Below are 57,671 nucleotides of genomic sequence, written 5' to 3' on the forward strand. Positions count from 1 at the left end.
CATGAGGTTGTGCTCCTCCTGCAGCTGCTGTTTTTCGCTGACCCGCTGAAGAATGTTCATGAAAGCGAGCTTCGTTCCCCACTCGTAGCCCGGCTGCTTGCTGTGCCACAAGCTGTGCAAACGCTGCATCTCGCCAAGCATCGTCTCCTTGTCCGGCATCGGAACGACGTAGTCGAAAGGAAGCACCCGGTCATCCGGTTCAACGCTGCGAATTTGCATGCCTTCCCATTCGATGAACTTGTAATCCATTCTGACGGTAAAGTAGCAAAGCGGCTGCTCCGGCGAGCTGTCGATCAGCAGGCTCTGATTCATCGGGAAATGAAAAACGCATCCGGCGCTTAGAGGATAGCTCACTCCGCCCAACTCCATCATGCCTTTGCCTTCATACGCGTACAGAAAGCTTCGAATGTGCGTAGAAGGACTGCGGATCACATGACCGACCGACCCGGAGTAAGTGCGGTCCCTTTGCAATACATCGATAATACGCAAATGAATCCGGTCGAAAAAGGCATGCTGCAACGGACGTCCCCCCCTATGCGGAACTGGAAAATATAAAATTTTAATCGATCCTTAATTCAATTATAGAAGCTGCTTTGACATAGTAAATGGAGGATGAGTTAAATCATATGGAATAAAAGTTGAATGTTCAAAGCGATGCGGCAAGCTTGCGCAAGCCGTCCGATACGGAAATAGGTTCGATCAATTTTCCATAAGGTTCGATCTTTTTTCTATTTACGCCGCTGCAGGTCATCCGCAATACTTGGGGAAGAGGCACATGTGAGCCGATTGGATTCTATGATTCGATTAAAGAGGGGGATTGTATGATCAATAAAATAAAGCAAAGACATGGCACAGCTAAAGGCCGTATTATACGAATGATCGCTGCGGCCGCAGTGGCAGCGATGCTTCCTGCATGCGCTAACACTTCCGGAAAAGCGTATTCTTCGAAAGAAACCGATTTGGCAGCTCCAGCGGAGCTTGTGTTTTATGCGGCGAGCACTTCGATGACGCCGGAGCTGTTCGAGGAGAAGATCGCGGGGCCGGTGCGGACGAAATATCCGCAATATACGCTGAAGTATATTCCGCCGGGAACGGATCTAACCGGGCTCATTACGGCCGGCACAGTTCCAGACATCCTGTGGCTGTCGCTTTCCGAGATGCGCAAACATGTGCTGCAGCTCAAATTGCAATACGACTTGACCGAACTCATCACGAAAAACAAGTACGATTTGAGCCGGTTCGATCCGTCCGCCGTTCAAACGATCCGCAACGTTTCCGGGGACGGCAAAATATTCGGTCTGCCGGATTCGTTCAACCCGATGGTACTGTTTTACAACAAAGACGTCTTCGACCGGTTCGGCGTTCCTTACCCGACGAACGGAATGACTTGGGACGGCGCGTATGAGCTGGCACGGAAGCTGACTAGAACGGATAGCGGCGTATCGTACCGCGGGATGGGCATGTTTTACCGGCTTGTATTTAACGGGAACCAGCTGTCCTTGCCGCTGATCGACGCTTCGACCGCCAAGCCGCTCGCTGCCGCTACTCCGAATTGGAAGCGTTTACTCGACAGTACGAAGCGATTTTATGAGATCGAGGGCAATATGGCGGGCTTTAAGCAGGGCAGCGACGGCAATTCGGAGCTGAACTCGTTCCTGACGGAACGAAATATCGCCATGATCGTTTCCCCGTTGTCCTCCTACAACCGCGAAGGATTTCAAAAGCTGAACTGGGATATGACTGCTGCGCCGACATTTGCCGATCTGCCGAAGGTCGGCTTTCAATCCGAACCGCGCGTCTACTTCATCACGGGAGGGAAGCATAAGGAACAAGCGTTCCAATCGGTTACCCACCTGCTCTCCGACGAAGTACAGATCAAGAACAACAAAGAAGGACAGCTGACCAGCTTGAAAAACGAGGAAGTCCGTAAAACGTTCGGCCAGCAAACCCCGGCGCTTGCCGGAAAAAATACGGGAGCGGTATACTTCAACCAGTTTGCGCCTACGCCGGCATTCAACCCGAATTTCTCCACCGATCCGGCCACGATATTGGCGAAGGAATTTGGCGACGTCATTATCGGCAAGCAGGATGTCAATTCGGCTTTGCGCAACACGGACGAGAAAATCGCCAAGGCGATAGAGGAGGAGAAAGCAGCGGCCAAATAGCGTCGCAATCCGTCATGCAGCATACGAACGGCCGGCCTCCCCCGTTATCAGGGAAGGCCGGCCGTTCGCGTTTTGACTTTATCGTCCTTGTTCGTTCGGCTATACCGTAAACTTGCTCACGCCCGCTTTGACTTTGTCGGCCGTACTCTTCAACCCTCGGGCCGATGCGGCCATCGCGTCCATCGTTCCCAACTGCTGTTCTACGGATGCGGCGACTTCCTGGCTGCTGCCCGACGACTGCTCCGATATGCGCGCGAGCTCTTCCATTGTGGCGGAAATTTCCTCCGAGCTCGCGGACAATTGTTCGGTCGCAGCGGAAATTTCCTGGACCTGCGCCGTGATGCTTTGCATCGATTCGGCGATCCGGTCAAACCCTTCGTGCGCCTTTCTTACGATCTCGGCGCCGCTGGTCGCTTCCTCCGCGCCGGAGCTCATGCTTTGAGCGATCTCGCGCGTGTCCTCATTAATGGCATGAATCAGCTGGGCAATGTTCTCCGAAGAGATTCTGGACTGTTCCGCCAGTTTCCGGATTTCACCGGCGACGACGGCAAATCCGCGCCCCTGCTCCCCGGCGCGTGCCGCTTCGATCGAAGCGTTCAACGCGAGCAAATTCGTTTGGTTGGCAATATCGGTAATGACGCCGACAATGCCGGTAATATCGGCCGAACGCTCCAGCAACCGCTCCAGCTGTTGAACGGCTGCCTGTACGCTCTCGTTAATGCGCTCCATCTGCTCCACCGTGCCTGCCATCAGCTTCTGGTTGGCCCCCGTTTCAGCGGAAACGGAGAAGACGTATTCGGTTACGTCGCCCGCGGATTCGGCGATCCGCTGCACGCCTGCGGTCATTTCCCCGACCGCCCGTTTCGTTTCCTCGGTGCTCTGCATTTGTGCTTCCGACCCTGCCGCAACCTCCTGCACCGATCTTGCAATCTCCTTGGCGGACGTCAAGCTTTGGCCGGCCCCCTCATACATCGATTGCGACGCGGAGACAACCTCTTTCGTCGAGTCCGCAACGTCCCGGAGCAGCGCGGATACGTTCGCCAGCATCGTATTAAAGTTTTGCTTCAAGCGTCCGAATTCATCCTTCCGCGTAACCTTCATCTGGAAGGAGAAATCGCCGTTGGCCGCGCGATTCGTTGCGATCGTCAGCTCTTTGAACGGAACGAGTTCTCTCGTAATAATAAGCCAGATCAGACAGGAGAAAACGACTCCTAAAATAACGGCCGTAATAATTGAATGAACGACTTCCTTATTCAATTGCTTCTGCACATCGCCAAAATTGAAATCAAGTCCGAAGATGGCGATCACATTCCCTTTGTCATCGGTGATCTTGGACAAAGAGCTGATGTACGTGCCGTTGGCGTCCGTATAGCTGTCCGTCAAAACCAATTCGGTTTGATTGAGCTCTTCGACCCCCTTTTTAAACACATCGGTAAGTTCGTATTTGCTCATCGGCGGAAGCACCTTTTCTAATGAAGCCCCGGTACCGACGACCTGCAAAAATTCCTTACCTCCCTCTGTCACGACATCGGGGTATAAAACATAGGCGTTATCCACGAGATCTTTCTCGGACATCGAACTGAGAACGCTTGATAGCGTCTTGAGACCTTCATCGTTTTTCATGTCACCGCCTGCCTTTTGTTTCGCTATGGCTCCGGTGATGAACGCCTTTACCAAATTGGTCGTGACCGCATCCGTTTCATGAATCGTCTTAATGTTTTGAAGGTACAATCCGCGCACGGACTGGTAAGACAAATAAGCGGATACGGCTGAAAAAACAAGCAGAATGGCAAAAAGCGTGAGTGTCAGCTTGCGTGAGACACTTCCGGTGATGGCAGTGAACATAATACAATCCCCCCGATGTTGTGTAAACCGACGACTCCTGCAAAATCGCAATGATTTTTGTCGATTTATGTCGTTTTAAAAGAAATTTTATCGCCTTTTGTAGAATTATGTAATATATATCGGTTGCATTATCTATTAAATTTAGTGGTAATCATCCGATTGGCTAACTTTTTTAGTCGGAATATCGGCTTCCGCCGCCGGTATGATCTCCGTGCATTTGCCGGGGGCTACCAACTTTTGTAGAATGGAATCAACGACGAATAGGAGGGGAAACAGGCTATGAAATATCGCAGACTCGGTAAAACCAATTTGAAAGTTTCCGTCATCGGCGTAGGAACGTGGCAATTCGGCGGTGAATGGGGCAAGACGTTTACCCAGGCCGAAGCGGACGCCATATTGGATCAGGCGAAGGAAAGCGGCATCAATCTGATCGATACCGCGGAATGCTACGGCGATCATACATCCGAATCGCTAATCGGCGATTATATTTCCCGCGGACGACGCGAAGATTGGGTCATCGCCACCAAATTCGGCCATCACTTTCACGGGCATCAAAACCGGACGCCGCATTATTCGGCCCGAGAGGTGCTCGCGCAGTTAGAGGCATCGCTTCAGTCACTGCGGACCGACTACATCGACGTGTACCAGTTTCACTCGGGACCGGACGAGGCATTCGATCAAGACGAGCTGTGGACGATGCTGGACAAGCAGGTGCAGGCCGGTAAAATCCGCCATCTCGGCACCTCGATCGGCAGCAACGATAATTTGCATCAGACGGATACCTCCGAAAAAGTCGGCTCGCAGGTCATCCAGGTGGTGTACAACCGGCTCGACCGCAAGCCGGAAGAGCGGGTGTTCCCTTCCTGCGAGCGGCAGGATTTGGGCGTTCTTGCGCGCGTGCCGCTGGCCAGCGGCTACTTGAGCGGTAAATACAAACCTGGCGCGACGTTTAGCGACAACGATGTAAGGCAGCGCCACGACCCGCAGCAGACGCTTGCCAAGCTGCAGGAGGTCGAGCGCATCCGTGAACGGGAAGTGCCGGAAGGCATGGATATGGCGACGTGGGCGCTCGCCTGGTGCCTGAAGCATCCGGCCGTTACCGCCGTCATTCCCGGCTGCAAAAGTCCGGAGCAAGTGATCTCGAACGCAGCGGCCGCGAACTATGTGGGCGACGGCCATCCGCAAAATTGGAATAAGGCAAACGCCGAGGAAGCATAAAAATCCATGTTTTTCGATTAGACCGTCCATGGGAATCGGTTTGTCCCCGCGGTAGACTAATGACAATACATTAGAAATCTACCCGCGAAAGGTTTTGAGACGTAATGAAGCTGTCGACCCGAATCTATCTGGATGCCGCACTGCAAAATATTAAGAGCGTCAGCTTTTTTACGTTTCTGCAAGTGTTGATTGCAAGACTGGGCGCAAGCAACTTTGAAATTGCGCTGTCGAATTCGCTGCCGCCTCTGTTCTGCGCGCTGTCTCTCGCGTTTCTGACGCGACAGCTGCCCGTGACCAGAGGCGTTTTTTTGACCAGCGGCTACGTTCGTCAATTTGCCTTTTTATCGATGGCGCTGTCGGTGCTTTTGCCGAACCCGATTCCATATCTGCTGTTCTTCTGGTCCATTAATGCGGTGGCCGTCATGGTCAACGGCGCCCAGCAGCCCGCGATTATGCGCCGGTGGGTCGAGCCGCGCGAGTTTCCGAAAATATTCAGCAACAACAAAATGATCGGCATCATTATCGTGACGATCGGCAGCTTCGGGATCGGCCAATATTTAGACGCCTATAACCATATATTCCCGATGAATTACGTCATCTCCATGCTCGTCGGCTGCATCGCAACGTTCGCCGGCATGTCGCTGATCGCCGAACTCGCGCCGCGCGAAAAGTACAAATTCCGTCTGGCGCTCGTACGGCCCTTTCAGGAATGCGACCGCAAGACGTGGTGGATGGGACTGAACAACGTAGGCATCGCCATGGCTGCGCCTCTGTTCATTATTTACCATGTCAAAGTGCTGAATTTGAGCAATTCGCAGATCGCCTATTTTGTCGTCACGGCGGGCATTGTGTCCACCTTGCTGCTCCCGCTCGCCAGACGCTGGATGGAGCGGTTCGGCCTCATGAAAGTGTACGGCGCGGCCGTCATCGGAATGGCGCTCTCGGTGCTGCCCTACGGCTTCATCGACAGCTTCTGGGCGATTCTTGCCCTGCAAGGCTGGATCGGCGTCTGTCTTGCCGTGCATGAAGTCGTATCGCAATCGATCATGATGAATGAAGCCGGCAGGCATAACAAAGAAATGGCGTATTTCTCCGACTTTCAGCTCGTCATGAATGCAGGCAACGCCGTCGGCGCCTTGATCGCAGGCTTCTTGACCGCCGTCCTGCCGCTATGGGGATGCTTTATCGTCATCGCCATCACGCGGCTGCTCTTTTACATGTGCTACCGCGGGGCCAAAGAGGTGAAAAGCCAAGACGCCGTATCCTCGTCGCAGCAAACGACTCGAACTCAGATGTAGCAGCGGCGCCGGGAATCCGGCACAAACATAAAACAGGAGCGTTTCTTATCCCTCACGGGGAAGGAAACGCTCCTGTTCGTATGTTGACCTGCTTTGGATAGCCGGTGTGCCTACAAAGCCGACGCCAATCGGTCGCCGCGCTGCCGGCTCCTTACGCGGAAATCCGCTCCAGCAAGCCGGGTATTTCTTCCGCCGGAAGCGGTTTGCTGTAAATATATCCTTGAATTTCTTTGCAGTCGGCGTGGATCAAGAAGTCGAGCTGCTCCTCCGTCTCCACGCCTTCGGCAATGACATGCAGTTTCAGACTTCGGGCCATCGCCATAATCGCCTGTACGATCGCCGCATCGTCGGGGCTTACCGTGATGTCCCGCACGAATTGCTGGGCGATCTTCAGCTTGTCGATCGGAAATTTCTTTAAGTAGTGTAGGGAAGAATAGCCTGTCCCAAAATCGTCCATCGCAATATGCACGCCGAGATTGCGGAGCGATTGCAGCTTGTGGATCACCTGATCCACATGATTCATCGCGACGCCTTCCGTAATCTCAAGCTCGAGGTATTTCGGCTCCAGCCCGCTCTCGTTCAGTGCGTCCAGCACCTCTTGCACAAAGTCGTGCTGGTAAAATTGAACGGGCGAAATGTTCACCGCCATTTTAAGCGGGGGGTAGCCTTGAAGCTGCCATGCTTTGTTTTGCATGCAGGCTTTGCGCAAAATCCACTTCCCCAGCGGAATGATCAGCCCCGTCTCTTCCGCCAGCGGGATGAATTCCGCCGGCGAGATGAACCCGATGCGCGGATGCGCCCAACGAATCAGTGCCTCCATACCGATGACGCGCCCGGCGGTCATATCGACCTGCGGCTGGTAATAGAGCATCAATTCGTTTTGCTCCATCGCTTTGTTGAGCCACTCTTCCATGACCAGCTTTTGAATGACGCTGTCGTTCATTTCCGCCGCAAAAAACGCGAAGCCGTTCTTGCCTTCATCCTTCGCCCGGTACATGGCCGTGTCCGCGTTCTTCATAAGCGTAACGGCATCGCCGCCGTCAAAGGGATAGATCGAGATGCCGACGCTGCAGCCGACCCGCACCTCGTGACCGTCGATCACAAACGGTCTGGACATCTGGTCGATGATGCTCTTGACCATCCGCTCCGTCTCCTGCCGGTCCGCGACGTCCTTCAACATCACCGTAAATTCCCCGCCGCTCGGCCGGGATACCCGGTCGCCGGGACGCAGCCCCGCCTTCAGCCGGTCCGCAGCTTCGATCAGCAGCAGGTCGCCAAACGCGTGGCCGAACGTATCGTTCACGTTCTTAAACCGATCGAGCGCGATGAACAGCACGGCAAACATGCACTTGGAGGCTTTCGACCCGCGAATGGACAAGCTTAACGATTTCTGAAACATTTGACGGTTCGGCAGACCGGTCAGCACGTCGTGATATGCCATGTACGTAAGCTGGCGCTCCGTAAATTCGCGGTGGCGAATATCCACGATGACAAAATAAAGCAGCGGCACCAGCAGCGCCGCCGTTCCGGCCCAACTCAGAAGCTCGCCGGACCAGTTCGTCGGCAGACGAAGTACCAGGCGGACGCCGTACTCCAGCAGCTCCAGCCCGGAAATCAACGCCAAAACTTGTCCGATGACTTTGGCCGGTTTTCCGTTTCGCCTCATAAAAACAATGTACAGCAGGGGGACCGATAGCAAGACGATCATCGACGTGCTGATATATTCCGCAGCATCGTTGCGGTAGCCGAACGCTTCCCTTGCAGTAAGCATGAACATTTCCACACCGGCCAAAACCGACCATAACCGCAGCTCGGAAACATGCTGTAAAATCTTGGCCTGTACATAACGTCCGCGAGTCGAAGCCGTTCCTGCGGAAACCTTCTTGTTCACCATGATGCTCCTCTGCTTCCTGTATAAGGTGTTAGCTTTATTGTAAAACGGAGGAACCAAATGTACAAGAAAAATGTGGTTATTTAGGCCTATATTTCATGACCGATAATGACGGTCCCCCGGGACTATACATCAGATGCCGCTTAGTACACGCGTATGGTCTTTTCGTAGACGGTCTCGTCGTCGGCGGAGTTCATGACCCGAATCTCCAAATTCCAATAGCCGGGATACGGGATATAGGGGCCGCGTGCTTTGTAGCTATATTTTTTCATCCCGTACGATTCGTCGAAGCTTTGATCCTCAAACGGTTCCAGCGGCACCTCGATCGGCGCGATGTCCGCGCTCTTCTGTTCCTGCAATTTATAAATGATTTGCTTCGGTTTCCCGAGTGAATCCGGGAGCCATACTTTGACCGTAAAATCGTTTACGCCGGGGGCCGCGGGACTGATCTGCGCCGTCATATGAATTTTTTCTCCCATGACATGCCAATTCAAAGGCTCGTTGGCCGGGAGCGGCGTCAAGTAGGTGAATATGCCTACGATCGCAACGATTAGCGTCATCAGTACTGCATCCGTCCGGACAAGCAAGCCGACCGATGCTTCCTTCCTGCGCCGGTAACCAAGCCGAATGAGCGTCGCGGTAATGACGACAAGCAGCACAAGCCCCGACTTGACCAGCAAATATTTGCCCCATGCGGTTTCCGTAATATAAGCGATATCCGGAAGGAATATAAATACGGACATGACGCCGGACACGATCAGCAGCAACATAGCGAGCAGCGCAGCCAGCGAAAACGAGCCGTACAACCGTTTTGCTTCTTCCCTTGCGCTTGACCACAATACGAGCATGAACAGCAAACCGCCGACCCATACGGAAGCTGCAGCCAAGTGAAGCCAGTCAAGCAAAATCGTCTCGCTCTTCGGCTCAAAGGCGGCGGCGTGGCCGAGGAAACTTTTCGCTCCCCATACAAGCGCAACCCATGCATAATCCAGCAAGGCGCTGCGATACAGCATCACGAAAGACAGCAGGGCGAGCAACAAGCCTCCGATCCAGGCATAGCCGATTCCGGTCGCCGTGAACAGCCGCAGCAGTTCCTGGGCCCCGCCGTCGCCGACAAGCTGCCACAGATGAGCCCACATGAACAAAATATAAACGATCAAATAAGATTGCTGAATGCGTTCGCCCCAAAGCCTCAGCCTTGCGCGTACCGGCTCCGCTGTTCCGCTGCCGAACCATCGCATCCATAGCAGCCATCCCGTAAAAGCGAGCATTGTCATATAAAAAGCGATGCGCGAAGCGAACCGCAGCCCGTCTCCCAGCGTAAACCGGTCAATCAGACCGCCATGTCCTTGCAGGTGGCCCGTCTGCGGTGCGGTTCCCCCGGAGATGTTGTCGAGGCTTTGTCCTACCGCAAACAGGTAGGTGCCGTCCACCGGATGCCCGTCCGCCGAAATTACATGGTACGTTACAAGGTACGTGCCTTTCTCCAGCTTCGGCAGATCCAGCGAAAGAACGGTCTTCGATGCGTTCATGACCGCGCTGCGGTCCGTCACTTTGCGTTTCTCGGCATCGAATACACGCAAATAATACAGCCCTTCTTCCAGACGTTCATTGAAGGTCAGCGTGACTTTTTCCGGCGACTGCGTCAAAGACGAGTTAGCGGCGGGAGCCGATTCAATGAGGCTTGCGTGAGCGCTTGCTTCGCGGGCGCCAAGGACGGCAAACAGCATGCTTATCAAAAAAACAAAAATAAAAGTACCTGTGGAAAGACGGTACAAAGAAGCCCCTCCAGGCAGGAGCCCCAGCCTTCTGATGCGGTGCAGCAATTTCATAAACCTCCTAGTCATCACGTCCGACGAAAAACAGCCGGCTAACAGGAAGAAAAATATAACCATCTGAGCTAATCTCCTGCTAATCGACAAGATTCGATCAACTTACTCCTGCGAGAGCCGCTTCCGGCCGATAAACCCGTCGTCCAGCCCGTGATAATACTCGATTCGTTCTTCCCCGAGCTTCCAGCATAATAGCACTTCGATCCCGTCGATCATCGCAGGAAAGTCAACCAAACCGGTATCGAGGTCTTTGAGCTGAGCCCCCTTCATCTGCAAGCTGCGGAAACCGGCATCGGCCTCAAGCTGCATCATTTCCAGCTCGCACTCGATGGAAAAGAAAGGGTCCTCGCCTTCCGGCTTGCCGTACTTGCGAACATGCGCCTTTAGCGCCTGCAGTTGAGCAAACTTCACTTCAAGGCGCCTGCTTATGCTTTGCAGCCTGTCGAGATCGAGGATAACGGCGGGCAGCAATGCGTTCGCCTCTTCCGGTGTAAAATATTTTTTCACGGTTCTCCCTCCATGGCCTAAGAACAATTGTTAATCCAAACGACATAGCTTGTTGCATTCTGCAGTCCATCAATCCAATGACATGGCTCTTGTGCAGCATGATCGCAAACGACTTGCGTTCCTCTGTTCGGGCTGTTTTAAAGCGCTCATGCCGCAGCTTTCTATAATGTAGCATATTTTGGACGTACGAACCAAACCCGCGGGTCCCCCTTCTCCGGGCGACTCTATTTTCCTCCCATTGTCGAAAAAAATTAATAGATTGACAGATGAAGAGCCGATAGGTAAAATTCATTTTAGCACTCACAAAAACTACATATTGTAGATTGAGGTATCTTTCACCACGATATGTTGTGGAAGATTGAAAAGGGAAGCCGGTTTGATTCCGGAGCGGTCCCGCCACTGTAACGAAGAGGCTTTCGGCAAATTTCGCCACTGATCCGCACGGATCGGGAAGGCCGCCGCGAGCGCTGTACTTCGAAGCCAGGATACCTGCCTTTGTCTACGGCACGCAAGCCCCTACGGCAGATAGGGATGTGTCGCAAGAACAACGCTTTATTTCAGCATGCATCTGCCTTGGGACGGCGGAGCATGTTTTTCATTTTTTTAGTGCATATATGCTAAGGAGTGAACGCGCATGATTATTGTAAAAAGAGACGGCACGAAGGAAGAACTCGTGTTTTCCAAAATGAAAAAAGTGATCGATTTCGCCTGCGAATCGTACCCGGAGTGCGATCCGCTGGAGCTGGAGACGGCGCTGCTGCCCTTGTTCCGCAACGGAATTTCGACCCAAGAAATTCAGCGTCTGTTAATCCAGGTCGCCGTAGAGAAAACGAGCGTCGAGCAGCCGAACTGGCAATACGTCGCAGCCAAACTTCTCACTTACGATCTATATAAAGAAGCCCGTCTGAACCGCAAATACGGTCATTTCGGTTACGGCGACCTGTACTCTTTAATTACATACTTGACCGATGCGGGACGGTACGGCGCTTACATACTGGAGCATTACAGCCGCGATGAAATTATGGAGCTCGGCAATTACATCAAACCGGAACGCGACTACCTGCTGAACTACATCGGATTGAAGACGCTCGCCGACCGCTATTTGATCAAAGGGCTGGACAAGGAAGTACTGGAACTGCCGCAGGAGCTGTTCATGGGCGTAGCGATGCATTTGGCCATGAAAGAAGCGGACAAGCTGCGTTGGGCCAAACAATTCTACGATGTGCTGAGCCAGCTGGAGATGACGGTCGCTACACCGACGCTCGCCAATGCGCGCAAGCCGCTGCATCAGTTGTCCAGCTGCTTCATCGATACGGTGCCGGACAACCTGTGGGGCATTTACAATGTCGATCAAAGCTTCGCCCAAGTATCCAAGCATGGCGGCGGCATGGGCATTTATGTCGGCAAAGTGCGCAGCCGGGGCTCCAACATCCGCGGATACAAAGGCGTCGCAGGCGGTGTCGTCCCGTGGATCAAAAACTACAATAATACGGCGGTCGCCGTCGACCAGCTGGGCGTACGTTCCGGCGCCGTCGCGGTATACCTGGACGTATGGCACAAAGATATTCTCGACTTCCTGAACCTGCGGACGAACAACGGCGACGATCGGATGAAGGCGCATGATATATTCCCGGGCGTGTGCATTCCCGACCTGTTCATGAAAACCGTCGAAGAACGCGGCAGCTGGTACTTGCTGGACCCGCACGAGGTACGCAAAGCAAAAGGGTATTCCATCGAGGATTCGTGGGGCGATGAATGGGAAAGCCGCTACTTGGATTGCGTGAACGACGACAGCATTTCCAAGGAAGAAGTGCCGGCCATCGATATTATGAAGCGCATCCTGACGAGCTCTTTCGAGACCGGAACGCCGTTCGTCTTCTTCCGCGATACGGTAAACCGCGCCAACCCGAACAAACATAAAGGCATGATCTACTGCTCCAACCTGTGCACCGAAATTTGCCAAAACATGAGCCCGACCGAACTGATCCAAACCCAGCATGAAGACGGGATCATCACATCGCAAGTGAAAAGCGGCGACTTCGTCGTCTGCAACCTGTCGTCGACCAACCTGGGACGCGTCTATACGAAAGAAGACGTCGAGCGCGTCGTCACGACGCAAATGCGGATGATGGACAACGTCATCGACCTGAACTACTATCCGATTCCGCAGGCGGAAATTACAAATAAAAAATACCGTGCCGTCGGCCTCGGCTCCAGCGGTTACCACCAAATGCTGGCGCAGCTCCAAATTCAGTGGGAATCCGACGAGCATCTTGCCAAAGCGGACGAAATTTACGAGTGGATGAACTTCTACGCGATCAAGGCATCGATGGAAATCGCCAAAGAAAAAGGCGCCTATCCTGCCTTCGAGGGCAGCGAATGGCAAAGCGGCGCGTATTTCGAAGATCGCGGCTACGACAGCCCCGAGTGGCAGGAGCTTCAAGAGCAAGTAGCCAAGCACGGAGTGCGCAACGGCTGGATGTTCGCCGTCGCGCCCACCGCGTCCACTTCGCTCATCGCCGGTTCCACCGCGGGCATCGATCCGATCTTCAACAAGTTTTTCGTCGAGGAGAAGAAAAATGCGGTCATCCCGCAAACCGCGCCGAACTTGAACGCCGAGACGATGTGGTTCTACAAGGAAGCGCACCGGATCGACCAGCTCTGGAGCATCCGCGCCGCCGGTGTCCGGCAGCGCCACATCGACCAGTCGCAATCGTTCAATCTATATATCACGCCGGAGATGTCCGCGCGCGAATTCCTCGAGCTCTACATGGCGGCCTGGAAAAACGGCCTGAAAACCGTCTACTACTGCCGCAACAAGAGCCTCGAAATCGAAGATTGCGTCAGCTGCAGCGCTTAATGCGCATGGGCGGGGTGGAAAACAGCGAAGCGCATTTTCCTTCCCCCGCCCGCTCACGCTTTTGCACTAATTGCGCGGGGGCTCCCGCAGTTGCACGATGCCGCCGGGCAGGAGGGAAACAGCGAAGCGCATTTCCCCCCTCTGCCCGCTTACGTTTTTGCACCACGTGCGGACGGCGGAAACAGCGAAGCGCATTTCCGCCTACCGCGCGCGAGGGGCTTGCGCAGTAAAGCGTGCAGCAGAGGTTCCTTGGCAAAAGCCTAGGAACCTCTGCTGCGAAAGCGCGCCCCCGCACCAACGCTACGCCAAAACTGCACCAACCTGCCGGCTTTCCGCCGCACCAACGTATAGCGTGCCTGAAGCGCCGTTTGCCCTACAGGGCAAACGCGCTTCAGGCCGACGCGAGCCACAAGCACACAAGTACCACTCTCCGCCGAGCGGGGGTCCGGGGGGCAGCCGCCCTCTGGGGTCCCCCTCGGGAGGGGGATTTAGGGGGAGCGAAAAAACCATGGAACTGCAAAAGAAAAAACTGTTCAACGAAAACGGCGACCGGGATTGGGGCAAGCGCCGCATGATCGGCGGCAATACGACGAATCTGATCGAGCTGAATAACGTGAAGTACGACTGGGCGACCAAAATGTACCGCACGATGATGAACAACTTCTGGATTCCGGAAGAAATTCCGCTGGCCCAGGACGCGAAGGATTACAAATTCCTTTCGCCGATCGAGCGGCAAAGCTACGATAAAATCATCTCGTTTCTGATCTTCCTCGACTCGCTGCAAACGGCCAACCTGCCGAACATCAACGAGTACATTACGGCACCGGAGGTTAACCTGTGCTTGACCGTGCAGACGTTCCAGGAAGCGGTGCACAGCCAAAGCTACTCTTACATCCTCGACAGCGTATGCTCCGCGGAGGTGCGCGACGAAATTTACAACCAATGGCGCGAGGACAAGCATCTGCTTCGCCGCAACCGGTTCATTACCGATCTGTATGAACGGTTCATCGAAGACCCGTCGACCGCGAATTTGATGCGCACGATTATGGCGAATTACATTTTGGAAGGCATCTACTTCTATAGCGGTTTCAGCTTCTTCTACGCGCTCGGCCGTCAAGGAAAAATGCTCGGCACCGTCTCGGAAATCAAATACATTCAGCGTGACGAATTGACGCATCTCGCATTGTTCCAAAACATTTTCCGCGAAATCCGCAAGGAAAATCCGGAAATATTCACCGACGAGCTGATCGAGGAGCTTCGCGGCATGATGCGTACCGCCGTTCAGCACGAAATCGAATGGGGACAATACATTACCGACAACAACATTCACGGTCTCAGCAACGACATCATTGACCAATATATCAAGTACCTCTCCAACGAGCGGTTGAAAAAGCTGGGCCTGGAAATATTATATCCCGAAATCATCGACCATCCGATGAAATGGGTGGAGAGCTTCAGCAATATGAACAGCATGAAAACCGACTTCTTCGAGCAAAAAGTGACCAACTACAGCAAATCGTCCAATTTGAACTGGGACGACCTGTAAGCCCGTACCTCAGGGCCGATCCTCGAGCGATGCTCAGCGGGTCGGTCCTTTGTTTTTCGCTGTCGCGGAGGCTCGCATCACATTCCGAGCAGGCTCGTCGCCCGGAGGTTGAACCACACGAAAATTATTTACCTTTGTTCGAATAAAATGAAAATAATCTCTTTATAATCAAGTCATATCTATCAAATTATATATAAATTTATGGTACATTTTGGTTCTACCTGCTTATCGACAGCTTTTTATAAACTATGATATGATGAAATTCTTGATAAAGTGGTAACGCACTAAAGCAACATGACACACATTCAGGTAAAGGTGGTTTTTTTACGTTATGAAACGCATCGCAACGGTCGGTTTAATTCTCGCTTCGGCACTTATGTTTTTTACAGGCTGCGCCTCCAAGCCGACTTCCGCAGGAGAAGGTAAAAAGCTGGTCATTGGCATCGATGACAAATTTGCGCCGATGGGGTTCCGCGATGAGAAGAACGAGATTGTCGGATTTGATATCGATTATGCGAAAGCGGCCGCAGAAAAGATGGGCACGGCGGCACAATTCCAGCCGATTGACTGGAAAACGAAAGAATCCGAACTGAGCAGCGGCCGGATCGACCTCATATGGAACGGATATACGATTACCGATGAACGGAAAGGCAAAGTGCTGTTCACCAAGCCTTATCTGAAAAATGCGCAAGTGATCGTCACACTAGCCAAATCGAACTTGACCAAGCTCGACGATCTGGCCGGGAAAACGGTAGGTCTGCAATCCTTGTCTTCCGCGGCGGATGCCTTGAACGACAGTCCGATTAAATCCAAAATCAAAACCGTCACCGAATATGCGGATAATGTGCTCGCCTTGAGCGATCTGAAGATCGGCCGCGTGGATGCCGTCGTCATCGACGAGGTGGTCGTTAAATACTACATGTCCAAAGAAAACAGCACGTTTAAGCTGCTCGGCGAATCGCTGGCCCCGGAAGAATATGGCATCGGCGTAAAGAAAGGCAACGAAGCGCTTCTGCAAAAGCTGCAAAAAGCGCTTGACGAACTGAATCAGGACGGTACCGCCGCGAAAATTTCGCAGAAATGGTTCGGCGAAGATAAAGTGTTGAAATAAGCTCATTTCATGAACGCAGCAAACGGGATCTCTTCGGAAATCCTGTTTTATTGTTGGAGGAATTTGTTATGTCCGTTGATCGTATCGCTACAATGATAAAGCCGATGCTCGAAGGCGCTCAAATGACAGTGCTGCTGTTTTTGATCGCCATCGTGGTGTCGATTCCGCTCGGATTCGCGCTTACGCTCGCTGTAAAAAGCAGCATAAAGCCGCTCGCTTGGTTTGCTCACGCCTATATTTATGTGATGCGCGGGACGCCGCTGCTGCTGCAGCTGCTCTTTATTTGCTTCGGGCTGCCCATGCTCCCGGTGATCGGCGAATACTTGGTGTTCGACCGTTTTACCGCGGCCTGCCTTGGCTTCATTTTAAATTATGCGGCCTATTTCGCCGAAATTTTCCGAGGCGGCCTGCTCGCCGTCGATAAGGGACAGTATGAGGCGGCTCAGGTGCTGGGTCTTAGCAAATGGCAGACGATGCTGCGCATTATTTTGCCGCAAATGTTTCGCGTCGCACTGCCCGCTGTATCCAATGAATCCGTCACGTTGGTGAAGGATACGGCGCTGCTCTACGCCGTCTCGGTCCCGGAGCTGCTTCACTATGCCCAGACGGTAGTGAACCGCGATTTCACGATTATGCCCTTCTTCATCGCCGGCATCATTTATCTGATCATGACGCTCCTGCTGACCGCACTTTTCAAATGGCTGGAACGGCGATTCAAATTTGACTAAAAGGAATGGCGAATGTGGCTATCATAGAAGTTTCCGACCTCAGCAAACGTTATGGGGAGCTCGAAGTGCTGAAACGAATCACGTTCGACGTCCATCAGCACGATGTCGTTGCCGTGATCGGCCCTTCCGGCTCCGGGAAAAGCACCATGCTCCGCAGTCTCGTTCATCTGGAACAAATCGACGGCGGAACGATCCGAGTTGACGGGGATGATCTGGCGAAGGACGGGAGATACTCCGCACCGCGTAAAATCAAGCAGATCACTTCCAAGATGGGAATGGTATTCCAGCATTTCAATCTGTTCCCGCATTTGACGGTACAGCAAAATTTGGAGCTTGCCCCGAAAATGGTTAAAGGGGAGCCCACTACGGACGTTCGCCGAAGAAGCGGCGAGCTCTTGGAGAAAGTGGGACTCTCCGGACGGGCGTCGGTGTACCCAGCGAAGCTGTCCGGCGGTCAGAAGCAAAGGGTGGCCATCGCCCGTGCGCTGATGATGAACCCGCAAATATTGCTGTTCGACGAGCCGACTTCCGCCCTCGACCCGGAGTTGACCGGGGAAGTGCTTCAAGTCATGAAGCGGCTGGCCGAAGAACATACGACGATGATTGTCGTTACCCATGAGATGGGCTTTGCCAAAGAGGTTGCAAGCCGCGTCCTCTTTATGGATAACGGTCAAATTATCGAATCCGGGCCGCCTGAAGAACTCTTTACGAATCCTCGCTTTGACCGAACGAAAGCATTTTTGAGCCATAGCTTGAAATAATCCGTTACAGCAGCAGCGCTGCCTCAGGTGTATATTCCCTTTTTCGCAAACGATGGCGGGGGATGATACCAAGGCAGGCTGCTTTTTTTCATATCCTGATGCGTCCGGTTAGCGGAACGGATTACCCCGCGGAACGCAAATCATATATACTGTAATAAAGCAATTGAATGCAGACAAAGAAAAGCACGGGGGGTCCGTATGATTGCCTTAATTTTGTTTTTAGCAAGTTACGTGTACATGGGCTTTGAAATGCTGGCTTCACGCATCCTCGGTCCGTACTTCGGCAGCGGCATTACGGTCTGGGCCTGTATTATTTCCGTATTTCTGATCGGCTCCAGCATAGGCTATCTGCTCGGCGGCAAGACGGCCGACATGAAGGAGAGCAAACGTTATATTCGGATTTACCTGTTCTGGGCTGCCGTTTCCGTTTCTGTCGCATGGCCGCTCAGCCGTGTGACCTTGCCGCTGTTGTCCGAAGAAGTGAATATGGCCAGCATATTGCTGCAAACGTCGCTTTTATTTTTAATTCCTTCCATCCTTAGCAGCGCCGTCATTCCCGGGTTAATGAAGATGGGGATCGGGGAGAAAACGGATGGCGCGAAAATCGGCATTTATCATATGGTCGTCAGCGTCGGAAGCGTTGCAGGCACGTTGATCACGACCTTTTACCTGCTTCCCGAGATGCGGTTACAGCATATCATGATCGTTTTTGCGCTGATTTACTTCCTCAGTTGGTTTGTCATGGAGGTCAAATGGTACAAGCTGTGTCTGTTCGTCATAGCCTTCATTCCCCTGCTCGATATCGGAGGAGCGCGACTGGGCACAAACCCGATCCTGGAGCAAGTGTCGACGCCGTATCACGATATTTTCATAACCGAGAGCAGCGAATACAACGGACAAGCCGGCGACTATGTGTTCATGCAATTCGATACGCACGCCCTGCAAGGCGCTATCGATAAAAACAACCGGAGCAACATTTTGTTCAGCTATATTAGAGAAACGCTTCACATCGTCGACTCATATCATCCGCAGGCAGAGAACATCTTCATGATCGGACATGGCGCAGGCATTCTTACGAATGCGCTTCAGCAATCGGGCAAAAACATCGAAGTCGCGGAGCTGGATCCGAAAGTGCTGGAGTTGAGCTGCAAATATTTTGGCTACGCGGGAGACCGGGTTGCGATCGGGGACGGACGGGTCATTCTCAATGAAAAGCGGGAGAGCCAGTACGATATAGTCATTCTGGACGCGTTCAAGGCGGAAGGCGTACCGTTCCACCTGCTAACCCAAGATTTCTTCCAGCTGGTACAGCGTAAGCTGAAGCCTTCGGGCATCGTCGTCATCAATATGATCGGCGCCATCGAGGGGGATTCGTTGATCGAAGACGTGACGGCTACAGCCGGTTCGGTGTTCAACAACGTCAAAACGATAGCCCGCTACGACGACAAGCAGATGGAACAAAACATACTGTACATGCTGAGTCAACAGCCGCTCGACACCATCAAAGCGAGTGAATATAAAGAAGTAACGACCCGTGCGGGGAAAGTCATCACGGATCAATCGATCAATAATCGGAAGCTGCAGTAAGGTTCGGCCAATGCCGGCGAAGCGGTCTTTTTCGTTTTTACGTCAAAATCGGATGCGTTTATTCCAAAGCAAAGAGGGCTTATCTGCCCTCTTTTTTACCGTTGCGCCTGCCGCATTCCCGGGCGCATCAACGAAACCGCTCATATAAAAAATCGCGAAATTATTTGAACAAATCCAGCCTGTTGGTAATGATCCCGTCTATGCCTTTATCCATCAGCGTACTGGCCGTATTTTTATCGTCAACAGTCCAAGCGACGACATCGATCTCGCTCAAATGCGCCAGATCGATCAACCGGGGATATTTGACGAGCAGCGCGCTGTTTACGAACAAAGCGGCATTTTTATAAGCGACCGCTTTATCGAGCGCCGTCATAAATTGAGTCATATCGTTATTTACGAGCAATGCGATTTTCATCTTCTGCGAAATGCTTCTTACCGTGTCAAAATCGGCATAATTAAACGATTGGATGACGCTTCTTTGCTCATAACCGGCGCTCATCAATTCATTCATGATGATCGCGATATCTTCTTTGGTGCGGTATCCTTTAATCTCGGGGTACAGCGTGACGGTGCTGCTCTTCGCGAAGTCCAGCACTTCTTTTAATGTCGGAATCTTCTCCCCGGCAAAACGGAGATTGAACTTCGACCCGGCATCGAGCGCTTGCAGCTGCGCAAGCGGCAGCTTCTTCACTTCTCCCTTGCCGCTGGTCGTCCGGTCCACTGTGTTATCATGGATAATGACCGGAACGCCGTCCTGAGAAATTTGCACGTCGAATTCCAATACGTCCGCTTTGTTGTCCATGGCCGCTTTAAAGGAAGCCATCGTATTTTCAGGCGCTACGGCCGAATAACCTCGGTGTCCAGCGACGATAAAAGGTTTGGTAGATTTGGACGGTTGATTCGAAATAACGTTCACCACGCTGTTCTCCTCATTCCAGTTCACTTGGAATCCCGTAGACTCGAAGGCGAAACGGATCGGCACATAAATCGTCTTCTCGCTTAAGATCGATAGCGGCACATAGTCTTTTCCGTTTTTGTACAATCCCGTTTTATCGCTAGGCTTAAGCTCTTGTCCATTCAGCATCACTTTGATCGGCTTGATGGATGCCTCGACCGGCTTCGGCCATATGTTCACGATCGTACTCGTTGCGGCAAGACCCAGAAGTATAAAAAAAGATGCGCCAAGAATTAATTTCTTATCTTTGATCATGAAATCACTCTCCCGGGGTCTCTCTTCTTTCTACCATACCGACTGATTGCAAGCTGCGAAACGCCCTAATGGTTTTTTTAACAAATTATAGCATAAATGGACAATACGTTCGCCAACTTTTTGCATTCCCCAGGATCCAAAAGAAAAACCCTTCGAATATATATTCAAAGGGCGAATTCATTCATAAATGTAGGACTACGATCCGGTTGACCGGTAATGGCGCACCCCGATATGCCACACGAGCAGGCAAGGAACAAGAAACAATATTCCGGCCAGCGGCATCATCATATAGACAATCGCGCTTCCTTGTACTTTATCCAGAATATACTGCAGCGGCAAGTAGCTGACGCAGCCGAACGGGATAATGAAGGTGAAGAAGACCATGACCCACTTTCGATAAATGTTCAGGGGGTACTGGGCCATCTCGCGGCCGCCGTCGGTCAAGATGTTGGCGATTTCGAGCCCCTGAATCGTCCAGAAGCAGAGCGTAGCCGTCAGGATAAAGATGCCGCTGAATATCCCAATGCCGCCCGCGATCATAAACAGCAGCGTCACTGCCTTGGCGAGGCTCCACTCTACAGGCAAATGGTACAGGGCCCAGACGAGAATAATCGCGCTTTGCAGTAGCCGGCCTACGCGATTGAACTCGAATCTGGAGCCGAGCACTTGCAGCGCGGTGTTTCGCGGTCGAACGAGCAGCCGGTCGAAGCCGCCTCCGGCAACAAGACTGGAGAACGAATCGAATCCGCGCGAAAAACATTCGCTCAGCGAATAAGCCATCCCGATGACGGCAAATAACAACGCCACCTCAAAAAACTCCCACCCTTTCAGCTGTCCGAATCGGGCGAACATGAAATAAAGTCCGGCAAACACGGTGAACGGCGTCAAGCACTGTCCTAGCGTCAACAGCCAAAACGAGGTGCGGTACTGCAGCTGGGATTTCAATAAAATCGATACATATTTCATATATAAGCTCATGCGGTCAGCCCCCCTGTACGACAATTTGGCGCAGCGCCCGCTGTATGGCCCACTTGCCGAAGGCTACAAGCACAAGAAGCCAGAACCCTTGCACCAGGATGCCCCATAACGCCTCCGTTTGCGGAATATGCCCCGAGTATACGCGAAACGGGAAGTCCGCCGTCCAGCGGAACGGCAGCGCGTAGGTGATGTTTTGCAGCCATTGCGGCATCAACGGAACGGGAATGATCATCCCGGAGAAAAACTGACCGACAATGGCGATCATCAGAACCGAACCTGTCGGCGACATCGTCCAAAATACCGAAATGTAGATCAGCATCGAAATGGCAACCACGACCAGCATGCCGAGCAGCAGCGTCACAACGAACAGTACGAGTCTCGCCGGTGAAGGCGGCAAACTGAGCCGGTAAGGCTCTGGCAAAAGCAATACGACGAAAAGAATCGGAACACAGCGCAGGAGCACGGTCGCCAGCCGCTCGCCTACCAGCTTGGCGTACCAGAACGGATAAATCTGGCACGGCCTGCACAATTCGTAAGCGATGTTGCCGGAAGTAATCATCTGGAATATTTCATTATCGCGCATCCACAGCATAACGAAGCCGAGAAACATTTGCTGCAGCCACACATACGCGATCAAATCTTCAAGAGACATCGGCGGCTCTACCGTGTTTTGGCTGTAGAACGCTTCATAAATCATGATGAAAATAAAACCGAAAAATAACTGCGTCGCCATACCGGCCAAAGCGGCTGAACGGTACTGCAAACTGTTGATAAACCGCATCTTCCATACGGAAATGTACGCATTCATATTCGATGCTCCTTATACAGCTGAACGATCAGCTGTTCCACCGGCGTCGATTCAATCGCCACATCGACCAGTTCCACCTGTTCGGATAAGGCGGAGATCACACCTGCAATGGCGGCGCGCTCCGTATCGATGCTGAACACCGCCCGCTCCGGCGACCACGACAGCAGCGACGCTCCGTGAATATCGACCGGCGAAGCATGTTCGCGGAAATCGGCCGTAATGATCCGGTGCGTTCCGAACTTGCCGCGCAGCGCGCTTACCGTCCCGTCGTACAGCAGCGTCCCTTTCCCGATCATGAGGATGCGATCCGCCAGCGCCTCGATATCCTGCATATCGTGCGTCGTCAGGATCACGGTAACGCCTTTTTCCTTATTGATCGTCTTGATGAACTGCCGGACGGCGATTTTGCTGACGGCATCGAGTCCGATGGTCGGCTCATCGAGGAACAAAATTTTCGGTCCGTGCAGCAGCGAGGCGGCGATTTCGCAGCGCATCCGTTGGCCGAGGCTGAGCTGCCGGACGGGCATATGAACGATATCCTGCAGCCCGAGCGTTTCCGTAAGCAGGCTGAGATTTGTTTTATAATCGGCAGCCGGTATTTTGTAGATGTCCCGCAGCAGTTCGAATGAATCGACGACAGGGACGTCCCACCAAAGCTGGGAACGCTGCCCGAATACGACGCCGATATGTTGTACATAAGCCGTTCGGTCTTTCCACGGCGTAAACCCCATCACGCTGCACGTGCCGCGATCCGGCATCAGAATGCCGCTCATCACTTTGATGGAAGTCGATTTCCCCGCCCCGTTCGGGCCGATATATCCTACAATCTCTCCTTCGCCAATCGAAAACGAAATATCGTGAAGCGCATCGACGATGGTGTGTTCGCGGACAAAAAGAGCCTTGGCCGCCTGCCGCAATCCGGACGACCGTTTGGCGACCTTAAACGATTTGCTGATGCCTTGAAGTGCAATCATGCACTCACTCTCCCTTCTTGCCGACTCTTCACACCGGTGGTATCGTGATTATCAATCCGACCTTCCTGCATGGAACACAACCTCCTTCAAATTAGGTACTGAAAAAATATATCCAAATTGCCCCAAAAAGTATAGACTTATAATTCAGTTTAAGTTATAATAATATTATAGAAGTCGAGGATATCTATATCTAGTTAAAATCTATCTAAAACAGGCATGCGACATATGTTATGTCGTTTTTTTGTGTTTATAAGCGTGTAAAAGCGGTGAAATACAAGCTCCTGCCGGTATATGACATAAGAGCCAGCAGTGGGGTTATATCGAAAAAGCCGATCAAGGGATCCTAAAGCACCCTTGATCGGCTTTTTGTTTTTACGTGATATCATGCGGTACGGCGGAAAACAACAGCCCGCCTCGATTCCGCCCGAGTCTATCATGCATACAGGCTTCAACCGCGCGGAGCAGCATCCGATAGACGTTTCACTTCCCGGCTCAGCTCCTGCACCGCTTGAATAAGCACGGGGACGAATTCCGTATAACGCAGCCCGTGACGGTCGGTTTCCCGATCGTATACGTACGCCCCGGCATCCATGCCAAGCGCATCAAATGCGGATTTCACCTCTTGGGCGATCAATCCGAAATGCGTGCGATCAAACCGGTGCTCGATGAGGCGCTCCTTCCCGGTTTCGTCTTTGACGGTTTCCTGGTAATCCTTAAACTTGAAAGCAACCGGACGCAGCCGCTCGATCAGCTCAAGCGCAGCCGCCATCGGTTCGATCCGTTCCTTCTCCCGAGCGTCCGATGTGTTCACCGTGCCGGTGGCGGCATAGATGTCTTTCCATCTGCTGCTGCTCGTTCCCAAGCTTAACGCATTGTCGGCGTTCGGCCGGGTCGTGCCGTATACGGTAATGTCGCTTGGGCTCAGCAACATCCGCGTGACCGAGTCGTTGCGCAGCCGCAAATTGCCCGAAGCGGACCTTAAGTCCAACTCCCCGGTTTCGTTGTAGCCGATCATTCCGATCTTATTGCCGTTGTAGTCGTATATCGTAACCGGCGTCGCTTTCGGCAGAGAGATCGGATACGTACCGTCGATTCTGCCGTTGATCAAACTATCGTCGACAAAACCGCGCGGAGTGAACAAGCCGCTCTCGGCGCCGAAGCGCGAAGCGCCCGTTCGCTTGAACAACGGCTGCCGGCAAATGACGCTATCCGTTCCCGTGCACCGCACGAACTGGATATCGTTCGTTTCCCCGGAAGGAAACGGCGCCGTGCTTTTACCGATAAACGGGGAAGCGATAAAGCGGGCGCCGGCCGGAAGATCAAAGCCGCTTCTCAAGGCGGACCGGGCGCTCTTCGCCTCGAAATAACAGGCGATAAATTCAATGTCCCGTGCATCGTGGCAATGCAGCAGCACATCCTCCCTCGTCTGAATCGTACAGTTCATGAAGATGATTCCGCGCACCGGTTCCCCGGATATTTCCAGGCAAGCGGACGGCGAGTCGAAAGGCGCGGAAAGACCGCCGTTCGTGCATACCACCCCGCTGCTGTGATCGAAGCCGGCGATATAGCAGTCGCTGATGACGGTACCGGCGAAGCCGAAATTCGAAGCCGACGTCCGGATCTCGCTTCCGGCCTTGATGCCGCCGGAAACGGGATTCGGGCTTACGCCCTCTAGGCGCAGGGTCGCGTCATCGATCCGGTTCGCCCGGCCGTACGTGTAGCTGTCCGATCCAACGCGGAACACGCCGCCCGTGCTGGGAAACGGATTGCTGGACGACCATGCGATGCCGACGGAATCGGACGCCACACTCAAGCAGCGGTACACATCGCCGCTTCGAATTCCCATCCCGACTTTGCCGCTCGCTACGCATTGTACAAAGCGGTTACTCTCCGCAGTCGGCACGCGGTCCGGATAACGAGGATCGTTCATACTGCTGATCAGGACGCCGTATTTGCGCCAGTAGCCGACCACTTGAACGAGATCGTACCGGCCCTGCGAGGCGTTTTTCAACCAGAGGCCGACGTCCCACGCATCCCCGAGTCCGGGGTCCGTCGCGCTGTTAAAGCCTTCGATGCCGTTAAAATGATGCGTGATCCGCAGCTGCGAAATGCCGCATTGCACCGCGTCTTCGACTAGAACCGCAACGGAGAACGGCTCAGGTGTCGCGGGATTGCTGCCCGCCGCATCTTCCCGGTAAAAGTTCGTCAGCTTGTACTCTTGCCCGGACACATCGGGGTTGCTCCTCACCCCGCCGCTCATCCGCATGTTCGTTATGCCGTAAACGGTATGCACTTTCGGCCCCGTACCTTTGAAGATGAGGTGCGTCCCTTTGCCGTCCAGCTTTTTAATATTTTGCGCGCTCGGCACCCACTCATCGAGGCCGGCTCCCCGCAACACGACGCCGGAAGGGACAACGAGCGTAGCGGTACATATGTACCTCCCCGCCGGAAAATAGACCGTGCCGCCCCGCTCGGCGCATGCCCGAATAGCCGCTTGGATGGCGGCGGTATCGTCGGTTTGGCCGTCCCCTTTGGCCCCGAACCAGCGGACGCTGATCTCGCCTTCATAAGCCCGCTTCAGCCTCATGCCCGAATTGGCAACAAGCACGAGGCCGGTATTATCCGGTGTCACCGTATCCGTCGGATCGCAGACGAACGGCCCTTCCTGCCCGCGGTCCGTCACAAAGTAGACGAAGCCCGGATCTGGCGCGTCATCATTGCGAATGTCGGCAATCGAGACCGTCACGCAATAATGGAGCGCCATCAAATCTTTTGGCTTCAGACTGTGATCCGTCCCGCTGCCAAGCCCGTATACGCTTGCTGCCACGAACGCCGCACCGGCAGCCCCCACGGAGGAAAAAAACGTTCGTCTCGTGATGACGGGCTTAGCGTCATCCCCCGCATGTCGCGCACAATCCTCGTCTTTCGCTCGCTCTTGCCGTTCGGTTTCCTTATGATCATCCGTCATGTACGGCCCCCGCTTTCGTCAAAAGTTAAAGCTACATTTCCCTTTGAACCGCTTTCAACCACGTGGATGCGATGAGCATATCGCCCAGTGAAGTCATATGAACGCCATCGGTTGTCAGCGCTTTCCCCGTCCCTCGCCTCAAAAACTGTATAAACGCTTCATGCGTCGGCACAAGTACCGCTTGGAACGCTTCGGCAAGCTGCCCGACAATATCCACGTAAGGCTTCAGCATCCGGTTGCCGATCGAATCGGGATATTCTTTAATGATCGTAGGCTGCATCAGAATGAACCGGCAGCCGGTTTCCGCTCTCGCTTGCTCCAGCAAGCTCCGGTATACTTCAGCAAACCGTTCGGGATATACCTGTTCCGCCTCGGGCGAATCGAGCTGTCGCCACACATCATTAATGCCGATCGAAATCGATACCCAATTCGGCTTATGCTCCAGCACATCGAGTCGCCACCGGCGCTGCAGATCAATGACCCTGTTGCCACTCGTGCCTTCGTTGATGATCTTGAGCGAGAGCTCCGGATAGGCCACGGTGAAATAATCATGAAGCAGTCTCACATAGCTTCCGCCCAGCTTAAGCGGATCGGTCTTTCTCCCTTTGTCCGTAATGCTATCTCCGATGAACACAAGGGTGTCGTCTTTTTGAAACGTCATGGCCATCCCTTCTTCCGTTTCCCGTCATCTCGAACATTCCAGACGCGTCAACATCGTCAACTCCGAAAATGGTCAATCGTATGGAACGTAATGTAGTTCGCATTATGATAATTGAACGCCCCGTTGATGGCCGTCCGGCTGGCGTACACGATGTTGTCGCCGTCAAACTGCCAATCCACGTACTGGAAACCGACTTTCGTATCATCCTCGGGCCACCCGTTATCCTGATAGTTAAGAACATCCTTCTGAATGTGCCAATGCTCCAAATCTTCCGACCATACCAATGTCAAAATATTGCGTTGGCTCACATTCGGAAGCGTCACCCGGTTCACCAAAGACCAATATTTGCCGCTGACCGCATCGTAATGGATCGTAAATTTGGACATGTTGCCGTGAAAATCGACGACTTTACGGAACGTAAGCGGTGCCTCCGGCCGTTCGTCGTTGACGTTCAGCATAATCGCCCGGCCGTACTCGGGGCTGCCGCCCTTCGTATTGTAGCGGAGCACATTGACCAGCTTTCCGTCCGGGGCCACGACGACATTGCCTTCGAGCAGCGACGGCTTTCCGCCTTCGATCGTACCGGGCCATTCGCTGGAGTAAGGCAGAAACGGCGTCACGGTCCACTGCGCCGGATCGAGCAAATCGCCGTCCGCAGGCACAGAAACGACGCCGGTATCGTGTCCGCCGGTTTGCCACGAGCCGAATTCCACCGCGGTCCAAAGGCGGCCCCGATGCTCCACGACCGGCATCGGCGCTTTATGCGGCCCTCTTGCCTCCCGGCTGCCCGCGGGAATAATTTCGCTAGGCGCCGACCATGTTGCCCCCCCATCGTCCGAGCGTCCGATCAGCAGCGCGCCGTATTCCGTACTCGTTCCGAGCATATACAAAGCGCCGCGATGCAGGAACAGTTTGCCCCAGAAGCACGGATACAGGTCGCACAGAAACGACCAGGTGCGTCCCTCGTCTGCGGACCGGAACAGCTTCGTCAAGTTTTGTCCCGCCTTCCCCCAAAATACATCATGAGAAACAACCCATTCGCCGCCGGGCAGCTTGACGATGGAAGGACTGGCCGGCGAGCGGCCCGAGAAGCCGTACGTATAATCGTCGGGATGAATGTAGTTGACGACAGTCCCCGGCACGTCGCCGGTTCGCACCAACCTTACCGGGCTGCCGGCCACCGGTTCCGCCGTTCCCTCGGCCACCGCTCGAACCGATACCCGATACTCCTTCGCGTTGTCGAGGCCGCTGATCTCCGTGCTGTTCTCGCTGCCGGGCACTTGCACAACCGCCAATTCGGCTTCGTCTGCCCCGGACGTCACTCTAATCTCATAAGCCAGTTTGCCGGCATCGAAGGAACCTTCATACTTCCAGTCCAGACGCAGTTTCCCGTCGCCTGGCGCCAGCCTCACGATATTCAGATCGCTGCAGACCGCTCCATCCCCTTGCGCCGAACGCGTCAACTCTCTCGTATTCAAATACCCCCACGCCTGCTTCCGAACACCGCTTATCATAAGAACGCCTCCTCAATGTGTAATGTAATAATGCTCATACTCTTGTGCTGCCTAACGGACGGATTCCTTCTCCTGGAATAAAAGCTGTTTTACCGTATTGCCGAGCTTCTCCAATTGTTCTACTTCCAATCGATGATTCCCTTTCATCGCAGAAGCGTCTTTAACACGGCAAACTGTCTCGATCGGCAAACCGAGCTGCCGCAAATGGTATTTGGCATTGACCGGGTACACTTGCAGCTCGATAAGCGAGGCTACCGTCAAAAACGACTGCAATCGCTCGGCCAACTCCGCGTCATTACGCCATTGCCCAACGAGCCTAACATACAAATCCGGATGGAAATTCGCCATGACGCCGCTGAAGCCTGCCGCGCCGAGCTTGAGCGATTCCAGCAGCGTCGTCGAGTTGGCGTTGAACAGCTTCAGTTCGCTGCCGGATACCGCATCGAGCTTCGCTTTTATTTGCCGCACGTCGCAGCTCGTATCTTTAAGGAACAGGAACCTTCCAGTGGCCGCGCACCACTTCAGTGTCTCGGGCGCAAGCAGCCTTTTGTAAGGATAGGGGCACTCGTAGACGCCGAAAGGGACGTCCGGCACTGCATCCAGCAGCTTTTGCGCACTATCGATCCACACGCCGTCGTCTTCCTCCGCTTTCGCGAGACGGTTGCTGACGATGACGATCGCATCCACGCCGGTGGCCGCCAGTTGCTTCAATTCCTCGATTTGGTCGCTGAGCTCATCGGAAATATGGCCGGATGCGATCACTTGAACGCGGCCGGCCGCCTTCTCCTTCACGAAGCGCGCGATCCTCACCCGCTCCGCAAGCGTCAAATAAAACATTTCGCTGGATTGGCATACGGCGAACAATCCCTGCACGCCGCTGGCGATATACCATTCGATCAACTGCTCCAAAGCGTCGTAATCGACCTCGCCTGTCAATGTAAAAGGCGTAATCATCGTAGGCCATACGCCGCTGGCAATCGTTTTGCCCATCATCGTTACCTCGCTTCGCTGTTATAAAATTTAGCATGAAACATGCCCTCCGTACGTTCCGTCACCTGCCGGAACCGTCTTGCAGCCATAAATTTTTATGAATTTTAATGACGACTTTGCGGATCGTTTGATCGTTCGTCACGCTGCAGCAAGGCCGATGCACATCCGCCGGTAAAAAGACGGCGAACATCCCCGGTGTAAGCAGCAGCTCCGAATCGTCGATGCCGACTTCGTAGAGCAATAAGTCTTTTTCGCCCAGCAAACGTTGCGATACCCGCTGTTTTCCGTTCGCCCTAACCGTTCCGATCCGCTCTTCGCCGTGAAGCAGGCATTGAATATCAACAAACATTTCGTGCGACTCGGGCGTACGGAACGATTTGGCCTGCGTCTCGATCGTTTGAACGATCGCGAACATCGAATCTCCCCTAATCGCATACGTTCCATCCTTCACGGCTTCAAAATCCGTTTGCCGAATATACTCGATTCCCGCTTGGATGGACGGATGAAACATATGCTTTTCCTGATCCCAATGGGTCAGATCGCTAACGATCATAGAAAGCCTCCCTCAGCAGTTCCATATAGTAGAACAAAGTTCTTGTAGTGACACAAAAAAATAACAAATTATCTTTTCACGAATCTTCATTCGTTCCCCATTATGGAACAACGTTCTTTTCATTTTCATTTTAATACACATTGTTGACGATGACAATCCTAATTTTCCAGAAAATCTTCTGATCCAAGCCTTATCGGGGAAGATACTTAACAAAAAGGTGTTCCCCGCCTATTTTTTAACAAGCACAAAAAAATTACGAAAAACCTGTTGATATATTTTTTTTAATCCCGTACTATACAACTATAAACAAATAATGATGAACGTGGTTCTTAATTACAGAACACGGTGAGCGAGCAATCTTGATATGCAGCTCATCTTTTTTTCTCAAATGTATAGAATCAGGTTCTTCATTGTAGAACAACTTTATGAATTGCATCTAACAGATGCAGTGCAAAAGGGGGAATCCGCTTTTGGCAACACATTTGGGTGCTGCGGCGGGACGTATACAGAAAAAGGTTTCCGTTCTGCCGCACATTATGCAAGCGCTTCACTAATCGGAAGCTTCGTTTCCGATCCACAAACAAACCATTTCATGAGGTGATCTCTATGTTCAAAAAGCAATCCAAATGGATGCTGTCCGGCCTCGTTCTCAGCTGCTCCGTTTTCGCCGGCTGCGGTGGAGGAGATAAACAACCGCAAACAAGCGGCAACACGCCCGCTCCCGCGCAAAACAACAGTCCGGTAACCATCACTCTATATGCCCGGACGCTGCTGCTTAATGAAGATTTCGATAAATATATCAAGCAGCCGCTGAGTCAAAAATTTCCGAACGTCACGATCAACAAAATCGATAACGAAAAAGGGAAAACGATTCAAGATTTACTGACGGCCGGACAAATCCCGGATCTGATCTGGGAAGGCTTGACGAATATGCAGACGCTCACGGATCTGAAACTGCCCGTAGACTTGGAACCGCTTTCCAAAAAACATGGATTTGATTTGAACCGGCTCGATCCGACGCTTGTGAAAAGCATCCGCAGCTATTCGGACAAAGGACAGTTGCTCTATCTCCCGTTCCGTGCGTTCTCCTTCGGCCTCCACTACAACAAAGACATCTTCGATAAATTCGGCGTCGAGTACCCGAAAGATAATATGACGTGGGATCAAGCCGTCGAACTGGCCAAAAAAGTTACGGGTATCCGGGACGGCGTGGATTATCGCGGTCTGCATTCAGGCATCAGTATTAACCGCATTCAAACCCAGATGTCGCTGCCTTACGTCGACGCGAAGACGGAGAAGCCGGTGCTGCTGTCGAACGACCGCTGGCAAACGCTGTTCCGCACCTTTAAGGACATTTACGGCATTCCCGGCAATTACCCGAAAGGCGCTTCCTTCGGCGACGGAAGAAAGGCGTTTCTGGAAACGCGCAATTTGGCGATGTTCCCCCACCTGCTCCTGATCGGCGACGCCGATTTTGCCGAGGCGGTGAAAAAAGGGTTGAGCTGGGGCGTGACCACGTTCCCTTCCATGAAAGATAAGCCGGGCGTCGGTCCGGGCGTGTTCTCGGACGGCTTTATCATACCGGAAGGCGGCAAAAATCAAGACCTTGTCTTCCAGCTTATCGCCCATCTGCTCTCCGACGAAGTGCAGGGCGAAGCGGCCAAGCTCGGCAATCCGCCGGCCGTTACGAATCCCGAAGTCAGAAAGAAGCTGTACGAGAGCAATCCGCTGGCCAAAGGCATTAACTTGACCCCGATCTTCAATATGAAGTACGCTGACCCATATACGAAAACGCAATATGACAGCAAAGTTCAAGGCATCGTCCAGAAGCAATTGGAGCAATATTTTACCGACAAGGCGGACTTGAATACCGCCCTACGCAATGCGGAGGAAGAAATGATCAAGACGATCGATCAGGAGAAATTGAAAGCGAAGTAGTTAATCGCGGGAAACCCGGCATCGTTTTGCACCGAAGAATCATAGAAGACTGCCCGGCCGTCGCTTGACGGTTGGGCAGTCTGATTTGCATAAGTGCGTTTTATATATTCAGCAGCTCTTTGACCTTAACCTCGAGCTCCACCATGGAGAACGGCTTGTGCATATACGCATTGGCCCCGAGTTGGAGGCCCCGGTTAATATCCTCATCCCGGCTGCGGCCGGAAAGAATTAATATTTTTGCAGCAGGTCGCAAGCCGTTCGCGTGAAGCCGCTCCAGCAACCCGTACCCGTCAAGCTCCGGCATGACGCCATCGAGCAGGCACAAGTCGACCGGCTGCTCAAGCAGGATGCGATAAGCTTGCTCGCCGTCCGCCGCCTCCACGAATTGCACCGGGAGATGCTTCAGCTTGGCGATCAGAATCGAGCGCAAGATGCGGTCGTCGTCGGCAATAAGTACTTTTTTGCATGATTGCAGGGCAAGCGGCTCCTCACTGGAAGGCGCCCCATTTTCCCCCGTGCGGATCACCACTTGATTGCGTCCCCGCTGCTTCGCTTCGTACATGGCATCGTCCGAATTCCGAATCCATTCGTCTACCGTCATTCCCGGATGCCACTCCGATACTCCGGCCGAGAACGTAATATGATAGGACTGACCTTCATTTTGAGCGACCGGCCCTTTGTGCGTGCAGGCGAGAATCGCTTCCACCGTCTTCTTCGCGTCCGCGCCGGGTGTATTCGGCATCGCGATGACAAATTCCTCGCCCCCGAACCGGGCCAGCAAATCGGTGGCGCGCAAATGATGCTGCAGCAAATGCGCCAGGCCTTGCAGCACCAGATCGCCCACATGATGCCCATGCGTATCGTTGATCGACTTAAACCGATCAATGTCGATGAACACCATGGAGATCGGCGCCGGATAACGCCGAATGCGGCCGAGCTCCACTTGAATCTGATGATCGAAGTAGCGCCGATTGTACACGCCGGTGAGCGGGTCGCGAAAAGCAAGCTGCTCAAACGTTCGCGTACGCTTCAACAAACTGCAGATGCGTGCGTGAATTTCTTCATAATGAAACGGCTTGGCCACAAAATCGTCGGCCCCCAAATAAAAGCTGCGCACTTTATCGTTTACATCGTCTCGGGCCGATACGATCATCAAGGGAATCCATTTGAGCGTCGGATCTTCCTTCATAAATTCGATTAATTCATACCCGCTTGTAGGGCGCATCATCAGGTCGAGCGTAACCAAATGGTATGTCCGCTCCCGCAGCAGCCTTTGCGCCGTGGCGACATCGGCCGCGTCGTCTACTTCATAGCCGTCAAGGTTAAGCCTTTGCGCCAAAAAAGAGCGCATCGCATCATCGTCATCGATGACAAGCAGCCTTTCATCGTGCAGCGGAGGCACCTGCCGGTAAAGTTGCTCGTATTGCTCGTCAAGCTCCAGTTCGCGTCCGTACATCTCGAGCTCCAGCGTCAGCTCCTCCAGGTGCGGCCGGGACGACCGGACACTTTCGGCAGAGCGCCCGATGGCCGCCTCCTGCCCGAACGAAGCGCCTTCGTCCTGCGTCCAATCCCAGATCCGATCCAGCTCCTCGGCGAGCAAGCCGATCCGCATGAAATCGAACATCGGCGCGCTCCCCTTGATCGTATGAACGGCCCGGTATATCCGCTGGCCCGCGTCCAAAGATTCCGCATTCCCCGCCGCTTCATCAATCCACTCGCGAAGCGACGCCGTTTGCTTTTGAAGCTCATGAATATATCGTTTGCGACCTTCCTTCATCAATCTGCGTTCTCTGTCGTCCCGGTCCCGAGTCAAGTTGTCCATCGTCATCACACTCCGTCTTCCCGATCACAAACCGGCGGATCCATGCGTACCTCGCCGGATCATTTCCTCTATCGTATCGACCAGTTGAAGCGGGCTGAACGGCTTGACGATATATTGCGTCACGCCCGCCGCTTTTGCGCGCTCCCGATCTTTCTCCAGCGCTTTGGCCGTCAGCAAAATAACGGGCGCCTGCGAATTCGGATTCGGGTTGCCGCGCAGCCATTCACACACGTCCACACCGGTCCGTTCAGGCATCATATAATCCAATATCACCAAGTCGAATGCCTCCGACTGCAAGCAATGGAGCGCCTGCTGGCCGTCCTCGGCCTCCTTGATTTCATAACCTTCCTCTTCCAACGTTTCCGTCAACAGAAAACGTAAAGCCGCCTCATCCTCGGCAAGCAATATTTTTCCTCGCTTCATGCGATCTGTCCCCTTTCCCGAATGGCCGCATACATATTTTTCAACATTTTTCGTACTTTGCATAAGTCAATAGTACGATGCATAAGACATAAGAACCATGGTATGATTGTGTTATAAAAAATATTTTAGGTATATTGGTAGTTTTGCCCTATTGAGAGGATGGTTATATTGAATCCCACTTCCATTGAACACTTGATCCGCAAAGTGTCCAAGTATGTTAGTTTCGGCCAGCCGGTGTCGTCCGGCTCCGTCATCAGCCAGCGCATATCCGATCCTCGGCTCCCTATACTGGCATACTACCTTAATATGAAGCTGCAAAATGAACAAGAGCAGTATTATCGCGAGGTTTGGCTGAAAAAGGATGGTAGCTTCGCCATTACCGAAGCATGGTACAAAGACAGTTCCGTTACGCGGAAACTGTACCAAGATCAGCTGACAGCCGACCAATTGAAACATGCGATCGGTGAGGAAGAATTGAACAGCGTCATCTTGCGAATGACCGAAATTGTCAAAAAGTTCGAAAGAGACGATTGGAAGCCGCAATCAAGGCGAATGTAGCTCACGAAGGGTCTGCCGGGCTGCGTTCCGATTCGAATTGCTTGCCCTCCCGATGCCATCGCCACGAACGGCCGGCGATGGCGGGGCAGCCCCGGGAATCGGGCCAGGCGTAAATCCATCCTTCCCGCTCTTCTTGCCGCGCATCGCGTACCCAAATCCGCTCATAATCGTTCGGCATGCCCGGACCGTAATATTCCTCCAATTCGTCCATTCGAGCAAGCCCTTCCTCCGTTACAACGAGCCACAATCCCTCCACTAGATCGCCATCCCCATAACCGGCAAGCACGATCGCCGGGTAAGCGCCGCAATCATAAAGCTTGCCGTATACGACGCCGGACCGCGCCGACAAAATATGGGAAGCGATCACATGATGATTCGACTCTCCTTCAAGCAGTGTGCCGTAAACAAAAACCGGGATCATGACAACACTCCTTTGTAACCAAACGTCAATATACTCTCCATATCATACCACATCTGAGCGTCCGGAGCCCGCAGTCGGACCGCCTTCATTCGGCGAACCCCGGGACGTCATATCCGTTATTACATATGCATTATAATCGAATTGCCGCAAGGGAGGAACAACCGCGCCGTGTCCGAAAGCAGCGGGCTCATCATTCTTTTCTCCGCTCCGGCCGGGATTCGTACCGTTTCGAAAAAATGCGCAGCGAAATGCCGAATATTGTCTGCAACAGCGGTCAAAAGAGCCGAATGAGGAAAAGGCAGGATTGAAGGTCACCAGTAAACATAGGCAAACATATAGTAAGAATGCGAATGCGCAGCGTCCGCTTGGATGCTGTCACATTCGCTGTGCAATGGATGCGCTATAGGCTTGCGTTACGTAACAAATAACAAAAACAAGAAAAAACAAGTATTGCGCATCGGTTAACTAGGAATTATACTTTGATCTATAAGGAAATGAATCGCAAGGAGCGTATAGGATGGATTGGACGATCTTTTTGATGGGCGCCCTTGTCGGGGTGCTTGTAGGGCTTACAGGCGTCGGAGGCGCGGCATTGCTGACACCGGTGCTCGTATTCCTTGGAATACAGCCGACGGTAGCTGTCGCAACGGACTTATTTTATAATTCGATTACCAAGTTGTTCGGAAGCATCCAGCACATTCGGCAACGGACCGTACAAACGCGTCTTGTGTTGTATTTGGCGATGGGGAGCGTCCCCAGCGCCGTTGCCGCGATTCTGCTGCTTAAATATTATCCGCCTTTACATGACTACCAGGATACGATTATCAAACACGCGCTCGGCATTGTATTGATAATCGTCGCCCTCGTAAGCCTTGTAAAAGTATGGTTCGACAAGGGCGGCGTCCGGACGAACCGGATTCAGGAAAAGCCGCTGTCGGAGAAAAAAACGATGACCATTATGATCGGCGTCATTCTCGGCTTTGTCGTCGGCTTGACGTCGATCGGCTCCGGATCTTTATTTGCGCTGGCCATGATGTTTTTGTTCCGGCTGACCGCCGCGGAGCTCGTAGGCACCGATATCGTGCATGCGTTCCTCCTCGTCTCGGCCGCGGGCCTCATGCATGCCGGGTTCGGGACCATCAACTACGCCCTGGCGTTCAACCTGCTCGCCGGCTCGATTCCGGGCGTACTCGTCGGCAGCAGCCTGTCGGCGAAACTGCCACCCACCCCGCTGCGTACGGTAATGGCCACAATCATTCTCATCAGCGGCATCAAATTGATTTAACCATGTTACATTCTCGAGGGGGCGTTCACTGCGATGCCCTCTCGCTTCATTTCGGCGCGCAGCCGGGCAACCAGAGCCGCTGCTTCGGGGCCGTCGCCGTGGACGCAGAACGTATCTGCGTGAAGCGCCATATCGGCGCCTGCGGCCGTCGCGACCTTTCCTTCGTGGATGATCCGCAGCACTTGCTCCGCTGCAGCGCCGGCATCGTGAAGGACGGCGCCGGGCTCGTCTCGCGGCGTCAGCGTCCCGTCCGCCCGGTACGTCCGGTCGGCGAACGCTTCCGCCACCGCACGCAGGCCGGCCGCCTCGGCCGCACGAATCAACTCGCTGCCCGAGAGGCCGTACAGCATCAACTGCGGATCGAACCGGCTTACCGCCTGCGCGATCGCATCCGCCAGCCGCCGATCCGTCGCGGCCATATTGTACAGTGCCCCGTGCGGCTTCACATGCTGCATCCGTCCGCCTTCGGCACGGACGAACGCCTGCAGCGCGCCGATCTGATACAGCACCATATCGTGCGCTTCCTCCGGCGTAATGCGCATCATCCTACGCCCAAAGCCCGCCAGATCCGGCAGTCCCGGGTGAGCGCCGATCGCAACGCCTTTTTCCAGACACAGCTTCACCGTACGCCGCATGACTGCCGGATCTCCGGCATGGTAGCCGCAAGCGATATTGGCGGAACTAATCTGATCCAGCAGCGCTTCATCCTGCCCGATCCGGTACACGCCGAAGCTCTCGCCCAAATCCCCGTTCAAATCGATAGTCCGCAAAGGCGCCGTCCCCTTCATTCTTCATTCACCTCATTGATTGCTATGTACATGCCGCTGCCGCATCTGCAAAAGCAGCAGGAAAAACGCGAAAAAGAAAAAAGCCAAAAGCGTCCACTTCTGGCTTCATTCTTCTATGTCAGCCGGACCGGGAACCGACGTTTCCGGTCAATGCCTTGTGGACGCCGCTTCCTGCTGCCGGATTGTAAGTCCCCGGGTTTTGACGATAATTTTGCGAATGCTGTCTTCCGACAAATGAAACTGACGGATCAGTTCCGATACGCTGTGACCGTTCTGGTACAGCCGAAATATTTCGTAGTTTCGACGCAGAATCGATTGGCGCGTTCCGTTATTCTCGCCCCAGCCTGCGCGGGTCTGTTCCTTTTTCGGTATATAAATGATTTCGCCCTGAATGTAATCCTGCAGTTGTTTCAGCAGGCTAGGCGGCAATATATCCTTCCCGTTCTTGTACCCCACCGATGAAAGCCTCCTTTCGTGCCGTGTTCGTCCGAGCCTCGAAAGTTGCAAGCATTTTCATCTTCACACCTCCATCAAGAGCTTTGTTGGTATACAAAACCGATGTCTAAGCATAAGGGAAATAAAAATAAAAAAAACACGATGTACCGTATCGTGCCCAAATGCCTTCTATGTCATATATCGATCAATGACGTTCAGGTGACGGTGCTTTCGAAAATGCTTATTCACTTGCGAGCAATCCCTTTTCCGTTTCTAAATGCGCTTCTGTTGATCATTGCAGCTGCACTCCTTTCACCTGATTTGATTGATGATACGTGAATCTCCTTTATTTAACCATACTTTCCCATATATGTCCAGTCGTTCCTTCGAACATAGAAGGGGCCCGCGAAGGCCCCCCATTTGATTGGCGCTTCCGCTTACGCAGAAGCCACCTCCATTTGTGTAATCATTGCTCACGATCACTCCTTTCCTTTAGCGTCAGCTGGCCGGCTACATGTACTATTAACTCATACATGCCGCCTCGGAGCAAGGTGAGAAAATCGTTATAACGATTTAATCCTTACCGCTGCGGCGGCGGTAAACTGGCGAAGCGCACGCTCGCGCATCACGTAAAGCGCCTGCGCCTCTTCGAGGCCGATCTCCGCGAAGCGGACCGCGCCGCCGGGCCGCACCTGCGCGAGCAGCGGCAAATCGACGGCGGCGATGTGCGCGATGCGCGGATAGCCGCCCGTCGTCTGCGCCTCCGCCAGCAGCGCAATCGGCTGTCCGTCCGGCGGCACCTGCACGGCGCCGGGCGCGACGGCCTCGGAGATCATCTCGAGCGGCGCGCGCAAGCGCAGCGGCCCGCCCTCCAGCCGGCAGCCCATGCGGTCCGACTGCGGCGTCACACGGTAGGGCGCGGCGAACAAAGCTTCGAGGCTGGCCGCCTCGAAGCTGTCCGCCTCGCGCCCGCGCATGACGCGCAGCGTCGGCTGCTCCGCATACGGCGGGCGCCACCGCGGCGCGAGCCCCCACGTCGAGGGGACGAGTGCCGTCCCCGGCGCAGCCGTCCGCGCGAGGCGCGCCGCGAGCGCCGCAGCCGCCGCCGGCAGCGGCCCGGCGGGCAGCCGGTCGCCGGCCTGCAGAGCCCGGCCGGCGAAGCCGCCGAGCGCCGCGCGCATGTGCGTGCTGCGGCTGCCGAGCACGGCGGGCACGGCGATGCCGCCCGCTACGGCGAGCATCGCGCGCAGTCCGCGCCGCGCGGGGCCGAGGCGCAGCAGCGTGCCGCTGCGCACGAACACGGGAAGCCAGCCGGGCAGCGGCGTCCCGTCTTCGGCGCGCGCGTCCGGATGATCGGCGCCGCAAAGCGCGACAAGCGCATCGCGCTCGAACCGCAGCGACGCGCCCGTCATCGTCGTCTCCAGCGCCGCCGCCCCCGGCGCATTGCCGACCAGCGCGTTCGCCGTACGCAACGCGAACGTGTCGGCAGCGCCGCCGACCGATACGCCGATGGCACGGCTTCCGAAGCGGCCGCCGTCCTGCACCGTCGTCAGCAAGCCGGGCGATTCCACGACTATGCCCATCGCTATCGTCCTTTCCGTTGTTCTAAGCTGCCTTCCAGCTCCGCATAACCTTCCGGCGTCACCGCTTCAAACCGCACCCGTTCCCCCGGCCGCAGCAGACTCGGCGTCTCCCGTTCCGGGTCGAACAGCCTGAGCGGCGTACGCCCGATGAGCTGCCAGCCTCCCGGCGTGGCGAGCGGATAAATGCCGGTCTGTACGCCGGCGATGCCTACCGATCCGGCAGGCACAATCGTACGGGGAACGCTGCGGCGCGGACAGGCAAGTCGTTCGGGCAAGCCGCCAAGATAAGGAAAACCGGGCGTAAAGCCGATCATATGCACGATGTATTCGGCAGAACAGTACAGCTCCACCACCTCTTCAGCGGACAAGCCGCTTTGTGCGGCGATCGCCGGGAGATCCGGCCCCGCTTCCCCGCCAAACCGGACGGGAATGACGCGCACCGGACACTGTCCTACCTCCGCCGCTTCATCGGCTTCCGTTCCCAGGCAGGCATCCAGCTCCGCCGACAGCCATTCGCGTACTTGCTCATAGGGCGCCGCTTGATCGGAACCTCCTGCGGCGCTTCCGATCCCTTGCCGGAAGACGAGCCACGGATCGTAGTACACCGTTACCGACGTATAAGCTCGCACCCATTCGATCACGGCGCCCGGCTTTTTCCGGTTCAGCATACGTTCGGCGGCATCGACCCGTCTTCTGGTTCGCTCCCCGATCCCCCCTTGGAAACGGATGACGACAGCCTCCTCTCCAAGCGGATACAGCTCATAGCCGCCTTCTTTCCGTTCCACGGCTAGAACCCTTGCTTCTTCAGCCAGTTCGCGCACAGGTTCGGCCATGTCCGCGCCTCCGGATGTTCCTGGGCAAGCCCGAGCCCGTGTCTGCCGCTTTCGTAAATATGCAGCTCGAACGGAACTTTATTTTTCCGCAGCGCGGAAGCGAACATCATCGCGTTCTCCACGGGAACGCCGGCATCATCCGCCGTATGCCAGATGAACGTCGGCGGCGTGTCTTCGGTGACCCGGTTCTCGCTCGACATCAGCTCGACCAGTGCCGGATCGGCCGGATCACCTAGCAAGTTGTTGCGCGAACCGCTGTGAGTATACGGGCCGAACGTAATGACAGGATAACAGAGCACAACGAGATCGGGGCGCGAGCTTTCCCGTTCAATCGGATCGGCCGCCTCTGCATTCCCGCCGTCGAATTGCGTCCCTGCGCTCGAAGCCAGATGCCCTCCCGCCGAAAAACCGAGAATGCCGACCCGCTTCGGGTCCACATTCCATGCTTCGGCGTTATGCCGTACGGTCCGGATCGCGCGCTGCGCATCCATCAGCGGGTTCGGATGCCGGTAAGGCGCAACCCGGTAATGCAGCACGAAAGCGGAGATGCCGAGCGTATTCAGCCATCTGGCCACCGGTTCCCCCTCATGGTCGGCTCTGCGCCCATAGCCTCCTCCCGGACAGACGACGACGGCGGAAGTCGGCTGTTCGGATTGCACCAAAAAAGGCACCAACGTCGGACGGTCTTCCTTCTCCTCGCCAAGCGCGTTCGGAGTCCCTTGCGGCCACAACAATAAACTCATAAATGAATCCTCCCTTATGGAAATGTATGCTAAAATCATACTACATTCATTGCCGGGATTGTACTATGATTTTGCGTCTTCCGGGTACCGTTCGCCCTTAAATACAACGCTCGGCCCCCTCCGTTGAGACTTCCCGGCGGCTATAAGTTTAAGCCCGTCGACTGATGCTAGGTCGTGCTCGGGTATGATACAATGGCAAAAAATAAACGCAAAGGCACGATCATCACTTTTGGAACGAGGGAACATATGGAAACGAAACGAAGCCGGGCGGAAGCCTTGGTCCAACAATATAAGCAGGAGCATTTGCTGCAATTTATATCCAAGTTGTCCGACGAGCAATCGGAACGGTTGCTCGATCAAATTTTGCAGCTCGATTTTGCGCAGCTGAGCGAAGCGATGAATACGGACGCACCGTCCGTACAGCAGCAAAGCCATTTGGAACCGATGGACGTCTCCGATTGGGACGATTTCGATCAGCGGGAGCAAGCTTATTTTGCCGATAAAGGAAGGGACCTGCTGCGGAACGGCAAAGTCGGCGTGATCGTCGTCGCCGGAGGCCAAGGAAGCCGGTTAGGCCATGAAGGGCCCAAAGGGACTTTCGATATCGGACTGCCGTCCGGCAAGTCGCTGTTTCAGCTTCAAGCCGAAAGACTGCTGAATTTGTCCCGCAGCGCCGGCCGGCCGATCCCTTGGTACATTATGACAAGTCCCGAAAATCACGCCGAGACGGTTCAATTTTTCAAAGATGCGCATTATTTCGGCTATGCGGAGGAAGATTGCTACTTTTTCCTGCAGGGCGTCATGCCGGCCGTCGATGCATACGGAAACATTTTGCTTGCCGGACAAGGCGAAATCGGTCTGGCCCCGAGCGGCAACGGCGAGTGCTTCGCTGCCCTCAAGCAGAGCGGCGCGCTTGACGACATGAAGCGGCGCGGAGTGGAGTGGCTGTTTTATTATAATGTCGACAATGCGCTGATCAAGATAGCCGATCCGCTGTTTGCCGGCGTGGCGGCGCACTTCGGCCATCCGATCGCCACGAAGGTAGTCGAGAAGGCGTACCCGGAGGAAAAAGTCGGTATCCTCTGCTTGCGCGACGGACGGCCTTCCGTTGTCGAGTATACCGATGTTCCGGAAGAAGTGATGCTTCAAAAAGACGGCGAAGGCAAGCTTCTGTTCGGCATGGGCAACATCTCGATTCATTTGTTCCGCCTCGACTTCATTGAGAAGCACGCCGGCACCGCCATCCCTTACCATAAGGCGCACAAAAAAATAAAATATATCGGCGAAAGCGGCGAATTGATCCGTCCCGATGCACCGAACGCCTACAAGTTCGAACGGTTTATATTCGATTTTTTCCCGTTGGCGGACAAAATGACCGTTCTGAAGATGAAGCGCGAGGAACAGTTCGCTCCCGTGAAAAACAAAGACGGCGTGGACAGCCCGGCAACCGCGAGGCAGCTTGTATTCGATCTGCACCGCAAGTGGCTGCTGGACGCGGGCGTGCCGGCAGGCGTCATCCAGGGGCGGGACATCGAAATTTCACCGCTGGTGTCCTATAGTGGGGAAGGACTGGATCAGCCGGATGTTCTCCGTTCACTGGGCTTTGCGATTGGAAACGAATAGAATGGGTTTCTAAGCACAAAAAGGCCTTGATCCTGCAAGAGCGGAATCAAGGCCTTTTTCAACGTTCGTGCGCGATTTGACGCACATGGTTTGGTACAGCTATCGGCAGCGCACGGTTTGGTTACGGAAACACCCGGATACTTACCCACAATGGTCTTGAGATCCTCTATAGAAAGGGCAATAGACCCGCGTCCCAAGCCTTTAAAGCCTCAGGGGGCGTCGCCACATAGTCTACGGCGTTTTTGGAGCATCGATCCACATTCGCAAATCTTTCATGGGTTGGCCCATATCTTCATATTTTCCCATTCCGTACGGCAGCATGCCGGCGGTGTTAATCCCAGACGATCTCCCAGTTCCGATTCAAGGTCGCTTCAATCGTTCCGCGTTCCATAATGTAAGAAGCGAGCAGCTCTGACATATCCGTCGGAATATCTTTGACCAATGGCTTACCCTGGAACATCAAGTAATTCCCGCCGCCTCCGGCGCGATAATTGTTCATGACGACGTCGTACTCCGCCTTCGGATCGATCGGCTTTCCATTGTGCTGCAGCCAAGTAACCCGCGCTCCTTCAGGACGCGATATGTTCAGCCGGTATTCGATGCCTTCCCACATATCGTAGTTGTAATGCTGCGGCTTCGGATCGCTGAAATGCGGGCTTACCTTGATCTCCCCGTTACCGTCGTATTGCTGGAAATAAGAAGCGGAGCGTTCGAGCGCAGCCCGGATGTCCGCGCCTGTAATCCGGATCACTTGCAGCGTGTTCGGATAAATGTAATTGGATACGATGTCGCGCATCGTAATATGTTCCGGAAACCCCGGCGAGACGTTGTCGAACAGTGCCGTATTGGAGATCGGTGCGCCGGACAGCTCCATCTGCACCTTATTGATGAATTCGATCAGCGGATGCTCCCTGAGGCGGACGTCCATCGGATCGGAGACCCGCATATCGCCTACCAGTCTTCCTATCGGCTGATCGAGCCATACTTGCGCCAGCGCTTCGTGCGGACGGACAAGCTCCAGCACAGCCGGGTCCGGCTCTACACCCTGCGGGGTCAGAAGTTCGGACCGTTTCGACCGCACTTTCCATACTCCGTTCTCCTCGGCCAGCCCCAGCGTCACTTTGCCGAGCCAAGCTCCGGTGCTCCCCGGTTGTACAATCGCTACGCCGTTCACTGTCGTTTCCGACAGCACCCGGTGCTGGTGGCCTGTTAGCAGAACGTCGATCCCTTCCACCTCTTGGCACAGCGCATAGCCTTGATTTTCCCCGGTCAGCGGCTCCGTCGGCTCGCCGGTTTCCAGGTGCCGCTCGAATCCGCCGTGATAAGACACGATGACGACATCGGCCCCCTCTTCCTCCCGCAGTTTGCGCACCCATTCCTTCGCGGTTTGAAGCGCATCCTTGAACTTCAGCCCGCGGATGTGATCCGGCTTTTCCCAATGAGGAATATAATGGGTCGTCAACCCGAGTACGGCGACCTTCAAATCGTCCCCGAACGTTCGAATCAGATAAGGCTTGCCGAAATACGGCTCTCCGGTCGCTTCATCCACAATGTTGGCGCTAAGCCATGGAAAGCCGGATTCTTTCACCGCTTTGCCAAGCAGGTCCAGACCGTAATTGAACTCATGATTGCCGATGACCGCAGCGTCGTACTGCAGCTCGTTCAGGCAATGTATCATCGGATTCGTCGCAGCGGCATTCAGCTTCGCATGATGATAAGCGAGCGGCGTCCCCTGGATGAGATCGCCGTTGTCGATCACCAGTAGCGGCTCTTCTTTGCGGCGTTCTTCACGGATCAATGTGGCGATTTTGGCAAATCCATACTCCGTCGGTTTATTATTTGCATACTGAATGGGTATCATATTTCCATGAATATCGCTTGTTTCCAAAATCGTTAGTGTCCATTCCCGGGCCATACGAATCATTCAACTCCGTTACGCGAATTTGACTACACTATATCAAACTTAGCCCAACCGGCACAATGGAGACAAAAAAATGTTATTTTCGACTTCCCTTAACAATATTTTTACTGTCTCTTTCTTCAAATTGTGATATAGTAAGTAATGGATTTTTATCCGAGCCATTTAACAGGAGGTCAATTCCATGTTCAAAAAGTTCGCAGCAATCAGCTTGTCCCTTGTGCTGACTGCAGGTTTCGCTGTTGGGTGCGGTAGTAAACCAGAGACAACCCCGACCCCTGCACAGCCTGACAACAAAGCGGCGGCTCCTGCTGCCAAAGGCTATGTGCCTAAAGAATTGACAGTGCAATTCGTTCCGTCGCAACAAGCCGAGACGCTTGAAGCCAAGGCTAAGCCGCTGGAGAAACTGCTCGGAGAAAAGCTGGGCATCCCGGTGAAAGTTTCTGTCTCCACGAACTACAACACCGTAATCGAAGCGATGGCTTCCAAGAAAGTCGATGTAGGCTTCTTGCCGCCAAGCAACTACGTTATGGCGCATGACGACAAAAAGGCCGCCGATCTGCTGCTGCAAGCACAACGTTTTGGCGTAGACGATAAAACAGGCCAACCGACGAAAGATCTGGTAGATTTTTACAAATCGATGATCATCGTCAAAGCCGACTCTCCGATTAAAGATATTAAAGATCTTAAAGGGAAAAAGATTGCATGGCAGGACGTTACCTCTTCCGCCGGTTATGTATACCCAGCGATTCTGATGAAGAAGAACGGGATTGACCCGGAGAAAGACGTAACAGGCATTACCGTGAAAGGACATGACAAAGGCGTTCTTGCCGTGCTTAACGGCGAAGTCGACGCAGCGGCCGTATTCCAGGACGCCCGGATCAACGTAATCAAAGATTTCCCTGACGTATTCCAAAAAGTTCGCGTGCTTTCCTTCACCGATCCGATCCCGAACGACACGATTTCCGTTCGTCCCGATATGGATCAAGCGTGGAAAGACAAAATCGCTCAAGCGTTCATCGATCTCGGTAAAAACCCTGAGAGCCAAAAAATCATTTTTGACGTATACTCACATCAAGGTTACGTGAAATCCGACGACAAGAAATTCGACATCGTGCGTCAAGCGGCTAAAGAAATCGGCCAAAAGAAATAAAGTAACCGTAAAGCAAAAGGAACAGCTCCTTCAAGGAGTCTGTTCCTTTTTTCGCTCATTCCGGCGACAACCGCCGCTTATCTTCGGTCCTGTACTTTATCCGGCGACCGTCAAGATTTCAACTTAGCTTATTCCCGCTGAAAATCTAGGAAGGAAGCGATGCTTCACGAGAGACTGGGCAGCCAGCTCCATCACACGGTAAACTCGATCGGGACGCCCATTTCACCGAGCTTGCCTTCCCTTGCATCGTCCCTCAGCCGCGTCAGCCACTGCAATTCCACTTTGGCATGCTCAAATCCGCCGACCATCATGTGCAGCGCCGATTTCGGAACGATATCGATATGTTCCCGATACACCTCGTAAAATACCTTCATCGCTTTCTCGCATTTCCGCACGCGTGAATCCAATATCTCGGCAAGCTTCTGCTGATCGCCGTGATCGGCGAAGACGAGCGCCATATACAGCGGATGCTTCATTGGCTCATATTCCTCGAATACGCGCAGCAGAAGCCTCTCGAACTCTTTGCGTCCTTTTTCCGTAATACGGTATATCGTTTTGTCCGGCCTTCCGGCATCCTTCACGATTTCGACCGGCTCGATGCAAGCTTCTTCCGCCAGCCGGTCGACCGCGTAATAGAGCGAACCCATTTGCAGCTTCGTATAGCGGTGCATCTCGCGCTCTTTCATTTTTTGCGTAATTTCGTAAGGATGCGCATCCGCCTCCATCAGCAATCCAAGTATGGCCAGCCTCATCGACACCGTGCATCAACCTCCGCTTGCTTCCGGTTTCAACGGCTTCGCCGCGGATTTAACCCGCTCGCCGCTCATCATAAATACGAAGACGGCCGCAAGCAAGGCAGGAATTAACGCCCACATGAACGTTTGCGCGATCGACGACGACAGCGTATCCGTTATTTTGTTCAGCACGTCCGGAGGAATCATCGCCCGCTTCTCAGGCGACAGCATGTCGCGCGGATCGCCGAGCTTGCCGCCGGGCAGTTGACCACCGCCTGCGAACGATTCCGCGATGCCGCCGGCAAAGGCATTCCGCTGAATGATGCCGAATACGGTAATGCCGAGCGTCATGCCAAACGAGCGAAGAAACGAGTTGGCCGATGTTGCCGCGCCGCGCTGCCGCATGTCGAAGTTGTGAATCGATGCCATGCTAAGCACCGAGAATGAGAACCCGACGCCGAAGCCGGTCAAAATCATGTACAGCGTGAGCGTTATCCGCGACGTCTCCGGCGTTAACGTGCCGAGCAAGAATATGCCGAGAACAAAGCAGACGACCGAAAAAATCATAATGTTTCGGAAGCTTGTTTTCGCCGAGAAAAAGCCGCCCGCTTGGCTGCCGACCACGGAACCGAGCATCATCGGCATCAAAATAAGCCCCGAGTTGGTTGCCGATCCCCCGTAGACGCCCTGCACATAGATCGGAATGTAAATGGTGGCGACGATGTAGCTCGCGCCGTAGAATAGGGCCACGGCATTGCTGGAAGCAAACAGCCGCTGTTTGAACATGGCGAACGAGATGATCGGTTCGCTTGCTTTCGTTTCCGCCACGAGGAACGCCACAAACAACGCGACGAATGCGGCAAACAAACCGATAATGACAAGCGAGTTCCAAGCGTACTTCTGGCCGCCCAATTCCAGCGCGAACATCAGACAAACGACGGCCGCAACGAGGGTGGTCGCGCCGAACCAGTCGATATTTTGCTTCATATGCTTGAGCGACTCGTGATAAAAGGCGCCAATGAAAATAAGCGCAACGACGCCGATCGGAAGATTAATGTAAAACACCCAGTTCCATCCGATGTATTCGGTAATATACGCGCCGAGCAGCGGCCCGAAAATGCTCGAAATCCCGAATACGGCGCCGAACAGTCCGCCCATCTTTCCGCGTTTTTCCGGCGGAAAAATATCGAACACGATCGTAAACGCAATCGGCATGAGCGCGCCTCCTCCGATCCCCTGGATCGCCCGGTAGATGCTGAGCTGAACGATGCTGTGCGCCGTACCGCAGAGCGCAGACCCGATTAGGAACAATACCATGCCAAAAATAAAAAACCGTTTGCGCCCGAACATGTCGGACAATTTGCCGAAAATCGGCGTGCCGGCCATGACAGCCACCATGTAGGCGGAGGTGACCCAAACGAACTGCTCCATTCCGCCTAGCTCCGCCACAATCGTTCCCATCGCCGTGGCAACGATCGTGTTATCCATAGCCGCCATCAGAATGCCGAGCAGCAGCCCGGCGATGACAAACCCGATCTTGCTTTCTTTTGCAATCATTCATGTGCTCCTCTATTCAAATTAGTCAATAATGGAAATTATTATATTCAAATTTGAATATATAATCAACCTATTTATGTAAAAATGCATAGTACCGAATAACGCGAACATGAAGATAAGAAAATGAAAAAACAGTCCGGAGTGAGTATTTCTTGTTCCGCACTGTTTCATCCATTGCTTCCTGGTTGTTGATGCACCGGCATTATTATGCCCACCGCATTGCCCGCGTTGCCTACCCCGTCTTCTACTCCCGCCGCAGCGCCGCAAGGCGTTTGTTTGACGCCATGTCCATCATTCGTTCCCACATGCGATGCTCCATCGGCTCCGGCCGTTTCCCCGCATATGCCGTCAATGCATCGGCATCTTTGAGCAGATGCCCGGTCAAGATGCATACCGCCGTCTCGTCCTTGTCAATGACTTGCTCCGCCACAAGCCGTTTCAGCCCCGCAACCGTCGCGGCGGACGCGGGCTCGCAGCCGATGCCCGAACGGTCGATAAGTTCTTTAGCCGCGAATATTTGCTCATCCGAGACGGCCACCGTCACTCCGTTCGTATACTCCAGCGTCTGCAGCGCCTTCCTCCAGCTTGGCGGGCTTCCGATGTTGAGCGCGCTGGCCCGCGTAGACGGATGCGGCTCCGGCGTAAGCGTCGGCTCTTTGGCCTCCACCATGCGATGGAACGGGCTCGCCCCTTCCGCTTGGACGATCGCCACTCGCGGCACGTTCTCGATCAGGCCGATGGACCGCAGCTCCTGCAGACCTTTGCCCAGCGCCGAAGCGTTGCTAAGTGCGCCCCCCGGAAGCACGATCCAGTCCGGCATCGACCATTGCAGCTGGTGGGCAATTTCAAATACAATGCTCTTCTGCCCCTCGATGCGCAGCGGATTTACGGAGTTGCATACATATAATCCGAATTCGTCCGCATGCTCCTCAAGAAAGCGCAATCCGTCGTCATACGTTCCGGGGAAACGGACCAGCTTCCCGCCATAGGCCAGCGTCTGCAGCACCTTCCCGTCCGCTACGCCCTCCTCGGGCACGAACACATACGATTCCTCTCCGCACCATGCCGCATACATGGCAAGCGACGAGGACGTATTGCCGGTCGAGGAGCAGGCAAATCGCTGCATGCCCAGCGCGCGTCCATGAGAGACGGCGGCGGTCATGCCGTTATCTTTGAAAGATCCGCTCGGGTTCTCGCTCTGCGCTTTTAGCAAGACGCGGCGAATCCCGGCAAACTTGGCGGCCGCATCAACCTCATACAGCCCTGTGTTCCCTTCGTATCGGGTCACAATCGCTTCGGCCGGCAGCTCAGGGTGAATCAGTTCCTTGTAGCGCCAAACGCCGCTCGCATAAGGCGTCATCCGCTCCATAAGCCGCGCTTGGAACAGACGCTTCAGCAGATCGGCGTCAAGCTCCTTCCAATTTTGTTCAATTTGAAGCAAGCCGCCGCAGGTGCAGCGAATTCGCACCTTGTACAAATCCCACCGTTTGGCGCAGTCAATGCAAGTCATGTACATCTCGAATCCCCTCACGTATCCCACATTGTATTGATTGTTCTTGTGAACTACAATAAAGGAAAGCTTCTCATAAATAAAATATAAGATTGCTAACAAATCATAAATTAAATTTATGCTTTGAGCAAAAAGGAAAGGAGGCATAGGTTATGAATCTTCATGCGCTGAGCATATTCCGTGCGGTTGCTCACTGCAGCAGCGTCACCCGCGCTTCTGAAGCGCTGCTCATCAGCCAGCCGGCGGTAACCGCCCAAATCCGCAATCTGGAAAAAGAACTCGGCCTCTCCCTTATCGCTCCGAAAGGCCGCGGCATTTTGCTTACGGAAGCCGGCGAATTGGTCGCCGCCCAAGCGGAGCGGCTGTTCTCGCTGGAGGCGGAGATCGAGCGGCTGCTCGCCGATTACAAAGAAGGACGCACCGGCAAGCTGCGCATAGCCGCTACTTATTTGCCGGCCAACTTTTTGCTGCCCGCCTGGATCGCCGCTTTCAAATCGGCTTATCCCGATGTGCACGTTATATTGCATACGGCCAACACGCGTCAAGCGATGGAACGCCTCATTCGTTACGAAGCCGACCTTGCGGTGATCGGCGGAGGAGCCGAGCCCGAACCGGGCATTGCCCGGCGCCTCTTGTTTGAAGATCCGATGTGGTTCGTCGTTCCGTGCGGTCACCGGCTGGCTAACCGCGAGGCATCGTTTGCCGAAATTTTGCAGGAACCGTTCGTGATGCGGGAGGAAGGCAGCCGTACGCGCGAGATGCTGCTGGCCTTGTGCCGGACGGCCAACATGAAGCCGCCCGCCGCTGCGGTGGAATGGGACGGCATGAACGAAGCGGTAAGAGCGGTGAAGGCGGGGTACGGCGTCATTTTTGCCTCGGCCGCGGAAGTTCGGGAAGATGTGCAGCGGGGCGATGTCGCCCGCGTGATGGTGCGGGAGGTCGAAGCCGTCAATCCGATCGCCGTCTATACGCGTGAACTTGAACCGCTATCTCGTCAGGCGGCGGAACTCATGAATGTGATCGATCATAGCCGAACATCACCAGGGAATGTATAACGACTGTGAAGAAACTGCGCAGCCTATTATTATTTTGCACCGGACTGTTCCGTTTGGCGCAAAGCGAAGAATGATAAGAGAGCCGTGTTACCAACACGGCTCTCTCACAATAACCGCCTTTAAGGACGGTTGCTTCAAAGGGATGTTACCAAGGAATAGACCGTTCACACTCAAAGGGTTTACTTCTTATCCAGCTCGCTGATTTTCTTATTGATTTCTTCCTCCGCCGTTCGAAGCGCGGTATTCATATCTTTCTTGCCAAGGACGAAATCGTCGTAATTTTTGTCCAGTATCGTGCGCGCGGTCGTATAATAATCGCTGAAGCGTGGAGCGAGAGCCGGCTTGCTTTTGAAAAACGCGGCGATATTTTTGCCTTTGGCATAATCGACATCGGCGGCAAACTGCTTCTGCAGCTCCGCGTTCACCAGCGGGCTCACTACGGGCCGTTTTTTCGCGGCAAGCATCTGCACCTCATCCGACGTAAGAACCTCCACCACTTTCATCGCCGCCTCTTTGTGCTTGCTCGTTTTGGTCGTTCCGATGACGGCAAAGTCGGTCATACCATATACGTTGGGACTTCCCTTATAGCTCGGGTATTGCACCATATCCCAATTCACGCCGTTGACCGACGCTTCCTGAAGACGGTCGACGATATTGACCGTTGCAAGCATCGCGATATTTCGCTCTTTCATGAAGCGGACAATGCCGCCGCCATTTAGATCCGTTGTCTTTTTCGGAATGTTTCCGGGGATCGAGTACATGTCTTTGGCCAACTGAAACACCTTTTGCCATTGTTCATTGTTGACTTCGGCCTTATTTGTCTTTCCATTCACAATGACCAGCGACAGCGGAAACGCCAATCGGGTCGCATGCTCCGGGTCCAGTCCGTAGTACTGTGTCCCGCCGTCAGTTCGGGTTACTTTTCTGGCGACATTGACCGTGTCCTCCCAGGTCATCCCGTCCTTCGGATACGCTACGCCGAATTTATCGAATACGTCCTTGTTGTAGTACAGCGCATTGGCCTGCCGGTAAAAAGGAAGTCCGTACATTTCTCCTTTATCCGAATATTGTTTAAGCGCTTCCATGAAGATTGGATCAAAGCGGGACAAATCCAATTTCTCTTGTTTGGCTAAAGGCGTGATATCTTCCAACAAGCCGACCTGAATCAAGTTGCCCAGATAGCCCTGAAACTCAAGATACAAGTCAAAGCTGGTGCCATTGGCGACCAAGTCTTGAATGCCCTTCCCCTTTTTTACGATGTTCACGGTAATATGAGGGTATTTCTTTTTCAGCGGTTCATGCAGCAGAAGTTTCCATAACTCGTCGGACATGTCCTGGCCGGCGAACAAATTGAGAGTGACCGGTTCCGTATTCACCTTGGCCGCAGCGCCATCCGATGGCGCAGGCGCTTTCCCGCCGGCCGCCGGGTCCCCCTGGGAACAACCAAGCAGCGCCGACATTCCGATCAGTTGGGCAAGAAGCAGAACATTCAGCTTGCGCATGTACAATCTCTCCTTCAAATTAATGTGCTGAATCAGCGGGTTGAAACGACTTTTCTTTTTTGCAAATAACACGATAATTGCAGCGGCCAGTCTGTTTGAATAATGTCGGCTCCCATATCCATGAGCCGTCCCCAGCCTTCATCTTCGTTTTTCAATAAGGAAGTATCGTCGTCGTTGCCGAGTGTAAGCGTTGTCTTATCATTAAGTCGAATCGCGTTCAGCCAAACCAAAATGTTCCTCTTTTTTAATTCCCGGACAACTTCCAAATTATAAAATTCGCTCTGCTCCGAGCCGATGATCACCTCTACGGCAACCGTATGAATATTGCGGCTGAGGACGCGGTGCAGCTCGCTTTCTTTTTTCACGATCGGGATATACATGACCGGCACTTCGTACTGTTCGAGCATTTCTAAGCATGCATCCGTTACGGGACTTTTCAAAATGACTTGATCGAACATCGACAATTTCGCGAGCAATTCATATACATCGTCCCAGAAATTCCACGCCCGGTCCAGATTGATCAGGGTGTCGCCCTTAAAATGGGAAAGCACCGTTTCCAGCTTTTGAACCTTCTGTTTCACTTCGAACGAGTTGCGGTTCCGGTAACTCAACCGATCGATTTCTTCGGAAGCAAGCGTTTGGACATTATGTTTACTAAAAAACAACCTTTGCTCTTGCCCGTCATGAATCGTATATAGCTCCCCGTCCGTCGATTTCGAAGCGTCCATCTCAATGATGTCCCCACCGTACTTGAGTGCGATTTCAAACGCCGGAATCGTATTCTCGATAATATTCCCCCCGCTGCATCCGCGATGCACCGCCACCAGCACGTCTTTGGCCGCTTTTCTTTCCTTTAGCTTTTTTGCAATTTCCGAGCGATCCACATCGTTTCCTCCTACAGTTCATCTATGTATTTCTACATTTAGTTAATAATATTTTAGTAAATATGTCAATGATTTTGATGCTTTATAATTTTAATTTTTAGTAAATATACATTGAGTTATACCTTCCGAATAACAAAACCTTCCAGGATGTCCGGAAGGTCCTTTCGCGTGCTATTCCACACGTTCGCGCATGGGAGTGATGGTTATGGGATTCCAGCCGCTGTTACTGAAGCCACTTTTCCTCCGTCTGAAATTTATAATCCGATCATTCAAAAAAGCCCTCCAACGGCGAGGGCTCTCCAAACATATCACTATTTTACTTCGCAGCGCTGCTGTGTCTAACGGTCAGTCCGGTAGGAATCGTGACTTTATAAGGAATTTCTCTCCCTTTCGTTCGGCTCAGCAGCAATTGAATGCCCGCTCTTCCCATCTCTTCCGTATAAATTTTCACCGAGCTTAACGGGCAGCTTGCATACTGGGCCAATTCCGTATCGTCGAACGATACTAACGCTACTTGCGACGGCACTTTGATATCGAAATCCTGAAGCGCTTTTAACGCCCCTACGGCCATCGGGTCGCACGCGATAACGAACGCTTCCGGCAGATGCCCGGATTCAATCGCCGCTTTCATCAATCGATACCCGTCGGACATCGTATACTCGCCTAAAAATACATGCTGTTCATTATACCGCCCACGCTCGCCCATCAGTCGCTTGTACGATCTATACCTTTTATCGTCCGTTACGATCGTCTCGCCGACACTCACATATTCCTTGGAAGATCCGCCAATAAATCCGATATCATGGTAACCGCGGGCCGTCAAATGCTCCAGTACCGCTTCCATCGCTTTTTCGAGGTCCACCGTAACCGAATCGTACACGTTCTCATTCGGCGAATAATCGATATAGACGATGTTGCTGGAACCTTTATTGACGATTTCGACCGCATCGGGATGAACTTTCCCCACGACGACGATTCCCATGAAATCCGCTTTGATATCTTGTTGAAACAACGCGTTAAAGGTATAGGTTGCGGTGGATAACCCTTGATCGGCGCATTCCTTTTCAATCCCATTGCGGATCGAAATAAAGTAAGGATTGTTCATCTCGTCTTCAATCTGGCATAAAAAGATCGCTACTTTATCGGCCGTCTTTTTCTTTTTTCCCGCGGTACCGGCATTTTTTCTTTCCCGTTTCACATATTGGTGCTCGCGTGCTATATTTATAATATTTCTTCTGGTTTCCTCCGTAACGGCCAGCGTGTAATCGTCATTTAATACTCGGGATACGGTGGCTTGCGAGACGTTGGCTAATTCCGATATTTGTTTTATCGTTATCACGTATACTCCTACTATCCATATATTTAGTAAACTTATTATATCAATCTGCCGTTTCGCTTTCAATATGAAGGCATCATCAACACTTTGCCAAGGAGGCCGCCTATGCTGATACGGGTATTGAATCCGGAGGATGCGGAGGTTTATCGGACGTTACGGTTACGCTCTTTGAAAGAACATCCCCATGCGTTCCTCACAACCTACGATATGGAGAAGGAACGACCGCTGGAAGTAACGAAACAGAGACTGCAGGCAACCGCAGACCAGTTTACGCTAGGCTGCTTTACAAGCGAGAATGAACTGGCCGGAATGGTTACGTTCGTCCGTGAAACCCATCCGAAGCTGAAGCATAAAGGAAATATTTATGCGATGTATGTCGCTCCCAAATATCGCGGGAATAAAGCGGGCTCCGCGATGCTCCGCGAACTGATAGAGCGAGCAGGCCGCTGCGACGGGCTGGAGCAGCTCAATTTAACCGTCATGTCGGACAACGCCGCCGCGAAACGGCTGTACGAATCGATCGGATTTGAGGTGTACGGGACCGAGCGGCACGCGCTGCAGCTGGACGGACGGTATTGGGACGAAGATTTGATGGCCTTGAAACTGCGTGCGCACTAAAAGCGATTCCATACAAAGACAGCCTGCTCCCTTCGTTTTGCGACGAAAGGAACAGGCTGTTGCTTTCTTACACGAGCCGCTTACGGATCGAGGTGGAGATGAAATCAATGATCGTTACCATCACGATGATGCCGAGAAGAATGATGCCGACCCGATTCCAAGCGCGGGCTTCCAGCGCAAAGATCAGCGGCGTACCGATCCCGCCGGCCCCGATCATGCCGAGAATCGCCGCGGAACGGACGTTAATCTCGAAGCGGTACAGCGAGAAAGAGAAAAACTCGGGCAGCACCTGCGGAATGACGGCGAACCAGAGCACCTGCAGCCGGTTCGCGCCGCAGGCGGTAAGCGCCTCGGTCGGTCCGAGATCCATGTTCTCCACCGCCTCGGAGAACAGCTTGCCGAGCATCCCGATGGAATGAAGTCCGAGCGCCAGCACCCCGGCGTAAGGTCCCGGGCCCACCGCCTTGATGAACAAAATCGCCATAACGATTTCCGGAAACGTCCGAATGAGGCTGAGCACGAATTTCCCGCTGCCGGTGACGGCCCGGAAACGGCTCATGTTATTGGCCGCCCAGAAAGCGAAAGGCACGCACAGAACCGCCGAAATGAAGGTGCCGAGCACCGAAATGGCAAGCGTATCGAGAAGGCCGCGCAGCAAGTCCTCGCCTTCGGGAATATATACATAAGACCAGTCGGGATGCGTCAGCCCTGTCAGAATGGACTTTGAAATCGTCCCCGCCGTCTCTTTAATGCCTGTGAACTGTATGCCGGTGAACGACCATATGTACAGCGCCAGGATGAAAATAGCAACCAGCCAAAAACGCATGCGAAACCGCTGCGGCGGCTTTACCGATGGATTTGTCATAACAGCCTCTCCCGAATTTTAGTACTCGCGTAATCGATGATCAGAACGATGGCCAGCGTCACCAGGATGATCAGGCAGGTACGGTCATAGCGCAGCTGACCCATGGAACGGTCCAGATATAAACCGATTCCGCCCGCACCGACGAGCCCGAGCACCGCAGCCGCCCGTACGTTGACTTCAAACGTATAAAGCAAATATGCCGTGAAGGAAGCCATAACCTGCGGGATAACGCCGAAATGGATCCACTGCAGCTTGTTGGCGCCGACAGCGGTCATCGCTTCGAGCGGCCCCGGGTCGATCGCCTCGATCGATTCATACGCAAGCTTGGATATAAGGCCGAATGAAAAGAACATGAGCGCCAGCACCCCTGCGAACGGGCCGAGACCGAAGATCGCCACGAAGACGGCGGCAAAAAGCAGATCTGGTATCGTCCGCACCAGGTTCAAAATAAACCGGGCCGGGTAGTACAGCAGCGGCGACTTGGTGACATTGCGCGCGGCAAACAAAGAGATCGGAATCGCGAGAATGGCGCCAAGCGTCGTACCGATCACCGCCATCTGGATCGTTTCCAGCATCGGCTTCCATATCACATCGAAGTAAGACCAATCCGGCGGGAACATTTCCACGATGAGCTTGCCCATCTCCGGCGTCCCGGTAATGAGCGAGGTCAAAGTCGCGTCCGTCTTATAGGCGCTGCCCCACAGCAGCAATATCAGTATGATCACCGTTAAATAGGTCTTGGTGCGGTCCGGCTTTTTGAGCGCCGCCGCTTTGGCGAGAGAGTCCGGTTTCATTTACTCCTGCCCCCCCAGAAGCTCGTCTCTCTTGATGGCCCGGCCGTAAATTTCCGAGAACGCTTCGTCCGTCGCTTCCGATACCGGTCCGTCGAATACGACTTGACCGGCCCGCAGCCCGATAATCCGGGTTGCATACTCACGCGCCAAATCGATAAAGTGAAGGTTCACGACCGTCGTAATCCCGAGCTCCTGGTTGATCCGCCGCAAATCGTCCATCACCTGGCGCGTCGTAAGCGGGTCGAGGGAAGCTACGGGCTCGTCCGCCAATATGATTTTCGCTTCCTGCGCAAGAGCGCGGGCGATGGAGACGCGCTGCTGCTGGCCGCCGGACAGCTGATCGGCGCGCACGTACGCTTTTTCGCGAATATTGACGCGCTCGAGCGCCTGCAAGGCGAGATGGATATCATGTTTCGGGAACAATCCGAGGAGCGTACGCAGCGTCGAGTGATAACCTACACGACCGGACAACACATTCCGCAGCACGGAAGAGCGTTTGACCAGATTAAAATTTTGAAAGATCATGCCGATATCGCGCCGCAAGTTCCGCAGCTGGACGCCGGTCGCCGCAGTAATCGAACGGCCGTTGATCACGATTTGACCCTCGGTTATTTCATGAAGACGGTTAATGGAGCGCAGCAGTGTCGATTTCCCCGCTCCCGAAAGCCCGACAATGACGATAAACTCGCCTTTATTGATCGTAAAATTAATGTTTTTAAGACCGACTGTCCCATTGGGATATACTTTGGACACGTTTTGAAATTCGATCATAGGCTTCCAGAATTCCCCTTTAAGCTAAAATGACTAACGCAATAGATTTCGACATGAATCGCGCATTTCCTCTTTATATTCATATCGTTTATGAAACCTTAATTTTCCTGATTATCTTCCCCTGACCCGTTCGGCTCATCATCGCTCATGATACCCACCAGGCGATTACGGCCGCCCCTGGGAGCAGCAGCAGCTGCGCCAGAAGCGTTCCGGCCAATCGCGACAGCATGAGCAGTCCGAACATTTTATTCGTCTCGGCGTTCTTGACTTTTCCGGACAACGCCTTGTCGGAGAGCAGCGCCACATGCGGGTCGACGAAGATGGTCAGCAAGATCGTGGCGATCCCGTTAATCATGCCTGATGACTGAGACGCTTTGATCGCATGCTCCGGCACGAGATAAGAAGCATATAAGGCCGAAAGTACGCCGACGGTGTATATGCCGGTTACAACGGTGTTGAGCAGAAGCAGGCGCTTCGGAATGCCGCCGATCCGCAGCCGCCTCAGCATTTCCCACCT

Annotated in this window: 49 protein-coding genes and 1 riboswitch (2 of these 50 running past the window's edge); of the genes, 16 read left to right on the forward strand and 33 right to left on the reverse strand. The window is 53.7% G+C overall.

Annotated features, from left to right (window positions below; genetic code table 11):
- Positions 1-519: the 5' portion of a helix-turn-helix domain-containing protein gene (locus tag ACFQI7_RS18700; RefSeq protein ID WP_218098337.1), read on the reverse strand. Its footprint begins 312 nt before the window's first position; the window shows 519 of its 831 coding nt (coding positions 1-519); it begins with the start codon at positions 517-519; its stop codon lies beyond the left edge, outside the window.
- Between the two features lie 302 nt (positions 520-821).
- Here ACFQI7_RS18700 and ACFQI7_RS18705 point away from each other — a divergent pair, with 302 nt between their 5' ends.
- On the forward strand, positions 822-2,165 hold the full coding sequence (locus tag ACFQI7_RS18705) for an ABC transporter substrate-binding protein (RefSeq protein ID WP_218098338.1): 1,344 nt from the start codon (positions 822-824) through the stop codon (positions 2,163-2,165).
- Between the two features lie 99 nt (positions 2,166-2,264).
- Here ACFQI7_RS18705 and ACFQI7_RS18710 read toward each other — a convergent pair whose 3' ends face one another.
- Positions 2,265-4,010 carry a methyl-accepting chemotaxis protein gene (locus ACFQI7_RS18710; protein ID WP_218098339.1) on the reverse strand — a complete coding sequence of 582 codons (1,746 nt, stop codon included), beginning with the start codon at positions 4,008-4,010 and terminating at the stop codon, positions 2,265-2,267.
- Positions 4,011-4,289: 279 nt separating this feature from the next.
- On the opposite strand from ACFQI7_RS18710, the gene ACFQI7_RS18715 reads away from it, so the two are divergent.
- Positions 4,290-5,228: an aldo/keto reductase gene (locus ACFQI7_RS18715; RefSeq protein ID WP_218098340.1), complete on the forward strand. Its 939-nt coding sequence runs from the start codon at positions 4,290-4,292 to the stop codon at positions 5,226-5,228.
- Positions 5,229-5,332: 104 nt separating this feature from the next.
- Positions 5,333-6,526 (forward strand): MFS transporter, encoded by a 1,194-nt coding sequence (locus ACFQI7_RS18720; protein ID WP_218098341.1) that lies wholly within the window; start codon positions 5,333-5,335, stop codon positions 6,524-6,526.
- Between the two features lie 151 nt (positions 6,527-6,677).
- Here ACFQI7_RS18720 and ACFQI7_RS18725 read toward each other — a convergent pair whose 3' ends face one another.
- The 3 genes from ACFQI7_RS18725 to ACFQI7_RS18735 form a co-directional block, all read right to left on the reverse strand.
- Positions 6,678-8,420, reverse strand: a complete 1,743-nt coding sequence (locus ACFQI7_RS18725; protein ID WP_218098342.1) for a putative bifunctional diguanylate cyclase/phosphodiesterase — start codon at positions 8,418-8,420, stop codon at positions 6,678-6,680.
- Between the two features lie 140 nt (positions 8,421-8,560).
- The gene (locus ACFQI7_RS18730; RefSeq protein ID WP_377517326.1) at positions 8,561-10,249 is read right to left on the reverse strand and encodes a copper resistance CopC/CopD family protein; all 1,689 of its coding nucleotides are present in this window, start codon (positions 10,247-10,249) and stop codon (positions 8,561-8,563) included.
- A gap of 102 nt (positions 10,250-10,351) precedes the next feature.
- On the reverse strand, positions 10,352-10,756 hold the full coding sequence (locus tag ACFQI7_RS18735; RefSeq protein WP_218098343.1) for a DUF2203 domain-containing protein: 405 nt from the start codon (positions 10,754-10,756) through the stop codon (positions 10,352-10,354).
- Positions 10,757-11,065: 309 nt separating this feature from the next.
- Positions 11,066-11,267, forward strand: a riboswitch (cobalamin riboswitch).
- Positions 11,268-11,390: 123 nt separating this feature from the next.
- Here ACFQI7_RS18735 and ACFQI7_RS18740 point away from each other — a divergent pair.
- The 6 genes from ACFQI7_RS18740 to ACFQI7_RS18765 all read left to right on the forward strand — a co-directional run bounded on the left by ACFQI7_RS18740 (position 11,391) and on the right by ACFQI7_RS18765 (position 19,349).
- A complete protein-coding gene (locus ACFQI7_RS18740) occupies positions 11,391-13,616 on the forward strand; it encodes a ribonucleoside-diphosphate reductase subunit alpha (protein ID WP_218098344.1) in 2,226 nt (741 codons plus the stop codon).
- A gap of 508 nt (positions 13,617-14,124) precedes the next feature.
- A complete protein-coding gene (locus tag ACFQI7_RS18745; protein WP_218102612.1) occupies positions 14,125-15,162 on the forward strand; it encodes a ribonucleotide-diphosphate reductase subunit beta in 1,038 nt (345 codons plus the stop codon).
- Between the two features lie 331 nt (positions 15,163-15,493).
- A complete protein-coding gene (locus tag ACFQI7_RS18750; RefSeq protein ID WP_218102613.1) occupies positions 15,494-16,273 on the forward strand; it encodes an amino acid ABC transporter substrate-binding protein in 780 nt (259 codons plus the stop codon).
- Positions 16,274-16,341: 68 nt separating this feature from the next.
- Positions 16,342-17,001, forward strand: a complete 660-nt coding sequence (locus ACFQI7_RS18755) for an amino acid ABC transporter permease (protein ID WP_218102614.1) — start codon at positions 16,342-16,344, stop codon at positions 16,999-17,001.
- A 14-nt stretch (positions 17,002-17,015) separates the two neighbouring features.
- Positions 17,016-17,762 (forward strand): amino acid ABC transporter ATP-binding protein, encoded by a 747-nt coding sequence (locus tag ACFQI7_RS18760; RefSeq protein WP_329958289.1) that lies wholly within the window; start codon positions 17,016-17,018, stop codon positions 17,760-17,762.
- A 198-nt stretch (positions 17,763-17,960) separates the two neighbouring features.
- Positions 17,961-19,349: a fused MFS/spermidine synthase gene (locus ACFQI7_RS18765; RefSeq protein WP_218102615.1), complete on the forward strand. Its 1,389-nt coding sequence runs from the start codon at positions 17,961-17,963 to the stop codon at positions 19,347-19,349.
- Positions 19,350-19,509: 160 nt separating this feature from the next.
- On the opposite strand, the gene ACFQI7_RS18770 is transcribed toward ACFQI7_RS18765, so the two are convergent.
- From ACFQI7_RS18770 to ACFQI7_RS18810, 9 genes are all read right to left on the reverse strand, one after another.
- A complete protein-coding gene (locus ACFQI7_RS18770) occupies positions 19,510-20,559 on the reverse strand; it encodes a glycerophosphodiester phosphodiesterase family protein (protein WP_218102616.1) in 1,050 nt (349 codons plus the stop codon).
- Positions 20,560-20,754: 195 nt separating this feature from the next.
- Positions 20,755-21,537 (reverse strand): ABC transporter permease, encoded by a 783-nt coding sequence (locus ACFQI7_RS18775; protein ID WP_218102617.1) that lies wholly within the window; start codon positions 21,535-21,537, stop codon positions 20,755-20,757.
- Between the two features lie 4 nt (positions 21,538-21,541).
- Positions 21,542-22,345 carry an ABC transporter permease gene (locus ACFQI7_RS18780; RefSeq protein ID WP_218102618.1) on the reverse strand — a complete coding sequence of 268 codons (804 nt, stop codon included), beginning with the start codon at positions 22,343-22,345 and terminating at the stop codon, positions 21,542-21,544.
- A complete protein-coding gene (locus tag ACFQI7_RS18785) occupies positions 22,342-23,319 on the reverse strand; it encodes an ABC transporter ATP-binding protein (RefSeq protein WP_218102619.1) in 978 nt (325 codons plus the stop codon). Before ACFQI7_RS18785 ends, ACFQI7_RS18780 begins: the two co-directional genes overlap by 4 nt.
- Before the next feature lie 448 nt (positions 23,320-23,767).
- Positions 23,768-26,287, reverse strand: a complete 2,520-nt coding sequence (locus ACFQI7_RS18790) for a glycosyl hydrolase family 28-related protein (RefSeq protein ID WP_218102620.1) — start codon at positions 26,285-26,287, stop codon at positions 23,768-23,770.
- 31 nt (positions 26,288-26,318) lie between these two features.
- A complete protein-coding gene (locus ACFQI7_RS18795; RefSeq protein ID WP_218102621.1) occupies positions 26,319-26,948 on the reverse strand; it encodes an SGNH/GDSL hydrolase family protein in 630 nt (209 codons plus the stop codon).
- Positions 26,949-27,004: 56 nt separating this feature from the next.
- The gene (locus tag ACFQI7_RS18800; RefSeq protein ID WP_218102622.1) at positions 27,005-28,462 is read right to left on the reverse strand and encodes a hypothetical protein; all 1,458 of its coding nucleotides are present in this window, start codon (positions 28,460-28,462) and stop codon (positions 27,005-27,007) included.
- Positions 28,463-28,513: 51 nt separating this feature from the next.
- Positions 28,514-29,455, reverse strand: coding sequence for a dihydrodipicolinate synthase family protein (locus ACFQI7_RS18805; protein ID WP_329958290.1), 942 nt, complete (start codon positions 29,453-29,455; stop codon positions 28,514-28,516).
- A gap of 58 nt (positions 29,456-29,513) precedes the next feature.
- A complete protein-coding gene (locus ACFQI7_RS18810; protein WP_218102623.1) occupies positions 29,514-30,005 on the reverse strand; it encodes a YhcH/YjgK/YiaL family protein in 492 nt (163 codons plus the stop codon).
- 606 nt (positions 30,006-30,611) lie between these two features.
- On the opposite strand from ACFQI7_RS18810, the gene ACFQI7_RS18815 reads away from it, so the two are divergent.
- A complete protein-coding gene (locus ACFQI7_RS18815) occupies positions 30,612-31,943 on the forward strand; it encodes an ABC transporter substrate-binding protein (RefSeq protein ID WP_218102624.1) in 1,332 nt (443 codons plus the stop codon).
- A gap of 100 nt (positions 31,944-32,043) precedes the next feature.
- Here ACFQI7_RS18815 and ACFQI7_RS18820 read toward each other — a convergent pair whose 3' ends face one another.
- Positions 32,044-33,765 carry a diguanylate cyclase gene (locus ACFQI7_RS18820; RefSeq protein ID WP_230415615.1) on the reverse strand — a complete coding sequence of 574 codons (1,722 nt, stop codon included), beginning with the start codon at positions 33,763-33,765 and terminating at the stop codon, positions 32,044-32,046.
- Positions 33,766-33,789: 24 nt separating this feature from the next.
- A complete protein-coding gene (locus tag ACFQI7_RS18825; RefSeq protein WP_218102625.1) occupies positions 33,790-34,188 on the reverse strand; it encodes a response regulator in 399 nt (132 codons plus the stop codon).
- Positions 34,189-34,356: 168 nt separating this feature from the next.
- Between ACFQI7_RS18825 and ACFQI7_RS18830 the strand changes: the two genes are divergently transcribed.
- Positions 34,357-34,746 (forward strand): hypothetical protein, encoded by a 390-nt coding sequence (locus ACFQI7_RS18830; RefSeq protein ID WP_230415617.1) that lies wholly within the window; start codon positions 34,357-34,359, stop codon positions 34,744-34,746.
- A 1-nt stretch (position 34,747) separates the two neighbouring features.
- On the opposite strand, the gene ACFQI7_RS18835 is transcribed toward ACFQI7_RS18830, so the two are convergent.
- A complete protein-coding gene (locus ACFQI7_RS18835; protein WP_218102627.1) occupies positions 34,748-35,167 on the reverse strand; it encodes a gamma-glutamylcyclotransferase family protein in 420 nt (139 codons plus the stop codon).
- A 517-nt stretch (positions 35,168-35,684) separates the two neighbouring features.
- Between ACFQI7_RS18835 and ACFQI7_RS18840 the strand changes: the two genes are divergently transcribed.
- Positions 35,685-36,452 (forward strand): sulfite exporter TauE/SafE family protein, encoded by a 768-nt coding sequence (locus tag ACFQI7_RS18840; RefSeq protein ID WP_218102628.1) that lies wholly within the window; start codon positions 35,685-35,687, stop codon positions 36,450-36,452.
- Between the two features lie 5 nt (positions 36,453-36,457).
- Here the strand turns inward: ACFQI7_RS18840 and ACFQI7_RS18845 are convergent, their stop codons facing one another.
- From ACFQI7_RS18845 to ACFQI7_RS18865, 5 genes are all read right to left on the reverse strand, one after another.
- Complete coding sequence (locus tag ACFQI7_RS18845) at positions 36,458-37,222, reverse strand: LamB/YcsF family protein (RefSeq protein WP_218102667.1); 765 nt, start codon at positions 37,220-37,222, stop codon at positions 36,458-36,460.
- 165 nt (positions 37,223-37,387) lie between these two features.
- Positions 37,388-37,696 carry a CD3324 family protein gene (locus ACFQI7_RS18850; RefSeq protein WP_218102629.1) on the reverse strand — a complete coding sequence of 103 codons (309 nt, stop codon included), beginning with the start codon at positions 37,694-37,696 and terminating at the stop codon, positions 37,388-37,390.
- A gap of 542 nt (positions 37,697-38,238) precedes the next feature.
- The gene (locus tag ACFQI7_RS18855) at positions 38,239-39,258 is read right to left on the reverse strand and encodes a 5-oxoprolinase subunit C family protein (protein WP_218102630.1); all 1,020 of its coding nucleotides are present in this window, start codon (positions 39,256-39,258) and stop codon (positions 38,239-38,241) included.
- A gap of 2 nt (positions 39,259-39,260) precedes the next feature.
- On the reverse strand, positions 39,261-40,091 hold the full coding sequence (gene pxpB / locus ACFQI7_RS18860; RefSeq protein WP_218102631.1) for a 5-oxoprolinase subunit PxpB: 831 nt from the start codon (positions 40,089-40,091) through the stop codon (positions 39,261-39,263).
- Positions 40,046-40,834 carry an alpha/beta hydrolase gene (locus tag ACFQI7_RS18865; protein WP_218102632.1) on the reverse strand — a complete coding sequence of 263 codons (789 nt, stop codon included), beginning with the start codon at positions 40,832-40,834 and terminating at the stop codon, positions 40,046-40,048. Before ACFQI7_RS18865 ends, pxpB begins: the two co-directional genes overlap by 46 nt.
- Positions 40,835-41,080: 246 nt before the next feature.
- Between ACFQI7_RS18865 and ACFQI7_RS18870 the strand changes: the two genes are divergently transcribed.
- On the forward strand, positions 41,081-42,457 hold the full coding sequence (locus ACFQI7_RS18870; protein WP_218102633.1) for a UTP--glucose-1-phosphate uridylyltransferase: 1,377 nt from the start codon (positions 41,081-41,083) through the stop codon (positions 42,455-42,457).
- Positions 42,458-42,788: 331 nt separating this feature from the next.
- Here the strand turns inward: ACFQI7_RS18870 and ACFQI7_RS18875 are convergent, their stop codons facing one another.
- Positions 42,789-44,372 (reverse strand): bifunctional metallophosphatase/5'-nucleotidase, encoded by a 1,584-nt coding sequence (locus ACFQI7_RS18875; RefSeq protein WP_218102634.1) that lies wholly within the window; start codon positions 44,370-44,372, stop codon positions 42,789-42,791.
- 187 nt (positions 44,373-44,559) lie between these two features.
- Between ACFQI7_RS18875 and ACFQI7_RS18880 the strand changes: the two genes are divergently transcribed.
- Positions 44,560-45,528: a phosphate/phosphite/phosphonate ABC transporter substrate-binding protein gene (locus ACFQI7_RS18880; protein ID WP_218102635.1), complete on the forward strand. Its 969-nt coding sequence runs from the start codon at positions 44,560-44,562 to the stop codon at positions 45,526-45,528.
- 191 nt (positions 45,529-45,719) lie between these two features.
- On the opposite strand, the gene ACFQI7_RS18885 is transcribed toward ACFQI7_RS18880, so the two are convergent.
- From ACFQI7_RS18885 to thrC, 3 genes are all read right to left on the reverse strand, one after another.
- Complete coding sequence (locus tag ACFQI7_RS18885) at positions 45,720-46,280, reverse strand: PadR family transcriptional regulator (protein ID WP_329958292.1); 561 nt, start codon at positions 46,278-46,280, stop codon at positions 45,720-45,722.
- A gap of 12 nt (positions 46,281-46,292) precedes the next feature.
- The gene (locus ACFQI7_RS18890) at positions 46,293-47,819 is read right to left on the reverse strand and encodes an MDR family MFS transporter (RefSeq protein ID WP_218102637.1); all 1,527 of its coding nucleotides are present in this window, start codon (positions 47,817-47,819) and stop codon (positions 46,293-46,295) included.
- A 244-nt stretch (positions 47,820-48,063) separates the two neighbouring features.
- A complete protein-coding gene (thrC, locus tag ACFQI7_RS18895; RefSeq protein ID WP_218102638.1) occupies positions 48,064-49,335 on the reverse strand; it encodes a threonine synthase in 1,272 nt (423 codons plus the stop codon).
- 146 nt (positions 49,336-49,481) lie between these two features.
- Between thrC and ACFQI7_RS18900 the strand changes: the two genes are divergently transcribed.
- Positions 49,482-50,384 (forward strand): LysR family transcriptional regulator, encoded by a 903-nt coding sequence (locus ACFQI7_RS18900; protein ID WP_218102639.1) that lies wholly within the window; start codon positions 49,482-49,484, stop codon positions 50,382-50,384.
- Positions 50,385-50,563: 179 nt separating this feature from the next.
- Here the strand turns inward: ACFQI7_RS18900 and ACFQI7_RS18905 are convergent, their stop codons facing one another.
- From ACFQI7_RS18905 to ACFQI7_RS18915, 3 genes are all read right to left on the reverse strand, one after another.
- Positions 50,564-51,886 (reverse strand): ABC transporter substrate-binding protein, encoded by a 1,323-nt coding sequence (locus ACFQI7_RS18905; protein ID WP_218102640.1) that lies wholly within the window; start codon positions 51,884-51,886, stop codon positions 50,564-50,566.
- 32 nt (positions 51,887-51,918) lie between these two features.
- Positions 51,919-52,770: a glycerophosphodiester phosphodiesterase family protein gene (locus ACFQI7_RS18910; RefSeq protein WP_218102641.1), complete on the reverse strand. Its 852-nt coding sequence runs from the start codon at positions 52,768-52,770 to the stop codon at positions 51,919-51,921.
- 316 nt (positions 52,771-53,086) lie between these two features.
- Positions 53,087-54,109, reverse strand: a complete 1,023-nt coding sequence (locus ACFQI7_RS18915; RefSeq protein WP_218102642.1) for a LacI family DNA-binding transcriptional regulator — start codon at positions 54,107-54,109, stop codon at positions 53,087-53,089.
- Positions 54,110-54,211: 102 nt separating this feature from the next.
- Here ACFQI7_RS18915 and ACFQI7_RS18920 point away from each other — a divergent pair, with 102 nt between their 5' ends.
- Positions 54,212-54,724, forward strand: coding sequence for a GNAT family N-acetyltransferase (locus ACFQI7_RS18920; protein ID WP_218102643.1), 513 nt, complete (start codon positions 54,212-54,214; stop codon positions 54,722-54,724).
- A gap of 67 nt (positions 54,725-54,791) precedes the next feature.
- Here the strand turns inward: ACFQI7_RS18920 and phnE (ACFQI7_RS18925) are convergent, their stop codons facing one another.
- The 4 genes from phnE (ACFQI7_RS18925) to ACFQI7_RS18940 all read right to left on the reverse strand — a co-directional run.
- Positions 54,792-55,589 (reverse strand): phosphonate ABC transporter, permease protein PhnE, encoded by a 798-nt coding sequence (gene phnE / locus ACFQI7_RS18925; RefSeq protein WP_218102644.1) that lies wholly within the window; start codon positions 55,587-55,589, stop codon positions 54,792-54,794.
- Positions 55,586-56,383, reverse strand: coding sequence for a phosphonate ABC transporter, permease protein PhnE (gene phnE / locus ACFQI7_RS18930; RefSeq protein ID WP_218102645.1), 798 nt, complete (start codon positions 56,381-56,383; stop codon positions 55,586-55,588). Before phnE (ACFQI7_RS18930) ends, phnE (ACFQI7_RS18925) begins: the two co-directional genes overlap by 4 nt.
- A complete protein-coding gene (gene phnC / locus ACFQI7_RS18935) occupies positions 56,384-57,154 on the reverse strand; it encodes a phosphonate ABC transporter ATP-binding protein (protein WP_218102646.1) in 771 nt (256 codons plus the stop codon). It lies immediately after the preceding gene.
- A 145-nt stretch (positions 57,155-57,299) separates the two neighbouring features.
- Positions 57,300-57,671 carry the 3' portion of a lipid II flippase Amj family protein gene (locus tag ACFQI7_RS18940; RefSeq protein ID WP_218102647.1) on the reverse strand. Its footprint extends 420 nt past the window's final position, so only the last 372 of its 792 coding nucleotides appear in the window; its start codon lies beyond the right edge, outside the window; its stop codon occupies positions 57,300-57,302.

Source organism: Paenibacillus allorhizosphaerae (genome assembly GCF_042659105.1).
Lineage (GTDB): Bacteria > Bacillota > Bacilli > Paenibacillales > NBRC-103111 > Paenibacillus_G > Paenibacillus_G allorhizosphaerae.

Excerpts from the sequence above, each read along its gene's own strand:
- ACFQI7_RS18705 (WP_218098338.1), top strand. The coding sequence starts at position 822 with ATGATCAATAAAATAAAGCAAAGACATGGCACAGCTAAAGGCCGTATT.
- ACFQI7_RS18710 (WP_218098339.1), bottom strand. The coding sequence starts at position 4,010 with ATGTTCACTGCCATCACCGGAAGTGTCTCACGCAAGCTGACACTCACG.
- ACFQI7_RS18715 (WP_218098340.1), top strand. The coding sequence starts at position 4,290 with ATGAAATATCGCAGACTCGGTAAAACCAATTTGAAAGTTTCCGTCATC.
- ACFQI7_RS18720 (WP_218098341.1), top strand. The coding sequence starts at position 5,333 with ATGAAGCTGTCGACCCGAATCTATCTGGATGCCGCACTGCAAAATATT.
- ACFQI7_RS18725 (WP_218098342.1), bottom strand. The coding sequence starts at position 8,420 with ATGGTGAACAAGAAGGTTTCCGCAGGAACGGCTTCGACTCGCGGACGT.
- ACFQI7_RS18730 (WP_377517326.1), bottom strand. The coding sequence starts at position 10,249 with ATGAAATTGCTGCACCGCATCAGAAGGCTGGGGCTCCTGCCTGGAGGG.
- ACFQI7_RS18740 (WP_218098344.1), top strand. The coding sequence starts at position 11,391 with ATGATTATTGTAAAAAGAGACGGCACGAAGGAAGAACTCGTGTTTTCC.
- ACFQI7_RS18745 (WP_218102612.1), top strand. The coding sequence starts at position 14,125 with ATGGAACTGCAAAAGAAAAAACTGTTCAACGAAAACGGCGACCGGGAT.
- ACFQI7_RS18750 (WP_218102613.1), top strand. The coding sequence starts at position 15,494 with ATGAAACGCATCGCAACGGTCGGTTTAATTCTCGCTTCGGCACTTATG.
- ACFQI7_RS18755 (WP_218102614.1), top strand. The coding sequence starts at position 16,342 with ATGTCCGTTGATCGTATCGCTACAATGATAAAGCCGATGCTCGAAGGC.
- ACFQI7_RS18765 (WP_218102615.1), top strand. The coding sequence starts at position 17,961 with ATGATTGCCTTAATTTTGTTTTTAGCAAGTTACGTGTACATGGGCTTT.
- ACFQI7_RS18770 (WP_218102616.1), bottom strand. The coding sequence starts at position 20,559 with ATGATCAAAGATAAGAAATTAATTCTTGGCGCATCTTTTTTTATACTT.
- ACFQI7_RS18775 (WP_218102617.1), bottom strand. The coding sequence starts at position 21,537 with ATGAGCTTATATATGAAATATGTATCGATTTTATTGAAATCCCAGCTG.
- ACFQI7_RS18780 (WP_218102618.1), bottom strand. The coding sequence starts at position 22,345 with ATGAATGCGTACATTTCCGTATGGAAGATGCGGTTTATCAACAGTTTG.
- ACFQI7_RS18785 (WP_218102619.1), bottom strand. The coding sequence starts at position 23,319 with ATGATTGCACTTCAAGGCATCAGCAAATCGTTTAAGGTCGCCAAACGG.
- ACFQI7_RS18790 (WP_218102620.1), bottom strand. The coding sequence starts at position 26,287 with ATGACGGATGATCATAAGGAAACCGAACGGCAAGAGCGAGCGAAAGAC.
- ACFQI7_RS18795 (WP_218102621.1), bottom strand. The coding sequence starts at position 26,948 with ATGACGTTTCAAAAAGACGACACCCTTGTGTTCATCGGAGATAGCATT.
- ACFQI7_RS18800 (WP_218102622.1), bottom strand. The coding sequence starts at position 28,462 with ATGATAAGCGGTGTTCGGAAGCAGGCGTGGGGGTATTTGAATACGAGA.
- ACFQI7_RS18805 (WP_329958290.1), bottom strand. The coding sequence starts at position 29,455 with ATGATGGGCAAAACGATTGCCAGCGGCGTATGGCCTACGATGATTACG.
- ACFQI7_RS18810 (WP_218102623.1), bottom strand. The coding sequence starts at position 30,005 with ATGATCGTTAGCGATCTGACCCATTGGGATCAGGAAAAGCATATGTTT.
- ACFQI7_RS18815 (WP_218102624.1), top strand. The coding sequence starts at position 30,612 with ATGTTCAAAAAGCAATCCAAATGGATGCTGTCCGGCCTCGTTCTCAGC.
- ACFQI7_RS18820 (WP_230415615.1), bottom strand. The coding sequence starts at position 33,765 with ATGGACAACTTGACTCGGGACCGGGACGACAGAGAACGCAGATTGATG.
- ACFQI7_RS18825 (WP_218102625.1), bottom strand. The coding sequence starts at position 34,188 with ATGAAGCGAGGAAAAATATTGCTTGCCGAGGATGAGGCGGCTTTACGT.
- ACFQI7_RS18835 (WP_218102627.1), bottom strand. The coding sequence starts at position 35,167 with ATGATCCCGGTTTTTGTTTACGGCACACTGCTTGAAGGAGAGTCGAAT.
- ACFQI7_RS18840 (WP_218102628.1), top strand. The coding sequence starts at position 35,685 with ATGGATTGGACGATCTTTTTGATGGGCGCCCTTGTCGGGGTGCTTGTA.
- ACFQI7_RS18855 (WP_218102630.1), bottom strand. The coding sequence starts at position 39,258 with ATGGGCATAGTCGTGGAATCGCCCGGCTTGCTGACGACGGTGCAGGAC.
- pxpB (WP_218102631.1), bottom strand. The coding sequence starts at position 40,091 with ATGGCCGAACCTGTGCGCGAACTGGCTGAAGAAGCAAGGGTTCTAGCC.
- ACFQI7_RS18865 (WP_218102632.1), bottom strand. The coding sequence starts at position 40,834 with ATGAGTTTATTGTTGTGGCCGCAAGGGACTCCGAACGCGCTTGGCGAG.
- ACFQI7_RS18870 (WP_218102633.1), top strand. The coding sequence starts at position 41,081 with ATGGAAACGAAACGAAGCCGGGCGGAAGCCTTGGTCCAACAATATAAG.
- ACFQI7_RS18875 (WP_218102634.1), bottom strand. The coding sequence starts at position 44,372 with ATGGCCCGGGAATGGACACTAACGATTTTGGAAACAAGCGATATTCAT.
- ACFQI7_RS18880 (WP_218102635.1), top strand. The coding sequence starts at position 44,560 with ATGTTCAAAAAGTTCGCAGCAATCAGCTTGTCCCTTGTGCTGACTGCA.
- ACFQI7_RS18885 (WP_329958292.1), bottom strand. The coding sequence starts at position 46,280 with ATGAGGCTGGCCATACTTGGATTGCTGATGGAGGCGGATGCGCATCCT.
- ACFQI7_RS18890 (WP_218102637.1), bottom strand. The coding sequence starts at position 47,819 with ATGATTGCAAAAGAAAGCAAGATCGGGTTTGTCATCGCCGGGCTGCTG.
- thrC (WP_218102638.1), bottom strand. The coding sequence starts at position 49,335 with ATGTACATGACTTGCATTGACTGCGCCAAACGGTGGGATTTGTACAAG.
- ACFQI7_RS18900 (WP_218102639.1), top strand. The coding sequence starts at position 49,482 with ATGAATCTTCATGCGCTGAGCATATTCCGTGCGGTTGCTCACTGCAGC.
- ACFQI7_RS18905 (WP_218102640.1), bottom strand. The coding sequence starts at position 51,886 with ATGCGCAAGCTGAATGTTCTGCTTCTTGCCCAACTGATCGGAATGTCG.
- ACFQI7_RS18920 (WP_218102643.1), top strand. The coding sequence starts at position 54,212 with ATGCTGATACGGGTATTGAATCCGGAGGATGCGGAGGTTTATCGGACG.
- phnE (WP_218102644.1), bottom strand. The coding sequence starts at position 55,589 with ATGACAAATCCATCGGTAAAGCCGCCGCAGCGGTTTCGCATGCGTTTT.
- phnE (WP_218102645.1), bottom strand. The coding sequence starts at position 56,383 with ATGAAACCGGACTCTCTCGCCAAAGCGGCGGCGCTCAAAAAGCCGGAC.
- phnC (WP_218102646.1), bottom strand. The coding sequence starts at position 57,154 with ATGATCGAATTTCAAAACGTGTCCAAAGTATATCCCAATGGGACAGTC.